The sequence below is a fragment of the Pseudogemmobacter sp. TB195 genome (genome assembly GCF_058313095.1).
This window is the reverse complement of the sequence record NZ_JBZEGG010000025.1, coordinates 1-56,344: the sequence shown is the minus strand read 5'-3', so window position 1 is coordinate 56,344 and position 56,344 is coordinate 1. Positions and strand designations below refer to the sequence as shown.

General features: G+C 61.9%; 56 protein-coding genes and 1 pseudogene. 26 read left to right on the top strand and 31 right to left on the bottom strand.

From position 1 onward, the window contains the following. Positions 1-269 precede the first annotated feature (269 nt). The 4 genes from AC4FS3_RS21860 to AC4FS3_RS21845 form a co-directional block, all read right to left on the bottom strand. The gene (locus AC4FS3_RS21860; RefSeq protein ID WP_491022298.1) at positions 270-2,009 is read right to left on the bottom strand and encodes an aromatic amino acid ammonia-lyase; all 1,740 of its coding nucleotides are present in this window, start codon (positions 2,007-2,009) and stop codon (positions 270-272) included. Positions 2,010-2,591: 582 nt separating this feature from the next. After that, positions 2,592-2,852, bottom strand: coding sequence for a transposase (locus AC4FS3_RS21855; RefSeq protein WP_491022297.1), 261 nt, complete (start codon positions 2,850-2,852; stop codon positions 2,592-2,594). Positions 2,853-2,974: 122 nt separating this feature from the next. Beyond that, positions 2,975-3,448: a hypothetical protein gene (locus AC4FS3_RS21850; RefSeq protein ID WP_491022296.1), complete on the bottom strand. Its 474-nt coding sequence runs from the start codon at positions 3,446-3,448 to the stop codon at positions 2,975-2,977. Positions 3,449-3,469: 21 nt separating this feature from the next. Further along, positions 3,470-3,997 carry an LLM class flavin-dependent oxidoreductase gene (locus AC4FS3_RS21845; RefSeq protein WP_491022330.1) on the bottom strand — a complete coding sequence of 176 codons (528 nt, stop codon included), beginning with the start codon at positions 3,995-3,997 and terminating at the stop codon, positions 3,470-3,472. Between AC4FS3_RS21845 and AC4FS3_RS21840 the strand changes: the two genes are divergently transcribed. Further along, on the top strand, positions 3,886-4,242 hold the full coding sequence (locus tag AC4FS3_RS21840) for a transposase (protein WP_491022295.1): 357 nt from the start codon (positions 3,886-3,888) through the stop codon (positions 4,240-4,242). The genes AC4FS3_RS21845 and AC4FS3_RS21840 overlap by 112 nt on opposite strands. A 264-nt stretch (positions 4,243-4,506) precedes the next feature. Here AC4FS3_RS21840 and AC4FS3_RS21835 read toward each other — a convergent pair whose 3' ends face one another. The 8 genes from AC4FS3_RS21835 to AC4FS3_RS21800 all read right to left on the bottom strand — a co-directional run bounded on the left by AC4FS3_RS21835 (position 4,507) and on the right by AC4FS3_RS21800 (position 13,130). Continuing rightward, the gene (locus AC4FS3_RS21835; protein WP_491022294.1) at positions 4,507-5,397 is read right to left on the bottom strand and encodes an NAD(P)-dependent oxidoreductase; all 891 of its coding nucleotides are present in this window, start codon (positions 5,395-5,397) and stop codon (positions 4,507-4,509) included. A gap of 11 nt (positions 5,398-5,408) precedes the next feature. Further along, a complete protein-coding gene (locus AC4FS3_RS21830; protein WP_283179755.1) occupies positions 5,409-6,494 on the bottom strand; it encodes an isocitrate/isopropylmalate dehydrogenase family protein in 1,086 nt (361 codons plus the stop codon). A gap of 18 nt (positions 6,495-6,512) precedes the next feature. Continuing rightward, a complete protein-coding gene (locus AC4FS3_RS21825; RefSeq protein ID WP_491022293.1) occupies positions 6,513-7,958 on the bottom strand; it encodes an NAD-dependent succinate-semialdehyde dehydrogenase in 1,446 nt (481 codons plus the stop codon). Positions 7,959-7,976: 18 nt separating this feature from the next. After that, positions 7,977-9,188 (bottom strand): iron-containing alcohol dehydrogenase, encoded by a 1,212-nt coding sequence (locus AC4FS3_RS21820; protein WP_491022292.1) that lies wholly within the window; start codon positions 9,186-9,188, stop codon positions 7,977-7,979. Positions 9,189-9,233: 45 nt separating this feature from the next. Next, on the bottom strand, positions 9,234-10,223 hold the full coding sequence (locus AC4FS3_RS21815; protein ID WP_491022291.1) for an Ldh family oxidoreductase: 990 nt from the start codon (positions 10,221-10,223) through the stop codon (positions 9,234-9,236). Between the two features lie 63 nt (positions 10,224-10,286). Beyond that, on the bottom strand, positions 10,287-11,567 hold the full coding sequence (locus AC4FS3_RS21810) for a TRAP transporter large permease (RefSeq protein ID WP_491022290.1): 1,281 nt from the start codon (positions 11,565-11,567) through the stop codon (positions 10,287-10,289). After that, complete coding sequence (locus tag AC4FS3_RS21805; protein WP_198837166.1) at positions 11,564-12,049, bottom strand: TRAP transporter small permease; 486 nt, start codon at positions 12,047-12,049, stop codon at positions 11,564-11,566. The genes AC4FS3_RS21810 and AC4FS3_RS21805 overlap by 4 nt, the downstream gene beginning before the upstream one ends. Positions 12,050-12,146: 97 nt before the next feature. Beyond that, positions 12,147-13,130: a TRAP transporter substrate-binding protein gene (locus tag AC4FS3_RS21800; RefSeq protein WP_283179761.1), complete on the bottom strand. Its 984-nt coding sequence runs from the start codon at positions 13,128-13,130 to the stop codon at positions 12,147-12,149. A 156-nt stretch (positions 13,131-13,286) separates the two neighbouring features. Between AC4FS3_RS21800 and AC4FS3_RS21795 the strand changes: the two genes are divergently transcribed. From AC4FS3_RS21795 to AC4FS3_RS21780, 4 genes are all read left to right on the top strand, one after another. Beyond that, entirely contained in the window at positions 13,287-13,997 is a 711-nt protein-coding gene (locus tag AC4FS3_RS21795; protein WP_491022289.1) for a GntR family transcriptional regulator, read from the top strand. Positions 13,998-14,062: 65 nt separating this feature from the next. Further along, positions 14,063-15,523, top strand: a complete 1,461-nt coding sequence (locus AC4FS3_RS21790; RefSeq protein ID WP_491022288.1) for an aldehyde dehydrogenase family protein — start codon at positions 14,063-14,065, stop codon at positions 15,521-15,523. 116 nt (positions 15,524-15,639) lie between these two features. Further along, positions 15,640-16,467 (top strand): phosphogluconate dehydrogenase C-terminal domain-containing protein, encoded by an 828-nt coding sequence (locus tag AC4FS3_RS21785; RefSeq protein WP_491022287.1) that lies wholly within the window; start codon positions 15,640-15,642, stop codon positions 16,465-16,467. 268 nt (positions 16,468-16,735) lie between these two features. Then, positions 16,736-16,888 carry a hypothetical protein gene (locus tag AC4FS3_RS21780; RefSeq protein WP_491022286.1) on the top strand — a complete coding sequence of 51 codons (153 nt, stop codon included), beginning with the start codon at positions 16,736-16,738 and terminating at the stop codon, positions 16,886-16,888. A 102-nt stretch (positions 16,889-16,990) separates the two neighbouring features. Here the strand turns inward: AC4FS3_RS21780 and AC4FS3_RS21775 are convergent, their stop codons facing one another. From AC4FS3_RS21775 to AC4FS3_RS21765, 3 genes are read right to left on the bottom strand one after another with little or no spacing between them, the layout of a single operon-like run. Next, positions 16,991-17,401, bottom strand: a complete 411-nt coding sequence (locus AC4FS3_RS21775; RefSeq protein WP_491022285.1) for a hypothetical protein — start codon at positions 17,399-17,401, stop codon at positions 16,991-16,993. Between the two features lie 26 nt (positions 17,402-17,427). Continuing rightward, positions 17,428-17,577 (bottom strand): hypothetical protein, encoded by a 150-nt coding sequence (locus AC4FS3_RS21770; protein ID WP_491022284.1) that lies wholly within the window; start codon positions 17,575-17,577, stop codon positions 17,428-17,430. Continuing rightward, positions 17,577-17,744: a hypothetical protein gene (locus AC4FS3_RS21765; protein WP_491022283.1), complete on the bottom strand. Its 168-nt coding sequence runs from the start codon at positions 17,742-17,744 to the stop codon at positions 17,577-17,579. Before AC4FS3_RS21765 ends, AC4FS3_RS21770 begins: the two co-directional genes overlap by 1 nt. 213 nt (positions 17,745-17,957) lie before the next feature. Between AC4FS3_RS21765 and AC4FS3_RS21760 the strand changes: the two genes are divergently transcribed. The 8 genes from AC4FS3_RS21760 (at position 17,958) to AC4FS3_RS21725 (ending at position 26,217) form a co-directional block, all read left to right on the top strand. Then, positions 17,958-18,107, top strand: coding sequence for a hypothetical protein (locus AC4FS3_RS21760; protein ID WP_491022282.1), 150 nt, complete (start codon positions 17,958-17,960; stop codon positions 18,105-18,107). 1 nt (position 18,108) lies between these two features. Then, positions 18,109-18,318 carry a hypothetical protein gene (locus AC4FS3_RS21755; RefSeq protein ID WP_491022281.1) on the top strand — a complete coding sequence of 70 codons (210 nt, stop codon included), beginning with the start codon at positions 18,109-18,111 and terminating at the stop codon, positions 18,316-18,318. A 312-nt stretch (positions 18,319-18,630) separates the two neighbouring features. Next, positions 18,631-21,048 (top strand): membrane-bound PQQ-dependent dehydrogenase, glucose/quinate/shikimate family, encoded by a 2,418-nt coding sequence (locus AC4FS3_RS21750; RefSeq protein WP_491022280.1) that lies wholly within the window; start codon positions 18,631-18,633, stop codon positions 21,046-21,048. A gap of 110 nt (positions 21,049-21,158) precedes the next feature. After that, positions 21,159-22,196: an FUSC family protein gene (locus AC4FS3_RS21745; RefSeq protein ID WP_491022279.1), complete on the top strand. Its 1,038-nt coding sequence runs from the start codon at positions 21,159-21,161 to the stop codon at positions 22,194-22,196. Between the two features lie 20 nt (positions 22,197-22,216). Beyond that, on the top strand, positions 22,217-22,645 hold the full coding sequence (locus AC4FS3_RS21740) for a MarR family winged helix-turn-helix transcriptional regulator (protein WP_491022278.1): 429 nt from the start codon (positions 22,217-22,219) through the stop codon (positions 22,643-22,645). Beyond that, on the top strand, positions 22,642-24,270 hold the full coding sequence (locus AC4FS3_RS21735; protein WP_491022277.1) for an MFS transporter: 1,629 nt from the start codon (positions 22,642-22,644) through the stop codon (positions 24,268-24,270). Before AC4FS3_RS21740 ends, AC4FS3_RS21735 begins: the two co-directional genes overlap by 4 nt. A gap of 4 nt (positions 24,271-24,274) precedes the next feature. Then, positions 24,275-25,306, top strand: coding sequence for an HlyD family secretion protein (locus tag AC4FS3_RS21730; RefSeq protein ID WP_491022276.1), 1,032 nt, complete (start codon positions 24,275-24,277; stop codon positions 25,304-25,306). 686 nt (positions 25,307-25,992) lie between these two features. Next, a complete protein-coding gene (locus AC4FS3_RS21725; RefSeq protein ID WP_491022275.1) occupies positions 25,993-26,217 on the top strand; it encodes a hypothetical protein in 225 nt (74 codons plus the stop codon). On the opposite strand, the gene AC4FS3_RS21720 is transcribed toward AC4FS3_RS21725, so the two are convergent. Beyond that, entirely contained in the window at positions 26,218-26,508 is a 291-nt protein-coding gene (locus AC4FS3_RS21720; protein ID WP_491022274.1) for an ArsR/SmtB family transcription factor, read from the bottom strand. 119 nt (positions 26,509-26,627) lie between these two features. Between AC4FS3_RS21720 and AC4FS3_RS21715 the strand changes: the two genes are divergently transcribed. Then, positions 26,628-27,959, top strand: coding sequence for an LLM class flavin-dependent oxidoreductase (locus tag AC4FS3_RS21715; protein ID WP_491022273.1), 1,332 nt, complete (start codon positions 26,628-26,630; stop codon positions 27,957-27,959). A gap of 8 nt (positions 27,960-27,967) precedes the next feature. Here the strand turns inward: AC4FS3_RS21715 and AC4FS3_RS21710 are convergent, their stop codons facing one another. Next, complete coding sequence (locus AC4FS3_RS21710; RefSeq protein WP_491022272.1) at positions 27,968-28,987, bottom strand: isopenicillin N synthase family dioxygenase; 1,020 nt, start codon at positions 28,985-28,987, stop codon at positions 27,968-27,970. A gap of 103 nt (positions 28,988-29,090) precedes the next feature. Further along, positions 29,091-30,413, bottom strand: coding sequence for an O-acetylhomoserine aminocarboxypropyltransferase/cysteine synthase family protein (locus AC4FS3_RS21705; protein ID WP_491022271.1), 1,323 nt, complete (start codon positions 30,411-30,413; stop codon positions 29,091-29,093). 428 nt (positions 30,414-30,841) lie between these two features. On the opposite strand from AC4FS3_RS21705, the gene AC4FS3_RS21700 reads away from it, so the two are divergent. From AC4FS3_RS21700 to AC4FS3_RS21670, 7 genes are all read left to right on the top strand, one after another. Beyond that, complete coding sequence (locus tag AC4FS3_RS21700; RefSeq protein ID WP_491022270.1) at positions 30,842-31,867, top strand: amino acid ABC transporter substrate-binding protein; 1,026 nt, start codon at positions 30,842-30,844, stop codon at positions 31,865-31,867. 14 nt (positions 31,868-31,881) lie between these two features. Further along, positions 31,882-33,066 (top strand): amino acid ABC transporter permease, encoded by a 1,185-nt coding sequence (locus tag AC4FS3_RS21695; protein ID WP_491022269.1) that lies wholly within the window; start codon positions 31,882-31,884, stop codon positions 33,064-33,066. After that, positions 33,063-34,136 carry an amino acid ABC transporter permease gene (locus AC4FS3_RS21690; protein WP_491022268.1) on the top strand — a complete coding sequence of 358 codons (1,074 nt, stop codon included), beginning with the start codon at positions 33,063-33,065 and terminating at the stop codon, positions 34,134-34,136. The genes AC4FS3_RS21695 and AC4FS3_RS21690 overlap by 4 nt, the downstream gene beginning before the upstream one ends. 174 nt (positions 34,137-34,310) lie before the next feature. Further along, a complete protein-coding gene (locus AC4FS3_RS21685; protein WP_491022267.1) occupies positions 34,311-35,333 on the top strand; it encodes an ABC transporter substrate-binding protein in 1,023 nt (340 codons plus the stop codon). A gap of 21 nt (positions 35,334-35,354) precedes the next feature. Next, positions 35,355-36,344 (top strand): ABC transporter permease, encoded by a 990-nt coding sequence (locus tag AC4FS3_RS21680; protein WP_491022266.1) that lies wholly within the window; start codon positions 35,355-35,357, stop codon positions 36,342-36,344. Then, the gene (locus AC4FS3_RS21675) at positions 36,344-37,111 is read left to right on the top strand and encodes an ABC transporter ATP-binding protein (protein WP_491022265.1); all 768 of its coding nucleotides are present in this window, start codon (positions 36,344-36,346) and stop codon (positions 37,109-37,111) included. Before AC4FS3_RS21680 ends, AC4FS3_RS21675 begins: the two co-directional genes overlap by 1 nt. Beyond that, entirely contained in the window at positions 37,104-37,406 is a 303-nt protein-coding gene (locus AC4FS3_RS21670) for a hypothetical protein (protein WP_491022264.1), read from the top strand. The genes AC4FS3_RS21675 and AC4FS3_RS21670 overlap by 8 nt, the downstream gene beginning before the upstream one ends. An 823-nt stretch (positions 37,407-38,229) precedes the next feature. Here AC4FS3_RS21670 and AC4FS3_RS21665 read toward each other — a convergent pair. After that, on the bottom strand, positions 38,230-39,168 hold the full coding sequence (locus tag AC4FS3_RS21665) for a GlxA family transcriptional regulator (protein WP_491022263.1): 939 nt from the start codon (positions 39,166-39,168) through the stop codon (positions 38,230-38,232). Between the two features lie 121 nt (positions 39,169-39,289). Here AC4FS3_RS21665 and AC4FS3_RS21660 point away from each other — a divergent pair, with 121 nt between their 5' ends. Then, positions 39,290-40,084 carry an SDR family NAD(P)-dependent oxidoreductase gene (locus AC4FS3_RS21660; protein ID WP_491022262.1) on the top strand — a complete coding sequence of 265 codons (795 nt, stop codon included), beginning with the start codon at positions 39,290-39,292 and terminating at the stop codon, positions 40,082-40,084. 932 nt (positions 40,085-41,016) lie between these two features. On the opposite strand, the gene AC4FS3_RS21655 is transcribed toward AC4FS3_RS21660, so the two are convergent. From AC4FS3_RS21655 to AC4FS3_RS21610, 10 genes are all read right to left on the bottom strand, one after another. Continuing rightward, a complete protein-coding gene (locus tag AC4FS3_RS21655; protein ID WP_491022261.1) occupies positions 41,017-41,886 on the bottom strand; it encodes an aldolase in 870 nt (289 codons plus the stop codon). A gap of 45 nt (positions 41,887-41,931) precedes the next feature. Beyond that, a complete protein-coding gene (locus tag AC4FS3_RS21650; RefSeq protein WP_491022260.1) occupies positions 41,932-42,984 on the bottom strand; it encodes a tartrate dehydrogenase in 1,053 nt (350 codons plus the stop codon). Further along, a complete protein-coding gene (locus AC4FS3_RS21645) occupies positions 42,971-44,434 on the bottom strand; it encodes an NAD-dependent succinate-semialdehyde dehydrogenase (protein ID WP_491022259.1) in 1,464 nt (487 codons plus the stop codon). Before AC4FS3_RS21645 ends, AC4FS3_RS21650 begins: the two co-directional genes overlap by 14 nt. Next, positions 44,431-45,375: a carbohydrate kinase family protein gene (locus AC4FS3_RS21640; RefSeq protein WP_491022258.1), complete on the bottom strand. Its 945-nt coding sequence runs from the start codon at positions 45,373-45,375 to the stop codon at positions 44,431-44,433. Before AC4FS3_RS21640 ends, AC4FS3_RS21645 begins: the two co-directional genes overlap by 4 nt. Positions 45,376-45,379: 4 nt before the next feature. Further along, positions 45,380-46,393 carry a zinc-dependent alcohol dehydrogenase family protein gene (locus tag AC4FS3_RS21635; protein WP_491022257.1) on the bottom strand — a complete coding sequence of 338 codons (1,014 nt, stop codon included), beginning with the start codon at positions 46,391-46,393 and terminating at the stop codon, positions 45,380-45,382. Positions 46,394-46,445: 52 nt separating this feature from the next. Continuing rightward, complete coding sequence (locus AC4FS3_RS21630; RefSeq protein WP_491022256.1) at positions 46,446-47,495, bottom strand: ABC transporter ATP-binding protein; 1,050 nt, start codon at positions 47,493-47,495, stop codon at positions 46,446-46,448. Positions 47,496-47,548: 53 nt separating this feature from the next. Further along, positions 47,549-48,361, bottom strand: a complete 813-nt coding sequence (locus AC4FS3_RS21625) for a carbohydrate ABC transporter permease (protein ID WP_491022255.1) — start codon at positions 48,359-48,361, stop codon at positions 47,549-47,551. Next, positions 48,361-49,227: a carbohydrate ABC transporter permease gene (locus tag AC4FS3_RS21620; protein ID WP_491022254.1), complete on the bottom strand. Its 867-nt coding sequence runs from the start codon at positions 49,225-49,227 to the stop codon at positions 48,361-48,363. Before AC4FS3_RS21620 ends, AC4FS3_RS21625 begins: the two co-directional genes overlap by 1 nt. A gap of 83 nt (positions 49,228-49,310) precedes the next feature. Beyond that, entirely contained in the window at positions 49,311-50,606 is a 1,296-nt protein-coding gene (locus tag AC4FS3_RS21615; RefSeq protein ID WP_491022253.1) for an ABC transporter substrate-binding protein, read from the bottom strand. 155 nt (positions 50,607-50,761) lie between these two features. Next, positions 50,762-51,547 carry a DeoR/GlpR family DNA-binding transcription regulator gene (locus AC4FS3_RS21610; protein WP_491022252.1) on the bottom strand — a complete coding sequence of 262 codons (786 nt, stop codon included), beginning with the start codon at positions 51,545-51,547 and terminating at the stop codon, positions 50,762-50,764. Positions 51,548-51,660: 113 nt separating this feature from the next. Between AC4FS3_RS21610 and AC4FS3_RS21605 the strand changes: the two genes are divergently transcribed. After that, entirely contained in the window at positions 51,661-52,386 is a 726-nt protein-coding gene (locus tag AC4FS3_RS21605) for an SDR family oxidoreductase (protein WP_491022251.1), read from the top strand. A gap of 50 nt (positions 52,387-52,436) precedes the next feature. Here AC4FS3_RS21605 and AC4FS3_RS21600 read toward each other — a convergent pair whose 3' ends face one another. Both AC4FS3_RS21600 and AC4FS3_RS21595 read right to left on the bottom strand, forming a co-directional pair. After that, a complete protein-coding gene (locus tag AC4FS3_RS21600) occupies positions 52,437-53,462 on the bottom strand; it encodes an L-idonate 5-dehydrogenase (RefSeq protein WP_491022250.1) in 1,026 nt (341 codons plus the stop codon). A gap of 241 nt (positions 53,463-53,703) precedes the next feature. Beyond that, positions 53,704-54,382, bottom strand: a pseudogene (locus AC4FS3_RS21595) (IS5 family transposase); the annotation flags it as partial. A 432-nt stretch (positions 54,383-54,814) separates the two neighbouring features. Between AC4FS3_RS21595 and AC4FS3_RS21590 the strand changes: the two are divergent. The 3 genes from AC4FS3_RS21590 (at position 54,815) to AC4FS3_RS21580 (ending at position 56,331) form a co-directional block, all read left to right on the top strand. After that, positions 54,815-55,372, top strand: coding sequence for a DJ-1/PfpI family protein (locus AC4FS3_RS21590; protein WP_491022249.1), 558 nt, complete (start codon positions 54,815-54,817; stop codon positions 55,370-55,372). 25 nt (positions 55,373-55,397) lie between these two features. Beyond that, positions 55,398-55,760, top strand: a complete 363-nt coding sequence (locus AC4FS3_RS21585) for a ribbon-helix-helix domain-containing protein (protein WP_491022248.1) — start codon at positions 55,398-55,400, stop codon at positions 55,758-55,760. A gap of 103 nt (positions 55,761-55,863) precedes the next feature. Continuing rightward, a complete protein-coding gene (locus AC4FS3_RS21580; protein ID WP_491022247.1) occupies positions 55,864-56,331 on the top strand; it encodes a Fic/DOC family N-terminal domain-containing protein in 468 nt (155 codons plus the stop codon). Positions 56,332-56,344 lie beyond the last annotated feature (13 nt).

Below are 56,344 nucleotides of genomic sequence, written 5' to 3'. Positions count from 1 at the left end.
AACCCGCGCTAGGCACGGCGCTTCGGCACGCTGCAGCACCTCGCCTGGCTTGAGATCGAAAACCTTCAGTTCCGGTTCCAGTGGTGCTTCATCCGGATACCCGGTTGGGGCGCTTGTTGGCGTATGACCCTAGCAAGTCGGTTGGATCTCCTGCGCTTCCTCTATGGTAGAAAAAAATCAGCAATTAAAATAGCCGCCCGGGACATCTCCGGACGGCTCCTCTGCTCAGAATAATCGCCAGGGTCGTAGCCCTGCCATTGCAGAGGGCATTAGTTTGGCATCATGCCCGCGCGGGGGATCGGCGCCGCAGCGGGCTCTTCAGGGCCGCCGGAGTAAAAGGTTGCGGCTGGTGTCTCCCACATGAAATCGTAGATGATCTGCCCCTGGTTGCGATAGGGACGGTCCGCAGGTGCCATTTCCCAGGGAACAGCATTTCTTAAAGCAGCCAGCGCTGCCGTCGGCGCTTCGCCAAACTTCCGCGACGGGTCCTGCAGCCGCCGGATATCCATCCAGTAGCTCGCCGTCATCAGGTCCTGCGCGACAAGGTGCGACAGGACATCCACGGCTTTGCGGGCGGTCTGACCCTTCAGTCTGGTCTGGGCCTCAAGATCTTCGACGGTGGCTACGATCGCCTGCCCATTCGGGGTCAGCGGCATCCCAAGCTGCGCCAGTTCCTGCCACAAATCGCTGGGAAGATAACCGCCATGCGCGATCGGCAATCTGCTCTTGATATCAGCTTCAACCACGTCATCCGGCTTGATGACGGTGAAGAACGGATTGTTGAAGCGCTCAATACGCTGGGCAACAGCCACGCCCATATTGGTCAAGGCGATATTGAAGGCCTCGATTTGATTGGCAATCGGATAGGGGTCCCAGTTTGCATTCGAAAAGATATATCCTGACATTCCGTTGCTGAGTTCACCCCCCTTGACGTAGAAACGCATAAAATGCGGGCTGCTCAGCTCCCATGAACTGTCGGGGGAAATGCCGGGAACCACTGCCGGGTTGTGATCCGAGCCATTGATCGAGATATGAAGTGAATCGCGCAGCTCAGCCCAGGCGTACCATGCCGAGCCATGGCGCTGTGTTGATGCGCGCATGCTGATCGGGTCCTGAATAATGCGCATCGGGTCTACCTCGAAAAGATAGCTGCCGCGGACCATGTCCAGCACTTTCTCTGCATTCCAGTTCAGCCAGTCATAGGGCCGCATGGACTGGACCGGCGCCGAAATCGGCGTAAGACTTGAGTTCATCCCGTTCAATGCCATAGCATAGCTGAGATCTGCCCATTCCAGCACCTCGCGCGCATCGGACAGAACAAGCGCAACCTGCGCATAGGCATAGGCATTGGTGCTGATCAGCGCGGCCTGATCGGCACCTGTCGGGGCAAGAGGTTCCAGACCCGCGCGCTTAAGCGCTTCCATCGCCGACATACGCTCGCCATCAAAGTAGGCTTCGCCAGCTCCGACCATAGTGCCCGCGATATTGCCCATCGTGGGAAGGTCGCCTTCACCAAGTGTACCCCGTGACATGACAACAGGCGTGACGCGACGGTTGACCAGTTCGACAAGCATGGTGAGAAGCGCCGGGCTTGCCGCCTCATATGTCAGGGAATTCGCGCGAATTGCCATGATTGCGCGCACGAGTTCTTCTTCGTGAATCTCCGGCCCATAACCGCCCCTCGCGCCATTTGCAAAGCGCGTAAGCTGCTGATCGGCCAGGAAGGCTGCATTCTCTGGTGTGGTCGGATCGCCTTCAAAGATTACCGTTTCGCGATTTGAGCCTGCACCCCTGTTGAACCAGTAGATCGGCATCCCCTCCGCCGCGCCCTGCAAAAGAAGCCCGTAAGCATCTTTCGAGCGCTGGATGGCTTCGGCGCTCAGCTCGATCTTCGCGCCGTCGCGCGCGATACGAATAACCTGGTCATAGGTCATATCGCGCCCGGTCAGCACAATCGTTTCCTCTGCTGCCGTAATGGTGATCGGCTCGTAAACCGCAGCCGGCTGCAAATCGGCTTTCGCAATTGTTGCGGATAGCAAAACTGCGCCAGCACAGGATACCGCATTCAACACGAGTCGTGATCTTTGAAGTAACACCAGTCGTCTCCTTGCGAGTTAACTTTTGGAAATTTTTTCTTCCTGAGGCCCTCTGTTGCGAAACATTTGTTCATCAGGGTGAACCTGCATCGCTGAGTCAAGAATTTTTATTCCCTGGGTTGAACTCTCGGGATGACTGCAACCTGTCGTTATATGTTTGGGAATTTAGTGATTTATAATAGCTGTTTAGCTCGGTCATGTTGGCAAATGGCGGAGCGAGAGCCTGATGCTGGTGACCCGCCACGGCAAATGAGCTACTCTCCGATCCTTCGACAGTTTTCGGGGATACTTGAGCTGCAGCCTGTTCCTTCCGGTCGGTTTCGATCCTGTTGAAGTAGGCCACAGCGGGGGCAACCCGCCAGGGGCAGTTTATGGTCGCCGATGGTTGTAGAAGGTGATCCGAGATCCGATGGCGGCTTTTGCTTGCGACCCGGTCTCCCAGGCCTGCAGGTGAACCAGTCCATGATGGCGACCAGATACAGACCCTCTGCTGCATCAGCAGATAAGGGATGTCGGCACACCAGGCATGGCATGCAACGACCGGCCCGTCTCCTCGTCCACCTCCACCGCAGGCTTCTTGCCGCCGTGCTCGAAGATATCCGCTGCCCCGTCGAGCAGCGATTTCTTCCCCTGATGGATCAACGTCGGATGCACGCCGTAATCGGCGGCCAAATCCGACATCCTGCGCTCGCCCTTTACGGCTTCCAGTGCCACGCCAACCGCGAAGCCAGCGTCATGGTCACTGCGCTTCCGCATGCCTGATCCCCTCATCCCTGGAGACCAGCAACCGTCAGATCGTAGCTTCCGGCTCTTACTGCCATGAAACAGAGCGTCAGGTCCGACGCCCTGACGCCACTGTGCCGCGCGATCTGGCCATCTCAGGCCGATTGCAAAAGGTGTCTTGCAGTGCCCAGATGGCCGGGTTTTGAAAGGCCGAGGTTCTGGCGCAGGGATGCTCCCTCGTATTCCGCGCGGAACAGACCCCTGCGACGCAGCTCGGGCACCACATTGGCGATGAAATCCGTCAACCCGCCGGGGAGAGTTGGCGGCATGATATTGTAGCCATCTGCCCCACCGGCAAGGAAGCGTTCCTCCAGCTGGTCAACGATATCGAACGCCGTGCCGACCAGCTGCCAGTGACCGCGTGCGCCCGCGATGCGCCGCGCCAGCTGGTTGATCGTCAGGTCCTCACGCCGCGCGAGATCGAAAAGCAGCGCCTGGCGGCTCTTGCCGCCGTTGGTTTCCGGCAGCTCCGGCACCGGACCATCAGCCGGATAGGCGCTGAGGTCGAAGTCTCCGATCATGTAAGAGAGCTGCGCGATGCCCACCGAAGGGTGGATCAGTTCCTGCAATTCCGCGAACTTCTCCTGTGCTTAACTGCGGCGGCTGCCCACCACCGGGAAGACACCGGGCATCACTTTCAGATCGTCTGGCCTGCGGCCATATTTCGCAAGCCGCCCCTTCAGATCATTATAGAAGGCCACGGCATCGGCGGTCGTCTGCTGCGCGGTGAAGACCACTTCGGCGGTGCGGGCCGCAAGGTCCTTGCCCGGCTCAGACGATCCCGCCTGCACCACCACCGGATGGCCCTGGGGCGAGCGCGCCACGTTCAGCGGCCCTTTTACGTTGAAATGCGGGCCGCGATGGTTCAGAACATGTTGCTTGTCCGGGTCGTAATAAACGCCGTTTTCCTGATCGCGGCTGAAGGCGTCATCCTCATAGCTGCCCCAGAGGCCCAGCACGACATCGGTAAATTCCCCGGCACGCTTATTCGCTGGTGATGCGGCAGATGGCGTTCGGGGCCGTAATTCGCGGCCTCTTCCTCGGCGTGGATCACCGCCATAGCCGTTTCCAGATCTTCCAGCGCCAGTTCGAACTGGTCCAGATTGCTCGTCTTGGATTTCGGGGGCTGTTTGAAGAGGTCGGGCTGAACCTGGCCTGTCGCTGGTTCTGCCGCCTGGTTCCGACCGATCCGGTTCCGGATCATTTCACCTTCTCGATGACTCGCCATGGTCGGTGCCGCGATTGCGATCTGCTGCCTCGGGTCGTCGAGACCGTTCTGGCACGCTGCAATGCGGAAGGGCTTGTTGGCGGCCGTCTGTTTGGGGCGGATGCCTTGCTGATCAAGGCCGATGCGGGCCGCTAACCCGGGCCGAAGACTGCTCCGCAGGTGAGATCATCAGCCGGGCTGCGCAGGAATACCTCGATACCTTTGATGATGCGGCCTCCGGCGGCGCGACAACGGTGGCGCAAGCGCCGCGCGTCAATCTGGTTGATCGGATGCCCTGTAGCTGGATCGGGCCCGAGTGATCGATGCCGTGAGACAGGGGCCCGAGGACAGCCAGATTTGAGCGCGGCGCTTCCCCGATAAGGGCCTGAAGGCCGGAAGATCAGCGGGTTTTCGGGTGGCTCAGCCTTTTGATGCCACTTCGCCGAAATAGCGGGCGGTTTCGGACAGGAAACCCTGGCCAAAGCCGCCATCCGTCAGGCTTTGCAGCGCACCATAAACACCGCTTGCCGTCTGGTGACCGGCAGAGACGTCTTCGGCCATCTGGACATAATAGCTCAGATCCTTATTGGCATTCGAGATGAAGAACTTCATCTTCGAATTGTCGCCCTCCAACAGGAAGGGGCTGACCCGGTCGAATGCTGCGCCATAACCGCCGCCTTTCGCCAGAACTTCGGTAAAGATCTCCGGCGAGATACCGCCGCGCTCGGCACAGGCCGCCGCTTCGCCGATCAGCGTCACCATGCCCAGCGAGCAGAAATTGTGCAGCAGTTTCAGCTTGTGGCCCGCCCCCGGCCCGCCCGCATGGAAGATGTTCTCGGCGAAAGTCTCCAGCAGCGGGCGGATCCGCGCAAAAAGCTCCGGATCCGCGCCGACCAGCAGGTTAAGGCGCCCGGCTTCGGCCTCGAGCGGGGTGCGGGTCATTGGGGCATCCATGAAGAGCGCGCCGGCGGCCTCGGCCTGTTTCGCAATCGCCTCGGTCGAGCTCGGGATCGCGGTAGAGCAGTCGATGATGACCGTGCCCTTTTTCACCGTTTTCAGGATGCCATTCTCGCCCAGCAGCACGTCTTCGACCTGAGGCGTCCCGGAAACGCAGAGGATGATCACCTCGGACGCCGCCGCCAGATCATGCTTGTCGGCGAATTTCGCAGCGCCAAAGCCGATGAGATCGCTACAGTCCTGGTTGCCCGGATGGTCGAGGAACCCAAGCGCCCAGCCCTTGGAAACCACGTTTTTCGCGATGCCATGCCCCATCAGGCCAACACCGATAATTCCAACTTTGAGATTGCCCATGAGACCCCTCCTCAGGCCAGAGCGCGGCAGATCGCATCTGCCATTTCAGTGCATTTCGCATGGCCGCCCAGATCGCTCGGGACAGTTTCGCCCGCCGCCAGCACGCGGCCAACGGCGCTTTCGATACGGTCACCCGCCTCGGTCAGACGCGCATCACCTTTGCGGTCGCCCAGCCAGCGCAGCATCATCACCGCCGAGAGCACGCTCGCCACCGGGCTTGCGATATTCTGCCCGGCAATATCCGGGGCCGAGCCATGCGCGCCCTGGAAGAGCGCGTAATCATCGCCGATTTCACCCGAGGGCGAGATCCCCATGCCGCCAACGGTCGCGGCACCCAGATCCGAGATGATGTCGCCGAACATATTCTCGGCCACGATCACGTCATAGAAATCGGGGCGCTTCACCATATGGACGGTGATCGCATCAGCATAGGCATAGTCGATGCCGATATCGGGGTAGCCCTGATGCACCTCGTCGCAGATCTTGCGGAAGAAGGCATAGCTGCGCAGGATATTCGCCTTGTCGCAGACCGTGACCCGCGACTTGCCGTCACGCGGCGCGCCATTGCGCTTTTTCGCCAGATCAAAGGCGAATTTGGCCACCCGCTCTGTGCCCTTGCGGGTGATCACCAGGCTGTCCGAGGCAAATTCATCGCGCAAGACCACACCCGCGCCCCGGCTGGCATAAAGCCCTTCGGTATTCTCGCGGATGATGACGTAATCAATGCCGCCGCCGTCAAAGGCGCGCAGCGGTGACAGCACGCCCGGCAGCAGTTTCACGGGGCGCACATTGGCATAAAGGTCGAGCCGGAACCGCAGTCGCAGGTGAAGGTCATTGCCGACTTCCGTCCCGTCCGGATAGACGACGCCCGGCAGACCGGCAGCACCGTGCAGGATCGCATCAGCGGACCGGCAGGCGGCATAGGTGTCGTCGGGCAGCACATCGCCCGTCTTGACGTAGTGACCGGCACCGCCGTCAAACATCTGGAAGTCCAGCAGGTTTTCACCAACCGCCGCCTTCAGCACCCTGATCGTGGCGTCAGTGATCTCGGGGCCGATACCGTCACCGGCAATGGTCGCAATCGTGTAATTGGTCATGTTGCAGATCCCCGTCGCTTACCAGTTGGTCGCGATATATTTGGCTTCCATGAATTCGAGCATCCCGTGATGCGCGCCTTCGCGGCCCAGCCCGCTTTGCTTGACGCCGCCAAACGGGGCCGCCGGGTCGGAGACCAGACCGCGGTTCAGCGCCAGCATCCCGGCTTCCAGCTTTTCTGACACCCGCAGACCACGCGCCAGATCTTGCGTGTAGACATAGGCCACCAGGCCATATTCAGTGTCATTGGCGCGGCGGATGGCTTCTTCTTCGGTGTCGAAGGTGTAGATTGGCGCAACCGGGCCGAAGATTTCTTCGCGGGCGAGATCGGCGGAATCGGGCACGTCAGCCAGAACGGTGGCCGGGTAGAAATAGCCCTCGCCTTCAATCGCCTTGCCGCCGGTGGTTACGCGCGCACCTTTGGCCACCGCGTCATCGACCAGTTCGCCGACCTTTTTCACCGCAGCCGCATTTACCAGCGGGCCAAGATCGGTGGTTTCCTCGGCACCCGGGCCAACCCGCAAGGCCGCCATGCGTTCGGTCAGCCGGCGGGTAAACTCTTCGACCACACCGCGCTGTACATAGATGCGGTTCGCGGCCGTGCAGGCCTCGCCGCCATTGCGCATCTTGGCAATCATGGCGCCCTCAATGGCCGCATCCAGATCGGCATCATCGAAGACGACGAAAGGCGCATTGCCGCCCAGCTCCATCGAGGAATGGATCACCTGATCGGCCGCCTTGCGCAAAAGCACCCGGCCCACTTCGGTCGAGCCGGTGAAGGACAGTTTGCGCACACGCGGGTCATCCAGCATCGCATTCACGACCTGGCCGGTGGTTGAGGTGGTCAGCACATTCACCACACCATCCGGCACGCCAGCCTCGGCGAGGATCGCGGCGACGGCATAGGCGGTCAGCGGCGTTTCGGTCGCAGGTTTCAGCACGCAGGTACAGCCAGCGGCCAGGGCAGGCGCAATCTTGCGTGTCGCCATAGCGGCGGGGAAGTTCCAGGGCGTGATCAGAAGAGAGACACCAATCGGCTGATATTGCACCAGAATGCGGTTCGCGCCCGATGGCGCCACGCCCAGATCGCCATGACCGCGCACGGCCTCTTCCGCGAACCAGCGGAAGAATTCAGCGGCATAGGCCACTTCGCCACGCGCATCTTTCAGCGCTTTGCCGTTTTCCAGCGAGATGAGACGCGCGAGCGCTTCGCCGTCGCGCACCATAAGCTCCCAGCATTTCCTGAGGATCTCGCCGCGCTGGCGGGCGGGGGTGGCGGCCCAGCCGGCAGCAGCTGCGGCGGCCGCGTCAACGGCGGCGATGGCATCTTCGGGCGCGGCATTGGCGACGGACCCCAGAACCGACCCGTCGGAAGGGTTGGTCACGTCGATCCGGGTCGGGCGGGCGCCTTCGCGCCATTTGCCGCCAATGAAAAGGTCGGTCGGCCAGGTATTTTCTTGGGTCATCTTACGGTCCTCAGGGTCTCAGGCGGACGCCATGGCAGTGTCGAGAATTTCACGGATCGCCTCGGGCGACAGCGGGCGGGGGTTGTTTTCCACAAGGCGGGCCGCGTTCATCGACAGCGTCGCGATGGAATCGAGGCTGGCCTCCGTCACACCGATCTTGTCTATGGTGGCGGGCATGCCGATACGGGCGAACAGCGCAGACAAAGCCGCGATCAGCGCGTCAGAGGCTTTGGCATCCTCATCCGCAGCCGTCGCCACGCCGATCTCGCGCGCGATTTCAGCATAGTCGCCCGCCGCCACCGACGCGTTGAAACGCATGGTGAAGGGCAGCAGCACGCCGACCCCAAGCCCATGCGCGGTATGGGTTTCCGCACCGATCGGGTATTGGATCGCGTGCGCCGCTGCGGTGCCGGCCGAGCCGAATGCCAGCCCGGCAAGGGTCGAGCCGAGCATCACGGCCGAACGCGCTTCGATATTCTCCGGCTGGTTCACGGCGGTTTCCAGGTGATCAAAGATCAGCCTGATCGCGCGCAGCGCGTAGACATCGGAAAGCGTGTTTTTGCCGACAAAAACCCGGGTCACCGCCAGATCCGGCGTCGCCGCGCGGCTGACGGCGGCAAAGCCCTCAATCGCATGCGCCAGCGCATCGGCGCCGGAGATCGCGGTCAGGCCCTTCGGGCAGGTCACGGTCAGTTCCGGGTCGCAGATCGAGGTATGGGGGATCAGTTCGGGGGACGAGATCCCCACCTTCATCACCCGCTCCGGGTCGGCGAGAACCGCGACAGGGGTGGCCTCGGATCCGGTGCCGGCGGTTGTCGGGATCGCGATGATGGGGCGCACCGGGCCGGGGATCCTGAACTCGCCGTAGTAATTCGACAGCGGGCCCGGGAAGGTCAGAAGCAGGCTCACAAGCTTCGCGAGATCAAGGCAGCTGCCACCGCCAAGGCCGATCACCATATCCGGGGCAAAATCCCTGTAGCGTTCGGCGCAGGTGGTGATGCCATCCAGCGGCAGTTCGGGCTGAGTTTCCGCGAAGACCTCGACCGTGACGCCATTTGCCTCCAGATCGGCCACCAACTCGCCCAGGAGCTGCAGCCCGCCCAGGCGTTCATCGGTGCAGATCAGCGCGCGGGTGCCAAGGTCGCGGGCCAGCCGGCCCAGAGCCGCACGCTGGCCGGGGCCGAAAACAAGGCGCTGCGGGGCGCGGGTGACACCATAATCGAACCGCATGACTTTACTCCTTTTTGCCCTGTCGGCAGGGCCGGTATTGATAGCTTATGAAAGCGCCTGAATGCGCTGCCAGACTTCGGTGGCGACGGTCAGCCCGTCGTGGCCCGCGCGGTCGCGGGTGACGGTGGCACGGTCGCCGGGGATGCGGACGGGCTGTGCCGGATCGGCCGGCGCTGAATGGCGCAGCTCTTCCAGAAAGCCCGAGACCAGCGGCATGAAACCGGAGGCAGGCTCCATCACCACGAAAAGATCGCCCTTGTTGCAGGGCTCGGTCGAATCAAGCGTGCCTTTCACGGCGGTGCCGATGGCCGATCCGGTCAGCGCCGATACCAGCACCTCAAACGCCAGCCCAAGGCCGTAGCCTTTCGCGCCGCCAAAGGGGGCAATCGCGCCGAGCTTGGCGGCATTCGGATCGGTGGTCGGATTGCCCCCGGCATCCAGCGCCCAGCCTTCGGGGATCGGGGCGCCGCGATGGGCGTGGTCATGGATCTTGCCCATCGACACCAGGCTCGTGGCCATGTCGAACACAAATGGCAGCGGCTCTGCCGGAACGCCGATGGTGATGGGATTTGTGCCGATCATCGCGCGCCGCCCGCCATAAGGGTGAACCAGCGCTTCGGACACGGTCATGCCCAAAAGCACCTTCCCCTCCCGGGCCAGCTTTTCGGCATAGAAGGCGAGCATGCCGAGATGGTCGCAATTGCGGATCGCCACCACACAAGAGCCGGTTTCAGCCGCCCTTGCGGTCGCGGTCTCAAGCGCGGCCAGGGCGACAACCGGGCCGAGCCCCTGTTCGCCATCGACATCCAGCAGCGCCTGCCCGCGCCAGGACTGCGCGCCGCGGGTCGCCGGATTGGTCACGCTATTCGCGACACGCTCGATCACGCGGGGCAGGCGCAAAAGGCCATGCGAGGGAACACCGCGCATTTCGGCATCAAGCAACAGCTCCAGCTGGATCGCAGCATGCTCGGGCGACAGACCGCCTTTGGTCAGCGCGCGGATCGCGACAGATCGGATTTCCTCGACAGGGATCATGGGGTCAGCCTTCGTATCTGGGAGCGGCGGCAACCGGGGGGCGCCGGTCGCCGCCGGGGTTACCTATTGCGCCAGAGAGAGATCGCGGAGGAACAGTGATATCTGTGGCACATAGGTGATGAGCATCAGCGACAGAATGATCGCCGACACCGGCCAGATCAGCGGTTTGAACATCCGCTGCACGGGGATCTTCGCAACCGATGCGGCAGCGAAGAGGTTCACCCCAAGCGGCGGCGTGATCATCCCCATGGCAAGGTTCACAATCATGATCATGCCGAAATGCACCGGGTCGACGCCATAAGCGATGGCAATCGGCGCAAGGATCGGCGCCAGCACCAGGATCGCCGCCGAGGTCTCGACAAACATGCCAACAACAAACAGCAGCAGGTTCACAAAGAGCAGGAAGGTGATCCAGCTCTCGAAACTATCCGAGGCCCAGGCGCCAACCATTTTCGGCAGACCCGACATCGAGACGAGGAACGAGAACAACCCCGCCGCCGCGATGATCAGCATGACCGCGCCGGTCGATACCACTGACTGGCGGAAGATTTTCGGCAGGTCAGAGAAGCTCAGCTCGCGATAGATGAACAGCCCGATCACAAGCGCCAGGAAGACGGCGACGGCCGCGGCTTCGGTCGGCGTGAAGATCCCGCCATAGATGCCGCCCACAATCACCACCGGCATCATCAGCGACCAGAAGGCGCTTGCGGCGGATTTCAGGAAGGGCTGGCGGTCATTGCCGTCATTCTTGCCATAGCCTTTCACGCGGCACCAGATCTGCGTCATCACGATCAGCGCAACGGCGATCAGGATGCCCGGGCCGATGCCAGCGATAAAGATCTGGGTGACCGAGGTTTCGGTGGAAACCGCGTAAAGGATCATCGGGATCGAAGGTGGCAGGATCACCCCAAGCTCTGCCGAGGCCGCCTGGATCGTGCCCGCGACCGGGGTCGGATAGCCGTGTTTTACCATGGCCGGGATCAGGATCGCCCCCACGGCGAAGGTGGTGGCGACAGAAGAACCCGAGATCGAGGAGAAGATCATGCAGGTCAGCACGCAAGACGCGGCAAGCCCGCCTTGCACACCGCCAACCATAGATTTCGCGAAATCAACCAGCCGGCGCGACACGCCGCCATGGCTCATCAGATTGCCGGCAAGGATGAAGAAGGGGATCGCCAGCAGCGGAAAGCTGTCCAGCGCGTTGAACATCTTCTGCGGCACCACCATCAGCGGCAGATTGCTGAACATGGTGATGCCGAAAATGGCGGAAAGCGCGATGGCAACCGCCACCGGCACCGAAAGCGCGAAAAGAACGATCAGCGCGGATACGAGAGCGATATTCATTCGGGCAACCTTTCATCCGCGACCGGGCGGAAATGGCCAAGGAGCACGCCCGGCAGCGCGCAGATGCAGCCAACGGGGATTGCCGAATAGAACCAGGCCATCGAGACGCCGAGCATGGCGATCTTCTGGTTCGCAACCCGCATCGCCATCTGGATCCCGTACCAGGACATCACAAAAAGGAAGACGAGCGTCAGCACAAAGACCGCCCAGAGCACCAGCGATTTGATCGGCGCCGGCACCACGTCGCGAATGAATTCCAGCGGAATCATTGCATTGAGGCGGAACCCGGCACAGGCGGCCATGAAGACCATCCAGATCACCGTGCCGCGCGCCAGAATTTCGGTCCAGGCCAGCGAATGCCCGCCACCGAAACGCGACACCACCTGCAGGAAGACCAGAATTGCGGATACGGCAAGCAATGCAGCCGCGATATTATGTGTAAGAGAGACAAACCTCTCTCCGGCGTGCACAAGCCTGCGCATCGCTCCTCCTCCATATGTTGTTGTGGGAGAGTGGGGTCGCGCCCCGGCGCGAGCCCTTCAGCAGGGCCTGTTCAGGCGGGGGCGCGACGGGCTCAGATCACTGCTGTGCGGCGCGGATTTTCTCGAGCGTCTCGCTGCCATAGGTCGAGGTGAAGACGTCATAGACTGCGGAAACCGCCTCGGCGAAAGCTTCCTGGTCGACGGTTTCGATCACTTCCATGCCATTGGCACGCAGCATTTCAAGGCCGCGCTTTTCGTCGTTTTCGACATAGGCGCGATTGGCGGCAACACCGGCGGCGGCCGCTTCACGCACCCAGCCCTGCTCTTCTTCGGTCAGCTGGTCCCAATGGACTTTCGACATCATGATCAGCGAGGGCGAATAGAAATGGCCGGTCAGGGTCGCGTATTTCTGCACTTCCCAGATGCGGTTCGCGATGAAGATCGACATCGGCGTTTCCTGGCCGTCGATGGTGCCCTGTTGCAGCGCCGTGATGACCTCGTTCCAGGACATCGGCAGCGGTGCGGCCCCAAGCGCGGTGAAAGATCCCAGATGGATGTCATTTTCCATCGTACGGATCTTCATGTCCTTCATGTCTTCCGGGGTCTTGATCGGCTTTTTCGAATTGGTGACATAGCGGAAGCCATTTTCGGCCCAGCCAAGCGCCATGATCCCGATCGGTTCGAAATCATCGAGCAGGTCCTGGCCAATCGGGCCGTCAAGGATGGCGCGCGCATTGGCGTAATCTTTGAACAGGAACGGCAGGTCGAGAACATAGGTCGAGGGCACGAAACCACCCACCGGACCGGTCGAGGTGACACCCATTTCAATGGACCCGATCTGCATCCCCTCGAGGATCTCGCGCTCGCCGCCAAGCACGCCATTGGCTTTGATCTCGACAGTGAGATCACCGCCCGAAAGCTCTTCAATCTTTTCCTTGAATGCCTTGGCAGCCGCCCCGTAATGCGATTCTTCCGGCGGGGTCATCGCGATATTCAGGGTGCGGGCTTCAAGCGCGGTCCCAGCCAACATGGCGCAAGCCGAAACGGCAGAAAGCGCCAGAGCGCGGAAATTAAACGACATTTTATCCTCCCTGGGATGGCGGGACTCCCTCCAGAAACGCGCGCCACCCTTGTCATGATATCAACGTATGGACCGGAAAATCCGATACGATACGATTTTAAGCTAGACATCCGATGCGGAAGGGTCAAGAGATTACGGACGGGGAGGAGACGGAAAATGTCAGGGAAGACGCTTGGCCCACAATTATCTTCTGCGGCGCAGCACCCGCGCGAGAAGCATGTGTCGCAACCGCTCGGGGATGAGATCTACGATGCCTTGCTGGGCGATCTGATCTCGCTTCGGATTCCGCCGGGGGAAAGGCTCTCGGTCGATGCGCTGGCGCGTCATTTCGGCGTGTCGCAAACGCCGATCCGGGCGGCGCTGATCCGGCTGGAATCCGAAGGGCTTGTGCAGCAGAAATTCAATTCCGGCTTTTCCGCCGCCCCCCTGCCCGAGGGCAGCCATTTTCGCGATGTCTATGCCTTTCGCCGCATGATCGAGCCCGAACTGGCGGCGCTGGCGGCAGAGAAGGCAACCGCCGAAGACATCGCCGCCCTCGAAGCGCTTTGCGCCGAGATGCGCCACATCGCTGCCGAAAGCCGGCCCGATAATTTCGGCAGTTTTGCCGAGCGCGACAATGCCTTCCACGCCCGGATCGCCCGGATCGCCGGCAACCAGGTCGCCGCCGAGGCGCTGGCGCGGCTCTATATCCATTCGAATCTGTTTCGCCTGCGCTATCACGCGACGATCACCACAAGCGCAGTCAGCGAACATATGGACTTGCTGGAGGCTCTCAGAAACAAGGACGCCGCAGCCGCAAGGGAAACCATGGCGCGCCACCTTGGCCATTCGAAAGACCGGGTCGAACCGTTCTTTATCGAAAGCTGAAACCCATCTGAAATCAGATACCTACGAGGCGCGTTGCCGCCTCTTGTCAGATATGGAGGAAAATCATGGCACTTGATCACCTGATGTGGATCGATTCCACGAAACTGTTCGTAAACGGCGCATGGGTCACGCCCGCGGGCGCTGAGACGATCCCGGTCGAGAACCCTTCGACCGGCGAAGTGATCGGGCAGATCGGACGCGGCACCCTGGCCGAGGTCGATGCCGCCGTCGCCGCCGCGCGCGGCGCGCTGAATGGCGAATGGGGCAAGCTGACCGCGACGCAGCGCGGCCGGATCCTGATGAAAATGTCCGCGCTGGTGCTGGAACGCGCCGAAGAGCTCGCGATGATCGAGACGCTGGATGTCGGCAAACCGCTGAACCAGTCGCGCAATGACTCCATCGCGCTCGCCCGCTATCTCGAATTCTACGCCGGTGCCGCCGACAAGCTGATGGGCACCACGATTCCCTATCAGGAAGGCTTCACCGTCTACACTTTGCGTGAACCGCATGGCGTTTGCGGCATCATCATCCCGTGGAATTACCCGATGCAGATCCTCGGGCGTGGTGTCGGTGCGGCGCTCGCGGCCGGGAATACGGTTGTGCTGAAGCCGGCAGAAGATGCCTCGCTTTCGTCCCTGGCGGTTGCCGCCATCGCGGCAGAGGCGGGCGTTCCGGCAGGCGTGATCAACGTGGTCACCGGCTATGGCCATGACGTGGGTGCGCATCTTTCGTCACATCCGGGCATCAACCATGTCTCCTTCACCGGCTCGGTCGGGACGGGCGTGCGCATCCAGGAAGCGGCGGCGAAGAATGTCGTGCCGGTGACGCTCGAGCTGGGTGGTAAATCGCCGCATATCGTGTTCGACGATGTCGATCTGGAAAAAGCGATGCCGGTTCTGGTCGGCGCCTGTATGCAAAATGCCGGCCAGACCTGTTCGGCGGCTTCGCGCGTGCTGGTGCAGAAGGGCATCTATGACGAGGTCAAGGCCCGCATGATCGCGATCTATGAGGGTCTGACGGTCGGTCCGGCGATTGAAAGCCACAATCTCGGCCCTGTCGTCTCGAAGAAACAGCATCAGATCGTCCAGGGCTTTATTGACCGGGGTCGCGCCGAACTGACCACCGCAGCCCAGGGTAAGCTGCATGCGGACGCACCGGCGGGCGGCAATTACATCCTGCCGACGCTCTTTTCGGAAGTCTCGCCCGACCACGCCCTGGCCCAGCAGGAGATTTTCGGGCCGGTGCAGGTTTTGATCCCCTTCGAGGATGAGGCCGAAGCCATCGCCATCGCCAATGGCACCGATTATGGCCTCGTAACCGGGATCTGGACCCAGGACGGCTCGCGTCAGCTGCGCATGGCGCAAAAGATCCATTCCGGCCAGGTTTTCATCAACAATTACGGTGCAGGCGGCGGGATCGAGCTTCCCTTTGGCGGTGTCGGCAAATCCGGTCATGGCCGCGAAAAGGGCTTCGAGGCGCTGAACGGCTTCACCCATATCAAGACCGTGACCATCAGCCACGGCTGAGACCGATCCTTGCGGGCGCGTGAGAGGGCGCGCCCGCCCCTTCTCATATCGCAACGGCAACCCCCTGCTTCCGCAGGCCGGTCCGCTGTTGCCGCGAACCCGCTGGGGACATCACCATGACCAGAATAGCCTTGTTCGGCGCGGGCGGAAAAATGGGCACCCGCCTGACCCGCAATTTGCAAAAGACCGATTTCGATGTGGCCCATGTCGAGCTGTCACCCGAGGGCCAGCAGCGTCTGAAGGAAGACTTCGCGGTCACCTGTGTCGCGCCGGATGAAGCGATCATCGGTGCTGATGTCGTGGTGCTGGCGGTGCCCGATGCCGTGATCGGCAAGGTCGCAAGCCTTATCGTGCCAAAGCTCGCCAGTGGCACGGTCGTCATCTGTCTCGATCCCGCAGCACCTCATGCCGGCCACCTGCCGCCGCGCGACGATATCGCCTATTTTGTCACCCATCCCTGCCATCCGGGCCTCTTCCGCAATGAGGACAGTGAGGCCGGCCGGCGCGATTTCTTTGGCGGCGTTGCGGCGCCCCAGGGCATCGTCAACGCGCTGATGCAGGGCAGCGAGGCGCAATATGCGCTAGGCGACGCGGTTGCCCGCGCGATCTTTGCCCCGGTTGCCCGCAGTCACCGCGTGACCGTGGAACATATGGCCTATCTGGAGCCCGGGCTGACCGAAACCGTCTGCGCCTCGCTGGTCACCGTGCTTCGCGAAGCGATGGAAGAGGTGATCCGGCGTGGCATCGACCGCGACTGCGCCCGCGAATTCCTGCTAGGCCATATGAGCGTGCTGACCGCCGTGATGTTCGACGAGATCCCCGGCAAGTTTTCGGAGGCCTGCGAGAAGGCCATTGAATTCGGGCGTCCGATGCTGATGCGCGACGACTGGAAAAAAGTGTTCGAACCCGAAGAAATCCGCGCCAGCATCGAGCGGATAACCTGATCAGCCAGATGAGGCGGAGACCGGCTTTCCCGGTCTCCGTATCCCGGCACTGTACCTCAAGCCGCGTGCGCTCAGGATGAAGCCGGGCGCCATCACGTTTTGCAAGATCACCGGGACCACATAGAACAGGATCAGCGAATTGGCCCTCAGGCTGCGCGGCTTTGGTGTCGCAAACAGTCGTCTGAAAAACCCGGCATAAAGCGCTTGGCCCATAGCGGCGCACAGACTTGCGGCAGGGAACATCAAAACCGGCGGCGCCAGTCCGAGAGTGGAAAAAGGCGACAAAGGCAAGATAGGCGCCGATCATCGCGAGATCGCCATGGGCGATGTTCAAAAACCGCAACATGCCGCAAACGAAATTCTGCGCCGAAGCGACAAGCGCTTGGAGCGCACCCGAACAGAGCGCGGCAAAAACAGGTGAGCTGCCATCGGCCCCCCGATTCGGATCTGAGAAGAACGGGCAGCGGTCAGGGCCGCCCGTGAACTGCCGGTGAATGTCGGTGCACTGAGCCTGGGATCTGCCTTACCAGGCGGTTTTCGGGCAGGAGTCCGGTGTCCGGATCTCTTGCGGCCAGAGCAGCTCGAGGGAGGCGTCCTGAATGTGCAGGAAGGATGCCGGCGTCAGACTGTTCTCGACCCTCTCGAACGTCACCGGCCCGTTGATCGTGTCGAAGGTGGCCGCAGCGGTTTCCTCTCGCAGCGCCACGCGGTCAAAACCTGCCACAGCCACCGCCTGTTCGAGGAATTCCCAACGACAAACAAGCGCGCGCCCTGTCGAGCGCATCAGGCGCCTCGCCACATCTCGCGCAACAGGCGTCGAAAAAAGATTGTCGCCTGCCGCCCGCCCTCCTGTTTTGGGCAAACAATGGCCAGCGGTGACGACAGTATCCGCAGCTGTCCCCATCGCCTTTTGAGAGGCGTCGATGATCGACACGACCAGAGCCAGAGCGAAATGTGCTGTCACCCCAGCTCTTTCGCCTGGCCTGTGAAGAGAAAAGCATCCGCCAGGCAACTCAGCGCGATCTCCGTATCCGGCGATGCGGCCTTCGCCTGCGACAGGGGCGAGACATTTGCCATGATCGCGGCGGGGGTGATCGCTTCGGATGCCATCAGCTTTGCCAGTTCCACCCCGGCTTGTCGGGGATGACGGCTGTGGGGAACCAGATCTGGCCGGCCGCCTCCTCGCGCAGCCGCACCGAGGCCGCAGTATTGCCGACCAGCGGAAACTGACAGCGGCTGAGAACCGGCGCCAGCGCAAGAAGATCGGCGTCGACCACGGCGCGGCCAACAGATCGACCTTGTCCTCGGGGATCAGGCGTTCTTCGGCGGCATTACACCCGCCCTGAAACTGAACATGGCCGCATGAAGTCTACTTATGCACCCAGTTAAAACAGGGAGGATTACCGTCGCCTCGAATGCCCAACCCCGTTACAGCTCCAGGCTTGAGGTCTGTTTCGCGCGCCGTCCGAAGGGTTCGGCAAGAGGTCGAAGTGGCTGATGGCAGCGTGGCCGACAGGCTGGAGCTGCTGTCGCGCGAGGCGCTGCTGGACATTGCCTTAGGTCGCACGGGGCTAAGCGCCGCCCTGGCGGTCGAGCTGCAACCGCGCGGCCCAACGATGATTACCGCACCGATTTGCTGACATGGAGCGAAGAGCAGATCGGGGCCTGGCGCGCGGCATCTTGCGACATGAGCGCTTTGACGACCGGGGAAAACGGCTTTCGTCTGCATGCTGCTGGTTGCTGTTCTACGGCATTGTGCTGCGTGCCCATGTGACCGAACCGCCCGAGATCGGGCTTTTGCTGATCGCGATTGTTCCGGTTCTGACACCCGACGGCGCGCGCGGATCCTGAGGCAAAATCCGACCCGCCGTGCAACAGGACGGCGGCGGAGCCCGCATGGGTCATGGACGACTTCGACTCGGCGCGATCATGGTGCGCCTGTTGCATGCGACGGTATCTGCCGGCCCGGCAAGGATGTCTGAGCGAGGAATCCTTCCGGGCCCAGGGAACCGCCAAAGCCGCGCCCGCGTTACAGATTTACGAGGTCCGGGAGCCCGACGGTTGCTCTGGCACGGCAACAGAGCTGTCCACTGAAACCGACATTCTCCGCCACTCCGGCCCCAAACGTCTGTCTTCGATTGGGATCATTCAGGGGGTTATGTCGTGTTTTCCATCATTATGGGTGCCATCTGCGGACTTTTCGGCCTTTGGGTTCTGTGGCTCGGATACGAGCTGGCGGCTGCCGGGGGCAGCTGGTTCTATATCTTCATGGCGCTTGGCCTGATCCTGGCGGGGATTGGGCTGATCCGGCGCCATCAGAGCGGTCTGGCTGTCTATGCCGTAACGCTGATCGTCACCTTCCTCTGGACACTATACGAGGTCGGTTTCGACAAATGGCAGTGGATCCCGCGCGGGGCGCTGCTCGTGGTCTTCGGCCTGATCCTTTGCATCCCGGTCTTCGCACGTGAGATCCGCGCGCAGTCGGGCCGGTCGGCCCCCGGCTATCCGCTGCTTGGCGGCACGGTGGCGGCGATCGTCGTGCTGGCGCTGGTCTCCTGGTTCATCGACCCGGCGCAGATCAGGGGCGCGCTGACAAAACAGGCCAGTACCGGCGACGGGCTCGTCGACCCATCGGGCGTGGCCTATCCCGCAGAGGACTGGACGGCCTATGGCGGCACCAATCTTGGCCAGCGTTATTCTGCGCTGAGGGATATCGACACGGGGAATGTGAAAGGGCTGACACTCGCCTGGGAACATCACACCGGGGATCTGCGCAAGGCGGACGAGGATTCCAAGGAATACACATTCGAGGCCACCCCGATCAAAGTGAACGGGCTTTTGTACTTTTGCACGCCACATAACATCATCCAGGCCCTGGTGCCCGAGACCGGCGCGGTGAAATGGTCTTTTGACCCGATGATGAAGCGCGACCCCTTCTATCAGCACCAGACCTGTCGCGGCGTCTCATGGAACGAGTCGACCGGCTACGCCGCCCCCGCGTCGGACACGCCCGAGGAGCAGGCTGCGATCACTGCGGCAGTGGCGGAATGCCCGAAGCGCATCGTGGCCTCTTCGGTCGACGCGCGGCTTTACACCGTCAACGCCGATACCGGCGCGCTTTGCACCACCTTCGGCGAGAATGGCTATGTGAACCTGCTGGACGGCATGACCGATACCGAACGGGCAAGCTATCAGCAGACCTCGGCGCCGTTGGTGACGAAGGATCTGATCATTCTCGGCTCGGCGATTGCCGATAACTACTATGAAAACAACCCCTCGGGCGTGATCCGCGCCTATGATGTGCGCACCGGCAAGGTCGTGTGGAAATTCGATGCGGGCAAGCCCGACGATACCGCACCGCTTGCCCCCGGTGAGACCTATGTGCCGAATTCCAATGTCGCCTGGACGCAATTCGCGGCCGATGAGACGCTCGGGATGGTCTATATCCCCTTCGGCAATGCCTCGCCCGACCAGGTCGGCATTGCGCGCACGCCCGAACAGGAGGCCTTTGTCGATGCGCTTGCCGCGCTTGATCTGAAGACCGGCCAGCTGAAATGGAAGTTCCAGACCAGTTATCATGACCTCTGGGACCGCGATAACCCCTCGCAGCCGGTACTTCTGAACATGCCGAAGGATGGCGTGGATACGCCTGCGATCATCATCCCGACGAAAATCGGCAATCTCTGGGTGCTCGACCGCCGTGACGGCACGCCGATCCTGCCGGTATCCGAAGTGCAGGTCTCAACTGACAGCGATATTCCCGGCGAAAAACTCTCCGCCGTACAGCCGATGTCTTCGCTGACCTTCGCGCCTGCGCCTTTGCGTGAGGCGGATATGTGGGGGGCCTCGCCCATCGATCAGATCCAGTGTCGCACGACCTTTGTGTCGAACCGCTATGACGGCAATTCCTGGACACCGCCGACCACCACCGGCTCGATCGTCTGGCCCGGCAATATCGGGGTCTTTAACTGGGGTTCGGTCGCGGTGGATCCGGTCAATAAATGGCTGATCGGCACACCGCAATATCTGCCCTATATCTATAAGCTCTATCCGCGTCCCGAAGGCGATCTGACGAAACCGATGTTCCAGGATGATATGTCCGGGGGCGAGGCGAAACCGGGGAATGAGAACCTCGGCGGGCCCTATGCGGTTTCGATCCAGCATTTTCGCTCGGGCCTGGGCGTGCCCTGCAACACGCCGCCCTGGGGTGTGCGGGTCGGCGTTGACCTGACGAATGGCAAAACCGCCTGGAAATATCGCAACGGTACTGTGGCCGGGCAGAAATTCATGGGCGTGAGCTTTCCGATTCCCTTCGAGATGGGGATGCTGGCCCATGGCGGCACGCTGACCACTGCGGGCGGTGTCGCCTTCACTGCGGCGGCGCTGGATGACATCATGCGCGCCTATGACATGCAGACCGGCGAAACGCTGTGGCAGGCCAGACTTCCCGCAGGGGGCCAGGCCACGCCGATGACCTATCGCGGCACCGACGGGAAGCAATATATCGTCGTCGCAGCCGGAGGACATGGCTCGCTTGGCACCACGCCGGGGGATTCGGTTCTGGCCTACCGGCTGGAGTGATCTCCGTGCTTTGCTGCATATGATGTGGTCCATGTGATCTGAAGACCGGCGCGCGGGGCGACCTGTGCGCCGTTTCGCCTTGCCATAGCTGTCAGAAGAAAGCCCTCCCCATGGATCGATTGCCACTGCAGTTTCAGCGCATGATGGCAGCGGGGCGTGATGCCCTGGCCGCCGCAACCGCCGGTGCGATTGCCTGGCTGCTGGCAAGCTGGCTGTTCGGCCATACCCATCCGGTTTTTGCCATGGTGACCGCAATTGTCTGCCTCGCGCCGGGCCTGCCCAATCACGGGCGGCAGGCGACCGGCATCATTCTGGGGGTGACCATCGGCATTCTCGTGGGCGAGGCGGCGCTGCAATTGCCTGTCTCCGGGATCGAGGGGCCGACCACGTCACTGTTGCGCATGATCGTGGCAATTCTGCTTTCGATGATGGTCGGCGCGTCCTTTGGGCTGCCGGCGGTGGTTCCGATCCAGGCCGGGGTTTCGGCGGTGCTGGTGCTCGCAATGGGGGCGGACAGCGCAGGCTGGCACCGGATGCAGGATGTGATCATCGGTGTGGGGGTCGGGCTTTTCTTCAGCCAGGTCCTGCTGACGCCAGACCCTTTGCGCCAGATCGACCGCGCCATGAGCGAATTGCTGACCCGGATCGCGGGCGGGCTCGACCTCGCGGCTCAGGCCCTGCAGGACACAACCCCGCGCCGTGCCGAGATCGCGCAAAGCCATCTGTCGCGCGTTCAGGAAACCATCGGCGCGCTGCAAAACGGCATCGACAGCGCCAGGTACGAGGCGCGCTGGTCGCTGCGGGGGCGCATCGCGGCCAATCGGGTGCGGCGCGAGGCGGAACGTGTTGAGCATGACGCGATCCGGCTGGGCGCCTCGGCACTGCTGCTGGGCGATGCGCTGCTGGTGGCGATGCGCAACGGAAACACACCCCCTGCCGGGCTGGAGGCGAACCTGCGCCACCTTGCTGCAAGCTGCCGTGCCCGGATGACCGGCACCGCCCCGCCTGACCAAGGCCTGGCCAGAACAGAGAGTGTCGACAGCGCCTGGGCCGCCGTTCTTGTGCAAATGCGCGCATTGGGTGCCATCCTTGGTGCGGAGCCCCGGCTTGACCAGCAGCGGCGGGAGGCATATCAGTTATCTGACTAACAAGTTAGCATGATAAGCAAATGGAACCCCGACCGCCAACCCTCGATCTCTTGCTGTATGTGATGCGCGAGCTGCGCCAGAATTACGACGCGCGCGCCGAAGAGCTGGGGCTTACGCTGGCCAGGACCCGGGTTCTGACCTCGCTTTCCAACATGGAAGGCGCCACCCAGGCCGAACTGGCCCAGGATCTGGGCATTGAGGCCCCCACGCTGAAACGTCAGATCGACGGGCTGGAAAAGCTTGGTTTCATCGAGCGGCGCGGCATGGATGGCGATGCCCGCAAACGGGCACTTTTCCTGACCGACAAGGCCCGTTCTGCCGGGATCTCGCGTTTCGTGCGCGCGGTGCGGGCCGAACTGTTCGAGGGTATCACGCCCGAAGACATGGCTGCGATGGACCGCGCGCTGCAGCAAATTGCCATCAATACCGCCAGGATTGGCGAGAAATGACCTCCGCCCCGCAACCCGCGCCCGCAGGAATGAGCACCGCCCAGGCGCTGCCGTTCTTCTTTGCCTCGGTGCTGATCGGTCTGGCACAGGGCCTCGGCCAGGGCTTTGTCAGCGCCAATATTCCGCAGATTGCCGGCGATCTGGGTGTCAGCACCGCCGATGCCAGCTGGCTGATGGCGGCCTATATGATCCCGCGCGCGACGCTGCCCCTGATGCTGATCAAGGTGCGCACTCAGTTTGGTCTGCGCCGCTTTGCCGAGGTCAGTATTGTGGTCTTTGCAGTGGTGGCTTTCGCAGCGCTCTGGATCTCGGATCTGCGCTCGGCGGTGGTGGTGCAGTTCCTGTCCGGCTGTGCCGCTGCGCCGCTTTCGACGCTCGCGTTCCTTTATATGCTGGAGCCACTGAGCCCGCCCGATAAGATGAAATACGGGCTTCCGGCGGTGATGGCGGTGATCCTGATCGGGCCCAATCTGGCGCGCGTCATCTCGCCCTCGCTGATCGGAGATGGCGGTCTGGCGGGCGTGCATTTTGCGGCGCTTGGCCTTGCGCTGATGTCGCTTGCGGTGGTCTGGGTGCTGCCGCTGAAACCACAGCCGCGTGAGAAAGTGATCGAAGCCGGGGATTTCCTCAGCTTCGCGCTGATTTCCTTCGGCTTTTCCGCCATTGTCATCAGTTTTGTGATGGGGCCGATCCATTGGTGGTTCGATGCGCCCTGGATCGGCTGGCTGCTGGCGGGGGCGGTGATCTCGCTGACACTCGCGGTGATCATCGAGCTGGGGCGCCGCGCGCCGCTGGTCGATTTCCGCTGGCTCGCGACCCCGGCCATGCTGCATCTGACGCTGACGCTTTTGCTGTTCCGGCTGGTTCTGTCGGAACAAAGCACCGGGGCGCCCCGGATGTTCCAGGTTCTGGGCGTGGCGCCCTCGCAGATGGAAAGCCTGTTTCTGGTGATCTGTATTGCCGCGATGATGGGCGGCCTCGCCTGTGTCGCCTGGATGAAACAGACCCGCGAGCCGGTGTTTCATGCGGCGGCGCTGGTGCTGATCGCGGCGGCGACGTTCCTCGATTCACAGGCAACGGTCCTGACCCGGCCCGAACAATTCCTGATCAGCCAGGCCCTGATCGGCTTTGCCTCGATGCTGTTCATGCCGCCCGCGATGGTGATGGGGCTGATGGCCGCGCTGAAAAAGGGGCCGAATTATCTTCTGTCCTTCATCATCGTCTTCATTGCAACCCAGAGCCTTGGCGGCGTGATCGGATCGGGGATCTTCACCACCTTCACCACCCATCGCCAGACCTTCCACCTCGCCACCCTGACCGAACAGCTCTCCGCCAGCGACCCGCTGATGCAAAGCGTGATGGCGCAGGGCACCGCGCTTTTTGCCACCCAAAACCCGGATCTCGCGGCGGACCGGCTGCAAACCCTGTCGCAGCTGATGACCGAGGCCGGGCGCCAGGCCTGGGTCATGGCCTATAATGATGCCTATTTCCTGACCTTTCTCATCGCGCTGACCGCGCTTGCGGCGCTGGTCCTGCATGTGCTGCGCGACTGGATCTGGGCCAGGATGAACGCCGCATTCGGTGCAAAACCCGAAATCTCCTCTCCCCCTTCAGAACAGAGCTGACGCCATGAGCCGTTCCTTCTTTGTGCCCACCATTATCGCCGGGGTGATTGGCCTCGCGGGGCTGTTGCTGGTGCTTTTCGCCTGGCATCTGCCGCCTTTCGCACCCTCGGCCCCCACCACTGAAAACGCCTATCTGCGCGGTCGGGTCACCACGATCTCCCCGCAGCTGTCCGGCTATATCGCGAAAGTGGAGGTCCAGGATTTCCAGGAAGTGCGCGAGGGCGATGTGATCGCGGTGCTTGACGACCGCATCTACCGCCAGAAACTTGCCCAGGCCGAAGCCGGGCTGGCCGGCGCAAAAGCTGCGATGGAGGTCGCGGTGCAGAATGTGCGCTCGGCCGAGGCGGTGCTGAAATCGGATGCGGCGGCGCTGGCCTCGGCCGATCTCGCCGTGGAAACCGCGCGGTCCGACAACAGCCGCACCACATCGCTGCGCGAACGCGGCGTGGCGACCGAGGCGGCGCTGGAACAGACCGAACTTGCGCTGCAAAAGGCGCTGACCGCCCAGACCCAGGCTCAGGCCACGATGGATGTGCAGCGCGAACAGCTCGCCAATGCGAAGGTGCAGATCGCAAGTGCCCAGGCCCAGATCGACAATGCCAATGCCGCCGTGGAACTCACCCGGATCGACCTCGGGAACACCGTGATTCGCGCGCCGGCTGCGGGAAAGCTGGGGCAAATCGCGGTCCGGGTCGGGCAATATGTCTCGCCCGGCACCGCGCTGGTCTCGCATGTCGGCCAGGATCTCTGGCTGATCGCGAATTTCAATGAGAGCAGCCTGAACAGTCTCGCCGTCGGCCAGAAGGTGCGCTTCAGCGTCGATGCGCTGCATGGCCAGGTCTTTACCGGCGTGATCGAGAGTTTCTCGCCTGCCACCGCCTCGGAATTCAGCCTGATCGCCGGCACCAATGCCACCGGCAATTTCACCAAGATCGCGCAGCGTGTGCCGGTCCGGATCAGGATTGACCCTGGCCAGGCGCGGGCCGAACTGCTGGCACCGGGCTTTTCGGTGGTCGCCTCGGTGCAGCCGGGCTGACGCGATATGGCTTTCTGCCCCCGCAGGCGACTTTTCAATGAAGCGATGGATCTCTCGATCGGGATCGAACGCCAGCACCAGAACCGTGAGCCCCGGGCGCGGAGCCGGGGCCGGCTGCGCCCAGAGCACCGATTACCGCGCGGTCTGGCATGAGGTGATGGAGGTCGACGGCCCGGCGGGAGCGAATTGCAGCTCGCCCTGGAAGATCCGAGGCTGCGACGCCGCAACCTGCTTCTGGGCATGCTGAGGCCACCGGATGCAGGGGCCTGGCCGACACGGACATTACAAACAGAATGGCCGAGCTGCAGCCCGTCGTCCTGCCTGATGGCAGTCGTGGGACACCTGGCCCGCGCAGCCGTGTTGCGCTTGACTTAGACGGGAGCAGGCGGCGGGTGCCCCGGCCCTTGCTGGGCGCCGCGCCGGCAACGGCGATCCTCGGCGCCACCGGCCAGATCCCCACCCCCGTCCTGGAACGGGGTTCGGCCGGCAGCGGTCTTTCCTCGCGGTTGGATGGCACGCTCTGTAGTGAACCGGGCCCCGAGGCGGGCGACGCGGATAGCGCAGGCGGCGGTGCCGCGCAGCTTCTGGGCACCATCCCGCCCGGCGGTACTGGCGGGCGGGGTTTGAACAGGTAGACCGACACGGAGTTTCCCAACCCCGAAGCCGTTGACATCATAGGGGCCGAAGTGCTGTACGACCATAAGCTGACCAAGCCGTCGGATAACTTCAAAGGCAGCACCGTCAGAGTGCATGATATCCTGCTTTCGGGCAAAAGCTCGGGTTTCCGGCTCAGGGTCTCGGCCAGCGTCAATACCACCGCTCCGGAACTCTGGCGGTCTTCCGCGCTGAGCCGGCATGAGGCGGTGCTCCGCGACATCTTGGCGGCTGGCTTCGGCTTCGCCCGGCCCTGATCAGAGAGCGGCCAGAGCGTTGCGAAAGGCGGCGATCACCGCCTCGTCCCGGCGATAGAACACCCATTGTCCGATCCGCTCCCGCACGATCAGCCCCGCCGCCGTCAGCACCGCAAGATGTGCCGAGACCGAAGATTGCGCGAGGCCGCAACGCGCGAATTGCCCGGCGCAGATACCCAGATCATGGGGCAGCGCCTGGTCGGGGAAATGTTGCTCCGGCTTGCGCATCCAGGTCAGCATCTGCCGCCGCGCCGGATGCGCCAGGGCCTTCAGGATCAGATCCTCATCCATGTCCGCACCTCTGCCGGGTCTCTCTCAGGAGATCAATTCTGTCTTATATCGTAAAAATCCGATATATCATTTTGCAAATCCCGATATAAACTCTGCCCATCTTTAGCAGGAATGTCATCATGAGCCGTGACCGTCAGCTTCACCTCGGTGCCTTCATGCGGCCGGTCTCGCTGCATACCGGCGCATGGCGCTATCCCGGCGCCTGGCCGGATGCGAATTTCAACCTCCGCCATCTGACCTATATGGCGCAAAGGCTCGAAGCGGCTAAGTTTGACGCCTTTTTCATGGCTGACCACCTTGCCGTGCTGAATATGCCGGTCGAGGCGCTCAGGCGCAGCCATACCGTCACCTCGTTTGAACCCTTCACGCTGTTATCCGCGCTGGCGGCGGTGACGGAACGGATCGGGCTGATCGCGACGGCCTCGACCAGCTATGACGAGCCCTATCACGTCGCGCGGCGCTTTGCCTCGCTGGATCATATTTCCGGCGGGCGCGCGGGGTGGAATATCGTCACCACATCTAACCCCGATGCGGCACTGAATTTCGGGCGCGAAGACCAGCCTGACCATGCCGACCGCTATGCACGGGCGCGGGAATTCTATGATGTGGTGACCGGGCTCTGGGACACATTTGCCGATGATGCCTTCACGCGCGACGTGCAAAGCGGCCAGTATTTCGACCCGGGCCGGATGCATGTGCTGGGTCACAAAGGGCCAGAGCTTTCGGTGCGCGGACCGCTGAACATCGCGCGGCCTCCGCAGGGCTGGCCAGTGATCGTGCAGGCCGGCGCCTCCGAGCCCGGTCGCCAGCTTGCGGCGGAAACCGCCGAGGCGGTGTTTGCCGCGCCGCAAAGCCTCGCCGATGGACGCGCCTTTTATGCCGATGTGAAAGCGCGGGCGGTGGCGGCGGGCCGGGCGCGCGAAGATATCGTGATCCTGCCCGGCGCCTTTGTGATCGTGGGCGAGACCATTGCCGAGGCAAAGGCGAAACGTGCCGCGCTTGACAGTCTGGTCTATTCTGAAAGCGCCATCGCGTCCCTGTCGATCGCGCTCGGGCTTGATGCATCGGGCTTTGACCCGGATGCGCCTTTGCCCGAGGATCTGCCCGAGACCAACCAGTCGAAATCCAGCCGCGACCGGGTGATCGCAATGGCCCGAAGCGAGGGGCTGACCGTTCGTCAGCTGGCGCAGCGACAGGGCGGCTATTCCGGCCTCTCTTTCATCGGCACACCCGCAAGCATCGCCGATGAAATGGAGGAATGGCTCGACCAGGGCGGCTCTGACGGGTTCAACATCATGTTCCCCTTCCTGCCGGCGGGGCTGACCGATTTCACCGATCAGGTGGTGCCGGAACTGCAACGCCGCGGCCTCTTTCGCCGCGAATATGAGGGGGCGACGCTGCGCGACCACCTTGGCCTGAAACGCCCGCCGAACCGGTTCTTTCCGGCCTGAACCGGCGTTCAGCCGTTCCCGGCCAGCCCCGCCCTGAGCAGATCGCCGTGATGGGCATGCGCCACATCGGGATGCGAGCGCAGGCGGCTTTTCAGATGGTTCAGCCCGACATTACGAAAGAGCGGGTTCAGCGGGTCGACCGTCAGCCCGCGTTCGCGGCTTTTCAGCGCATCTGGCAGCGGCAGGACCGGGATTTCGGCATCGTAATGCGCGCCGAGGAAGAAGGCGTAGGAAAACCGCTCCACCCCCGGCGGCGGGGCGATCACGTCATGCACATCGGCGCGCACGAAGCCATTGGTCGCCAGCTCTAAAAGCTCGCCTGAATTGATCACGAATGTGCCCGGCAGCGGCGGCACCCTGATCCAGTCTCCGTCAAGCGTCTGAACCCGCAGCCCCTCGACCTCGTCTTGCAAGAGAATGGTGATGATGCCGCCATCCTTATGCGCGCCGACCCCCTGATCGGTTTCGGCCACATCGCGCCCCGGATAGCGGATCAGTTTCAGAAGCTGGGTCGGCTGCGGCTCGTAAACCGCGCGGAATGCGTCCGCCTCGAGGCCAAGCGCCAGCGCAATCGCCTGCAAAAGGTCGATCCCAAGCGCCGTCACCCGCTCCTGATAATCCAGCACCACCGGTTTCAGATCGGGCAGCGCGTCGGGCCATTGGTTTGGGCCATGCAGCCGGCTCCACGGATCTGTGCCATCCGGGAGGGGCTCGCCTTCGGTGTTGAAATCGATCTGCTCACGCCAGTCCTGCTCGCCGCGCGTGTGTTCCAGCCCGGCGCGGTTATAGCCGCGAAAATGCGGCGACTTCACCATCTCGACCGCCAGCTTCTCCGCCTCGGGCAGCGCAAAAAACGCCCGTGACAGACGTTTGAGATCCTGGATCAGCGTCTCGGGGACATCATGGCCGGTCAGGTAGAAAAACCCGTGATCATGAAGCACCGCGCGCAGTTCCTCAACGAAAGAGGCACGCGCGTCAGGCCCGGCATGGAAACGGGAGACATCGAGAATGGGAAGGGTGCTGGACAATCTGGGCTCCTGATCCGGCGCATGGCAAGATAAAAGGTAAGATGCGGGGAGAGGGAGGGCCCTCCCCGCGCCGGGGTTTACGCCCGGGTTTCACGGCGGAACTTTACGCGGCCTTGCGGTCGCGATTGCCCGATACCGCCGCAAGAGCCTGCTTCAGATCGGCGATGATATCCTCCGGATGCTCGATCCCGATCGAAAGACGCACATATCCCGGCGTGACGCCTGCGGCCTGTTGTTCAGCCCCGGTCAGCTGCTGATGCGTGGTCGAGGCCGGATGGATCGCGAGACTGCGCGCATCGCCGATATTCGCCACGTGATGGAAAAGCTGCAGCGCGTCGATAAAGGCGCGGCCGGCATCAACGCCGCCTTCCAGCTCGAACCCGATCAGCGCGCCATAACCGCCTTCGAGATAGGTATCGGCGCGGCGCCGGGCCTCGCCGCCCTGCAGGCCGGGATAGATCACCTGGGTGACGCCGGGCAGCGCGGCCAGCACGTCCGCCACCTGACGGGCGTTTTCATTGTGCTGACGGATGCGCAAAGGCAGCGTCTCCAGCCCCTGCAAGGTCAGGAAGGCGTTTTGCGGCGCAACCGAGGCGCCGATGTCACGCAGCAGCTTGACCCGCGCGCGCAGCACATAGGCGATGGGGCCAAGGGGTTTCGCAGCCTCGGTCCAGATCGCACCGTGATAGGCGGGATCGGGCTGGGTCAAAAGCGGGAAACGGGCGGCATGGGCCTCCCAGTCGAAGGTGCCGCCATCAATGATCGCGCCGCCAATCGCGGTGCCATGGCCGCCGATATATTTCGTTGTCGAATAGACCACCACCGCTGCGCCATGTTTCAGGGGCTTTGCGGTCAAAGGCGCCGCCGTATTGTCGAGGATCAGTGGCACACCGAGCTTGCGGCCCAGCTCGGCCACTTCCGCGATCGGGAAGACCTGAAGCTTGGGGTTCGGCAGCGTCTCGCCAAACCAGGCGCGGGTTTTGTCGTCAGTCGCTTTGGCGAAATTCTGCGGATCGGCCTGATCGACGAACCGCACCTCGATGCCGAACTGCTTCAGCGTATTCGACAAAAGCGTGACCGTGCCGCCATAGAGATCAGTCGAGGCGACGATATTGTCACCGGCCTGGGCGATATTCGTCAGCGCGAAAAACGTCGCGGCCTGGCCCGAGGCCAGAGCCAGCGCCGCCGCGCCGCCCTCGATCTGCGCGAGCCGGGTTTCCAGCGCGTCAGTCGTCGGATTGCCGATGCGGGAATAGATGTTCCCCAGCTCCTCCAGCGCGAACAGACGCGCGGCATGGGCGGTATCGTCAAACTGGAAGCTGGTATTCTGGTAGATCGGCACCGCGAGCGAGCCGGTCGCCGGATCGGTGCGCCAGGTGCCGCCATGCAGGGCGAGCGTCTCGGGGTGCAGGCTGGTCGTCGCCATCGGGATCATCCTTTCAGGTGGATCAGGGGGTCGGGCAACGGCCCGCAGGGTGAGATGGCACCAGCATCGTCAAATCATCACGATTGTTTCAATCGTCTTATCAGGGGCGTTCAGGGAAGGAGATTTTCTTCGCCCCTGCCCCGGCAGGAGAGTTGATCTTTTCTGCACGAAACCGCCCCGGAACGGGAAGAACCACAGAGAATTTCTTTGCCTGGCATGGCCGCGCAGCCTGTATCTGACGTGATTCGAAAAGCAGCGCCGGCGGGCGGCAGCAGAATTATTCTCCGCGCCGTCCCTGCGGCGAAAGAGAGCTGCTCTTCAGTCGCGTAATTACAGAAATATCATGTAAATCAGCAAGATACTTGATATAATTCAGGCTCCGCGCTCGGATTGGCTCATGAAACCGGCAGATATCGGAGCATCTTTCCATGAGCAATGAACGACTTTTCGGCCGCACCCTGCGCGGTCTTGCAGCAGCAGCGGCACTTGCCGCAACTGCCCTTCCCGCGACCGCAGGCGGCACGCTGGACGCGATCAAAGAGCGCGGCGTGATCAAGGTCGGTGTCGGCACCACACCGGGTTTCTTCTCGCCCGACAGCGAGGGCAAATGGCAGGGCTTCTTCATTGATTATGGCCGGGCGCTCTCGATCGCGGTCTTCAATGAAGACGGCAAGGTGGAGTTCACCAATTCGTCACCGCAACAGCGCCTGCCCGCGCTTCAGGCCGGCGAGTTTGACATCCTCCTGTCGGGCGTCACCGTCACGATCAACCGCGCCTTCAACCTTGGCTTCCATTTCGGGCCGACGGTGTTTTATGACGGCCAGGGCATCCTTGCGCGCAAAGAGCTTGGCGTGACCTCGGCGGCAGAGCTCGACGGCGCGGTGATCGGGGTGCAATCGGGCACCACGGGCGAGCTGAACATCGCCGATTTCTTCCGCAAATCCGGCCATGAATTCACGCCGGTCACCATCGAAGACACTTCGGAATTCATCGCGGCGCTGGAATCGGGCCGGGTCGATGCGATCACCCAGGACAGCTCGGATCTCGTGGGCAAGCTGCAACAGCTGAAGAACACCGATGACTATGTGCTTCTGCCCGAACGGCTGTCGAAAGAGCCGCTCGCGCCTGCGATCAAGGCCGGTGATGACCAATGGCTCGAAATCGTCAACTGGACCGTCTATGCCACGATCCAGGCCGAAGAATGGGGCATCACCTCGGCCAATGTCGATGAATTCCTGAAATCGGAAGATCCGGCGATCCAGCGTTTCCTCGGCGTTGATCCGTCTTTGGCCGAGGCCATCGGGTTCAAGCCGGACTGGGCCTATAAGATCATCAAGACCGTGGGCAATTACGGCGAGATCTATGAGCGCCACCTGACGCCGCTGGGCTGGAAGCGCGGCTATAACGACATCTGGACCAATGGCGGGCTGCTCTATTCGCCGCCCTTCCGCTGAGCAGGTCAAAGAAGGTGAACATCCCCCTCCGTGAGGCAGGGCCCAATGAGGCAGGGCGGGGTCAGTCACCGCATCGGCGCGGGGTTATTCCCGCGCTGGTCGCATGGTGGGGGCCGCGCCCCTATACGCAGCTGGCTCTGGTCCTGGTGATCCTGGCCGGGCTCTGGCTTTTGGGCCAGAACATCGCCGCCGCGCTGGAGAAAGCCGGGATCTCGCCCGGCTTTGCCTTTCTTACACGCGCCGCGAGTTTCCAGATCGGCGAGAGCGTGATCCCCTTTTCCGCCGGTGACACCTATCTGCGCGCCATCGGTGTTGGCGTGATCAACACGCTGCGTGTGGCCGCAGTGGGCTGTGTGCTGGCGGCTTTGCTCGGGACGGCGCTTGGGGTTCTGGGGCTGATGGGCAACCCGCTCCTGACCCGGCTGGTCAGGATCTATGTCGAGCTGATCCGCAACACGCCGCTGTTGCTACAATTGTTCTTCTGGATCGCGCTGGCGCGCAACCTTCCGGGGCCGAAACAGGCGGTGCATGGGGGTGGTATCTGGCTGACAAATCGCGGCGTCTATGTCCCCGCGCCGGTGGTCGAGGCTGGCTGGCTCTGGCTGCTTCTGGCCTGCGCGGTCGTGATCATCGCCGTGCTGGCGCTGCGCCGGTTTGCCGGGCGCAGGCGCGGCACCTGGCCCGTTGCCCTGGCGCTGATCGCCGGCATCTTCTGGCAGGCCGGTCTCAGCTTTGACATCCCCGCGCTTAAGGGGCTGAACGTGCGCGGCGGACTGGTGCTGTCGCCGGAATATGCCGCGCTTCTGATCGCGCTGGTCGTGAAATTCTCGGCCGCGATTGCCGAGATCGTGCGCGCTGGCATCCTTTCCGTCCCAGAGGGCCAGCGCGAGGCCGCCCGCGCCATGGGCCTTTCCGACTGGCAGATCATGCGCCTTGTGATCCTGCCGCAGGCGCTGCGGGTGATCGTGCCGCTGACCACTTCGGTCTTTCTTGATCTGACCAAGGATTCGAGCCTCGCCGTCGCGATCGGCTATCCCGATCTCGTCTCGGTCCTGAACACCACCGCGAACACCACCGGCCAGGCCATCGAGGCAGTCCTGATCATGGCGGGCACCTTCCTCATGCTCAACCTATGCGTCGCCGCGCTGATGAACCATTACAACCGCCGCGTCGCCCTGCGCGGAGAGGGGCGCAGATGAGCGTGATCTTTATGAATTATCGCAGCCGCGACCTGGTTGCGCCCTTGTGGCGCAGCCTTGCGGGCGGGCCGCTGAACACCGTGCTGGCGCTGGCCTCGGTGCTGATGCTGGCGCTGATCCTGCCGCCCTTGATCCATTGGGCGGTTACCGACGCTGTCTTCAGCGGCACGCAGGAGGAATGCCGTGCCGCCAGCGGCGCCTGCTGGGCCTTTCTGCGCGCCAAGGCGCGTTTCATCCTGTTCGCCTTTTACCCCGGCGAGCATCTCTGGCGGCCGATCCTAGTGATCGTCGCACTGCTGGGTCTGATGGTGGCATCGGTGCTGCCGCGTTTCTGGGGGCCGTTCCTGATCCTGGCCTGGCCGGTCACGCTGGCACTGGCCTGGGCGCTGATGGCGGGCGGGACATGGACCGGGGGGATCCTCACGCGGGTCTCGCTGAACGACTGGGGTGGGCTGCCGGTGACGCTGCTGGTGTGGTCGACCTGCATGGCCTTTGCCTTTCCGGCGGCTGTGCTTCTGGCGCTGGCACGGGCCTCGGATATGGGCGGGCTGCGGCTGATTTCGATCACCTATATCGAGGTGATGCGCGCCATTCCGATGGTTGCGATCCTGTATTTCGCCATGCTGATCCTGCCGCTGGCTTTGCCGCAGGGCGTGATCCTGGATAAGCTGATCCGCGCCACGATCATGGTCGCCCTGTTCTGGACCGCCTATCTGGCAGAGGTCGTGCGGGGCGGGCTGCAAACCGTTGGCCCGGGCCAGGCCGAGGCGGCACAGTCACTCGGGCTGGGCTATTGGCGCATCATGCAGCTGGTGGTGCTGCCCCAGGCTTTGCGCCAGGTGATTCCGGGGCTCGTCAATCTTGGCATCGGCTTTCTGCTGGCGACCTCGCTGCTGGCGGTGATCGGGGCGTTTGATCTTTTGAACACCGCCCGGGCCTCGACCACTGACACGCAATGGCTGGGGTTTTACGATGAGGCCTATGTCTTAGCGGCCCTGATCTATTTCCTGCTCTGCTATGGCGGCTCGCGCTACAGCAGCTGGCTCGAAACGCGGCTGCGCCGGCGATGACCCTGTGCCCGCCGGAAGAGGGAATTTCCCCCCGGCCCATATAGCCAGACATGGCTGTGCCAGCCGGAGGGTGGTCTTCGAAATCCTGTTCCCCCGGCCCTGATCTATCCTCTGACCTGATCCATTACGGCTCCCGGTTACCCCTTCCCTTCTTAACAAAAGCGAACCCGCATTATGACAGCATCCCTTCGAAACGGCCTTTCGCGCCGGACCCTTCTGACAACCGGCGCGGCTGCGGCGGGCCTTGGCGCGGCCGGCCTTTCGACCGGGATCAGCACACGCCGCGCTATGGCCGGCAACCTGACCAAAATCAAACTTGAATGGACCGAAGTGGCCGCCTGCCACGCCCCGGTCGGGTTCGCGCTGGAAAAGGGCATTTTCGAGAAACACGGGCTGGATGTGGAACTGTTCTACCAGGGCGCCAGCGGCCAGACCCTGATCCAGGCCCTTGCCACCCGCAAGGCCGAGGCCGGGCCGGGTCTGCTTTATGACTGGCTGAAACCGATCGAGCAGGGCTTTGACGTCAAACTTTTCGCCGGGTCGCATGGCGGCTGCCAGAGCATCCTGACACCGCAGGACAGCGGCATCAGAACGCTGGAGGATCTGCGGGGCAAAACCATCGGCACCTTTGATGTGATGTCGCCCTCGCGCGTGGCATTTTCGGTCGCGCTGAAGAAAGCCGGGCTTGACCCCGATCAGGATGTGACCTGGAAGGTCTTCCCCTTCGATCTGGTGGCCGAGGCCGTGCTGCGCGGCGAGGCGGATGCGCTGGCCCATATGGATCCCTGGGCTTACGGCTGGGAAAAGGAACATAAATTCCACCGCGTCGCCGATACCCAGACGCTCAGTTTCCAGGATCGGGTCTGCTGCGTGCTGGGTGTGAACGGGGATTATTACGAGACCAACAAAGACGCGCTGAAACGCGTCGCCGCCGCCAATCTCGAGGTGCACCAATATACCGCCGCCCATCCCGACGAGGTCGCGCAATGGTATTTCGACACTTTGCGCCCCGGCATGTCGGTCGAGACCCTGACCGAGGTTCTGGCCTCTTTCACCTATCATGAGCACTGGTTCGGCGACAAACTGCGCGATGAGGTCAGACGCGGTTATGAGGATCTGAAGCTGACCGGCGTGGCCGATGCCTCGACCGATCCGGAAGAGATCGCCAGCCGCATCACCATCGACATTTTCGCCTGACCCCTGACTGGACGACCCGGAATGAGCGATCTGCCTGAAATCGGGCGGGGGGTTTACGCCTCCGCCACCCGCCTGCCCCTGCCCATCTGGCGCGACGGCCTGCTGGCCGCGCTGGCCTGGGGTTCGGTCTCGGTGGCGACACTGATCCTGCCTGATGTCATCCAATGGGGGGCGACCGGCACCTTCGCCGCGCTCACGGGCACGGTCGCCGCGATCTTCCTCGCGCTGGCCTTCACCGTGCCGCCCGGGCAAAGCAGCACCCTGACGCATTACGGCCCCTGGTTTATCGTGCTGGGCCTGTGGCTTTTGCTGTGGGAGGTGATCACCGCAAAGCTCGGCTGGTTGCCTAAGCCGTTCTTTTCACCGCCCCAGGGTCTGTTGCATGTCTATATGACCGACTGGGACCGGCTTTTGATCTGTATCGCCTATACCGGGCGACTTTGGGGGCTGGGCTTTTTCATCGGCATTTCAGCAGGCTTTCTGGCCGGGGTGGGTCTGGGCTGGTCAAAGCGGTTCGCCTATTGGGGGATGCCGGTGCTGAAGCTGATCGGGCCGGTGCCCGCCAGCGCCTGGATCCCATGCGCCTTTTTCATCTTCCCCTCGACCTTTCAGGCCTCGGTGTTTCTGGTGGCGCTGGCCTCGGGGATCCCGGTCGCGATCCTGACTGCATCGGGGATCTCCCAGGTCAACCGCGCTTTCTATGATGTGGCGCGGACCTTGGGCGCGACCAGCCGCTGGCAGGTTACCAAAATTGCCATTCCGGCGGCGCTGCCCAATGTGTTTGTCGGGCTGTTCATGGGGCTTTACTACAGCTTTGCCGTCCTGGTGGTGGCCGAAATGCTGGGCGCGAAATTCGGCCTCGGCTGGTATCTGCAGTTCAACACGGCCTATTCGGCCTATGCCAATGTCTATGCCGCGCTGATCGTCATGGCGCTGATCTGTGCCGGGCTGGTGAAGCTGTTGTTCCTGATCCGGGACCGGCTGCTGGGCTGGCAAAAGGGGATCCTCTGATGTCTGCTGTCACCCCCGTCGGGCTGCGCTTCGACCATGTCTCGCATGGGTATGATATCGGCGGCGCGCTGTTGCCGGTGCTGGAGGATGTATCCCTCGATATCGCGCCCGGCGAATTCGTCGCATTGCTGGGCCCATCCGGCTGCGGCAAGTCGACCCTTCTGCGGCTGGCGGCCGGGCTGGAACTGCCGCGCGCGGGTGAGGCGCTGGCCGGCGGCGTGCCGATCACCGGCCCCGGCCCCGAGCGCATCCTCGTCTTTCAGGAAGCGACCCTTTTCCCCTGGCGCACGGTGCGCCGCAATGTCGAAGCCGGCCCCGAAGCGCGCGGCGAGCTGGCCTCAAAGCAGGCCCGCGTCGATGAGGCGCTGCGTCTCGTCGGCCTTGAGGCTTTCGGCGCGGCCTACCCGCATCAGCTGTCCGGCGGCATGGCGCAGCGCGCCGCGATTGCCCGCGCGCTGGTCAATGACCCGCGCCTCTTGTTGCTGGATGAACCGCTGGGCAAACTTGACAGCCTGACCAGGCTCAATCTGCAAAAGGATCTGATCCGTCTCTGGCAGGATCGCGGATTTACCGCGCTGCTGGTCACGCATGACGTGGAGGAGGCACTGTTGCTTGCCGACCGGGTGGTGCTGTTCTCGCCGCGCCCGGCCCGCATCATCGAGGAACTGCGGGTTGACCGCCCGCATCCCCGCCGCCGCGATGACCCCGTGCTGATTGCGCTGAGAACGCGGCTTCTTGCCAGCCTCGGGGTTCTGGAGGATGTCTGACCGTCTGCGACCGGTCTGGGTGCTGGCTGTCGGAGCCGGACTTATCCTCCTCGCCCTCATGTGGTGGTATGTGATTTTCGGCACCATCGTCAGCGAGGGCTACGGCAAATACAGCCAGGCCGCGCCCTGCCTCTGGGGCACATCGGGCTATACCTGCCAGCTGATGCTGTCGCTTTGCAGCGTTGATTACCTGCTGATCCCGAAAGCCTACCGTCCGGAGCTGTTCCAGACAGGCGTCTTACTGCTGCTGTCCGGCGGGCTTTTTGCGGCGCTGCGGCGCAGCCGACGCATGTAAGATTGACACCCACTTCCGTTTATTAAGCCCAGCCCGGCTTCGGCGCCCCTGTCCTGGCCGAAAGTCCGCCTTGTGCCGCATCGGCGTTTTTGCAGAGGTCAGGCACCAGCCGGACGCTCCCCTTTCCCCGCTGAGCCCATGCCACGCGTTCGATCCCGGCGGTGCCGGGAGCATTGAAGCAGTTGATCAGTGCAACGCGGATCCGGATGTCGGCTGTCTGGCGATCACTGCATCAAAGACCACCCTGGTCAGCGCGGGCGGCTCCGGAAACCTCATGTCAGCCAGGTCAGCCCGTCCTTTGCAATCTGTAAACGCTTCCGGTTCATCGCGGGACAGCCTGCATGTCGCGACGATTTAGTCCCATGTGGTTTGGCAGACCATGGTCCTAAATGCGCCGAACCCAAGAGTATGTGCTTCGATGAACTTGTCGTTGAGCACGCGGGGCTCAGCTGCCGCCTGTGAGATAAGCCTGCGTCTGGCATCTTGCCGGTTCTGTGCGTCTGATATGGGGGCTGGAGCCACTGTTCTGGCCACCGCTGGCCGGTCCTGCTAGCGATATGAATGACTCCGGGCACTCGCGGCAGAAATTTTTCACCCGGGTCGGTCAAGGCGCTCGTTCAGTGTCGATGGCTGCTGCCGCTATTGCCACGCGAAACATGCTGCACTGTGCCAGAAGATCTCCGCATGCCTTTCCGGGGTAGGGGACGCTGGACGTTCGGGCGGTGGAGATTATGGAAATCGCATTGGGGATACTGAGGGTAACAGAGGCGCTGGAGGGGCCGGCAATGAGAGGATGATAAGACATCTCCATTGATGTGCCCATTCATGCCGTTGCCCGCGCATGCCGACGTATAAACTGCGGAGGCTGGCCAAGAACCCGAAGAAAGGCCCGTCGCATACGTTCGCGATCGGCGAAGCCGGTTTCAGAGGCGATTGCGTCAAGGGAATGCCGACCATCTTCTATCATCAGTCTGGCCGCTTCGACGCGAAGGTGCTCGACTGCCTTTGCGGGCGTCTGTGTCGTTTCTGCGCGAAATGCCCTGCTGAATTGACGCGGGCTGAGGCTGGCCGCCTGCGCCAGCTCCTCGACCGAGAGAGTGTCCTTCAGATTTCGTCTGGCATGATCAAGAGCGCGCTGGATTCGATCCGATTTCGGCTCAAGCTCCAGAAGTGTCGAGAATTGCGACTGGCCGCCTGCACGGCGATGGTAGACCACCAGTTTGCGCGCTACTGATCGCGCCGCTTCGACACCATGGTCATTTTCTATCATGGCGAGAGCGAGATCGATGCCAGCGGTCATGCCGGCCGACGTCCAGACCGGACCGTCGGTGATATAAATCCGGTCCTCCTCGACCTTCACGGCCGGGAACCGCGTCTGCAACTCCTTCGCGAAATGCCAATGGGTCGTCGCCCGCCGGCCGTCGAGTATACCCGCTTCTGCCAGTACAAAAGCGCCCGTGCAGGGTGCGGCCATCCTTCTGACCGTCTTCATGGATCGCAGCAGGAATTCGGTGAGCGCGGGCGTGACCGGTTCGATCTCAGTCCCCGCCCCGATGATGACGGTATCGAATGGGAATTTGCCAAAGGCTACGGTCTCGACGCCGAACCCGGCGGAGGATTTTACCAGGCCGCCATTCTCGGAGCGCAACGAGATTCTGTAGGCAGATGTGCCCAGAGCATGATTTGCGATTTCGAATGCGGTGATGACCGCAAAGCTCATGACCTGAAAGCCAGGGAAGACGACGAAGCCGATTGTGTGCATGAGGGATGTGCTCACTGTCTGAAACAGGTGGTTATATGACATTTGAGACATAAATGAAAGAGGCTATACCGTCATCATGTGAAGCTCGCGATCAGTCGCCGCGGATAGTAAGGAGATTACCATGACAACAAGTGACAAGGGCACGGCGGTCGTTACCGGTGCCTCAAGCGGAATCGGCGCGATCTATGCCGACCGCCTGAGCCGTCGCGGCTATAATTTGATCCTGGTGGCGCGCAATCGCGGTCGCCTCGACGCTCTCGCCAGGAATATCGCAGACAATACCGGCCGGTCCGTTGAAATCGTCACTGCGGACCTTCGAAATAAGGCCGACATCTCGCGCGTCGAAGAGCTTTTGCGGACAGATGCCAGTATCACGGCGCTCGTCAACAATGCAGGGATGGGTGCGACCGGCCCGCTTCTGAGCTCCGACATCGACACGATGGAGAAGATGATCGCCTTGAACGTCAATGCACTCACGCGGCTGACCTATGCAGCAGTACCAGGCCTGGTCGCCCGAGGCGGCGGCACAATTATAAACATCGCCTCCATCGTCGCAATCGCGCCAGAATTGCTGAACGGCGTCTATGGCGCGTCCAAGGCTTTCGTGCTGGCCTTCAGTCAGTCACTTCGGCATGAGCTCGAAGACAAAGGTGTCAGGGTCCAGGCGGTTCTGCCAGGTGCGACCGCGACGGATTTCTGGGAACTATCGGGCACTCCGGTCGAACATCTGCCGTCTGAGATCGTCATGACTGCGGAAGCGATGGTCGACGCCGCGCTTGCGGGCTTCGACCAGGGCGAGTTCGCGACCATACCATCGCTGCCTGACGCTTCCGATCTCGCTAACTATGAAGCCGCGCGCCAGAAGCTGATGCCGAACCTGTCACGAAGCGTTCCGGCGGCTCGATACACGTTGTGACGCCTCACACCAACGAGCTGAGCTTCAGTTTTGCTAAGGGATGGCTGGTCTTTTGGTCGGTCGGCGCGTCGCCGCCTGTCTCAAGCCATCCAGGAGAGCCCTATTCGTTTTCGACAGAAAGATACAGACCATGGCTCCAAGGCTGAATGGTAAGGTGGCGTCATCACCGGCGGCGCACATGTCTTCATCATGGGGCGCCGCCAGACCGAACTCAACGCCGCCTGTGAGGCGGTGGGCACGCAACTTACGGCGGTGCAAGGCGACGTTACGAATCTGGGCGACTTGGACCGCCCCTATTCGATCGTCAAGGCCGACAAGGGAGCGCACGGGACACCGACATGAAATGGTCGCTGTCGAGAAGTTGCACCGAAGCATTGGAATTATCCCGGCATAAGGCGAGCGCCCCGGCGGGCAGAAAAGTGAATCGTTCTTCCCACAGATCGCCAGAAGTGGCGGCTGGCGGCTTCTGAAATTGTCATGGCGCTTTGATAAGGCGCGACGCGGGCTTTGTCGCTGCCCCCCATAGACATATTGCCACCGGGTGAACCCAATCCCCGGCATGTCCGGCGCGACCAGATGACCCCGGTCGGCAAAAAATGGCAGCGGATCGCGAAAAACAAGCGAGGAGGAAGGGATGCGGTGCACCAGCAGGGCCGCAGGCGAGATCTGGTCTCGCGCTTCCAGTTAGAAAACGCCTGCCTCGCCTGCCGCAGTCGGCTTAAGGAACGGGGTGATAGTGCATGTGATAATAGTTCCTCCAGCTTACCGGGTCAGAATAGAGCCAGGGCGCGACCGCTGCGCCCCGCCTTTGCGCGCGGGCTCAGGAAGGCTCTGGCGCCCAGTGGGTTGAAACCACAGAAGACTCCCCGATTGCCGCAGAACGCGGCAGCCACATATCTGGCTGCGGCTGCCGCATAAGTGCCGTGTTAGGCTCAGCCTGCCGCGAGACTGTCGACCAGACCCGAGAGGCGTTTCATCCGCTCAAGCGCGTCGCTGCGCAGAGCCGCTTCCATATCGGGCTGGCCGATCACGCCGCGCCAGACTGCGCGCCCGGCGAGAAAGCCGCTTGCCCCGCCTTTGCAGGCCCATTCCACGGCCTTTGGGAAATGATCGGGGTCAACGCCGGACGACAGAACAACCCAGGGCGATGCGATCATCGAGGTCAGCTTCTCGCAACGGCTGCGGATCTCTGCCTCAGTGCCATTGCCATGCAGCGGCACCTCGGCCTTATAGATGTCCGCGCCGCGCGCGCCCAGTTCGCGGGCCGCAAGATAGACACCTTCTTCCAGGTCGCAGGGCTGGCCGTCACGGCGCTTGCGCGAAACCGGCTCGATCAGGCTGACGACACCGGCAGCGCGGCATTTCTCGATAAAGCGGTCGGTCATCCGGATCCGGGCTTCGGCAGATTCGTCAGGCCGGTAGATAATCAAAAGCTTCAGCGCTGCTGCCCCCTGATCACGCATGATCCTGGCGTCGATCGTCTCATCGATGACGGATTCGCCAACAAGTTCATCGCCGATTGCGGTGAACTGATCCGCAGCCGCGATCAGCGCACATCCGGGCGCGACTGCAGCCTCGGCAACGGCACGGTCCCATGCGAAGGGCTTATCGATCAGCACTGCCGAGGCCTCGGCGGTCAGGGCCCGCAGGGCGGCGATCTTGAAATCGGAGATTTGCTGATCGGTGATCGGCCCGGGCAGCTTTTCGGCAAACATCGCCCGCATCGACTCGCGCTGGTCGATGGCAAGCATGGCAAAGGCTCCCGAGGGCCGGGCGAGGTCAGCAATAGCAGGATTAGTCATTGGATACTCCATTGGCCGCAGACAAAGGCGTCTGCGGTGCTTTGGTCAGGAAATCTCGGCGAGAACGGCTGCCGTAATTTCAGTGGTGCTGGCGGTTCCGCCCATATCGGACGGGCGCAGCGTGCCGCTGGCGGTGACCCGCGCCATGGCGTCAAGAATGGATTGTGCCTCGGCAGCATTGCCAAGGTGGTCGAGCATAAGCGCCGCCGACCAGATTGCCGCCAGCGGATTGGCGATCCCCCTGCCTGCTATATCGGGGGCAGAGCCATGCACCGGCTCGAACATCGACGGCACGCCACCGGCGGGGTTGATATTTGCCGAAGCGGCAAAGCCCAACCCCCCCTGGATCGCGGCGCCAAGATCGGTGAGGATATCGCCGAACAGGTTCGAGGCGACGACAACATCCAGCGTTTCCGGCTGCATGACGAAGCGCGCGGCAATCGCGTCGATATGGTAGCGCGTTACCGTCACATCGGGATAATCGGCGGCAACCTCCTCGGTCACCTCATCCCAGAAGACCATCGAGAACTTCTGGGCATTCGACTTGGTGACCGAAGCCAGCCGGCCCGAGCGGCTGCGCGCCATGTCAAAGCCGTAGCGCAGGATCCGCTCGACTCCGCGCCTTGTGAAGACCGAAGTTTCAACGGCCACTTCGGCGGGTGTCCCTACATGGACACGGCCACCTGCGCCACTGTATTCGCCCTCGGTATTCTCCCGGATGCAGAGGATATCGAAATCGCTCTTGCGCAACGGCCCCTCCACGCCAGGCAGCAAACGATGCGGGCGGGCATTGACATAAAGGTCAAAGGCCTTGCGGATCGGCAGCAAAAGCCCGTGCAAAGACACGGAATCTGGCACTTTTTGCGGCCAGCCAACCGCCCCCAGAAAGATGGAATCATGGCCCCGCAGCTGCTCGATCCCGTCTTCGGGCATCATGCGGCCGGTCGCGAGCCAGGTTTCACAGGACCAGTCATAGCGGGTGAAGGCCAGTTGGTCCGCACTGCCGCGCATGGCTTTCTCCAGCACCTCGACAGCGGCATCAGTGACTTCGGTGCCGATGCCGTCGCCGGGGATCAGCGCGATCTTATGGTGCTTCATGGGTCAGTCCGCCGATGCAGGTATATTTGATGCTCAGATAGTCGAGGATGCCGTATTTTGACCCTTCCGAGCCGATCCCGGATTCCTTGACGCCGCCGAAGGGCGCGACCTCGCTGGTCACGATCCCCTCATTGACTCCGACAATGCCGTATTCCAGCGCCGCGCTGACGCGGAAGCCGCGTCCCAGATCACGGGTGTAGAAATAGCACGCAAGGCCGAACTCGGTACCATTGGCGAGGGCAATCACCTCTGCCTCGGTCTCGAAGCGGAAGACCGGCGCGATCGGGCCAAAGATCTCTTCACGCGCAAAGCGCATGTCGGCATGTGCCTCGCGGATCACGGTGGGCTGGAAGAACGAATGCCCGAGGGGATGGCGCGCGCCGCCGGTGACCACGGTTCCGCCTTTTGCACAGGCATCGGCGATCATTGCCTCGACCCGTTCGACGGCTTTGGTATCGATCAGCGGCCCTTGGGTGACGCCTGCGCTGAGCCCGCTGCCGACCGCCAGCTTTTCGGTTGCCGCCGCCAGCTTTGCAACAAACTGATCGTAAACGCCGGACTGAACATAGAAGCGGTTGGTGCAGACGCAGGTCTGACCGGCATTGCGGAATTTCGCAGCAATCGCACCTTCAACCGCCGCATCGATATTGGCATCGTCAAAGACGATGAATGGGGCATTGCCGCCCAGCTCCATCGAGACTTTTTTGACCGTCTCAGCCGATTGCCGCATCAGCACCTTGCCGACTTCGGTCGAGCCGGTGAACGAGATCTTGCGCACCAGCGGGTTGGAGGTCAGCTCGCCGCCGATCTCGCCTGCGCTGCCGGTCACGATGTTCAGGACGCCGGGCGGAAAGCCCGCCCGTTCCGTCAGAACACCCCAGGCCAGCGCCGAATAAGGGGTTTGCGATGCCGGTTTGACCACCACCGTGCAACCTGCGGCCAGCGCCGGCCCGATCTTGCGCGCCAACATCGAGGAGGGGAAATTCCACGGCGTAATCGCCGCGACCACGCCGACCGGCTCGCGTGTGACAAGGATGCGACGGCCGGGCCAGGGCGAGGGAATGACATCGCCGTAAACCCGGCGCGCTTCCTCGGCAAACCACAGGATATAGGCCGCGCCGATGGCGATTTCGCCCTTTGCCTCGGCCAGCGGCTTGCCCTGTTCCAGCGTCAGCAGTTCTGCCAGCGCATCCTGATGGGCGATAACCTCATCATGAAGACGACGCAGCAACCGGGCGCGATGGTCTGCCGTAGTGGCGCGCCAGGCGGGAAAGGCTGCCGATGCGGCCTCGATCGCGCGCCGGGTCTCGGCTGCACCGGCGCGCGGCACCGTTCCCAGAACCGCGCCGTCGGCCGGGTTTTCAACTGTCAATGTGCCGCCGGGCAGACCGTCGATCCATGCGCCGTTGATCAGGATCGCGTCCCGTTTAAAATCTGTCCAGCCTGTCATGCGGAAGTCCCGTTTTCGGCACCGCTGCCACCTGGGAAGCGAGCGAGGTGAAGAAGCGTTTCGGCGCGGTCCGGCGCCGTTGCGCGGCCGCCGATCCCCCGGCAGCACAAAGCGGCATAAGTGCCGGCAAAGCGAAGCGCCGCATCGGTTGCGAGCCCTTCAAGCCATGCCGCGATATAGGCGCCATGAAAATTGTCACCGGCGCCGGTGGTGTCGATGATGGCGACGCCGCGATAGGCGGGCTCGGACCAGAAGCGCAGCCCGTCAAAGGCAATGCTGCCATGTTCGGCGCGGGTGATGCAGACAAAGCCTGGCCCCATCGCATGATAGCGGCGGCAGGCCTCTTCCATCGTGATCTCATCGCCCAGTTGCTTCCGGACCGATTGCTCGTCAGGCGTATAGATATCGACAAAGGGCAGAATCTTTTCGATATCCGCCAGAGCCATATTGCCGCCGTCGAGCGAGACAGGGACCGTATGCGCCTGCGCCGCCCTTGCGACTTTTAGGGCCAGAACCGGGTTATTGCCATCAAGATGCACGATCCGGGCCTGGGCGATCCGGTCATAATCGATGCTGTCGGTCTCAAGGCGCTGTGTGCAGCCGCCATAAACCGTCATGCTGCGCTTGCCAGAGGAACGCTCGATCAGAACCGAGCTTATGGTAGAGCTGCCCGGCACCCGCTGAACGCCCGAAACGTCAATGCCATAGCGTGTAAACTCATCAATCATCAGCTGCCCGAAGGCATCCTGGCCAACGGCGGCCACCACCCCCACCCGCAGGCCCAGCCGGGCCATGGCGGTTGCGGCAGTCGAGGCCGGGCCGCCCCCCGCAAGGGTGACTGCCTCGGCTGGAATGCGTTCATCGCTGCGGGGCGGGCGTTCCACCGACATCAGAATGTCGAAAGCCGAGCTTCCGAAACAGAGACAGTCGAAAATCTTCATGGTTTCAACCATTTGGCTTGATGCAGATCTTAAGCCCCTCGCCACGATGGGCCGCGTCAAAGGCCTCTTCGATACGCTCAAGCGGGAAGCGATGGGTGACGATGTCCTTCAGCCGCAGCTGCGCCAGCACCTGCATCACCCGGTGATGGGTAAAAGGATTGCGGATTGAGCCGACAATGGTGATCTCGCGCGCGAAAATGCGGTTCGGCTCAATCGGCGCGGTCTTGCCGGGCGCAGCGACGCCGAAGAACAGAACGCGGCCGCCGTGGCAGACCAGGTCGATCGCCTGGGCCGCTGTCTCAGGGCGTCCCGCTGCCTCGATCACCACATCAGCACCCAGGCCGTCAGTGCGCGCATTGATAATCGCGGCCAGATCCTCGTTCAGGGGATCGATGACATCGGGATAGCCAAAGGCGCGGATCTGGTCGCGGCGGCTGGCATTGGGTTCAGAGATGATGATGCGGCTTGCGCCCCGCAGCTCGGCCAGACGGGCGAGGATCAGCCCCGCCGCCCCACCGCCGAGGATGACAACCAGATCACCCATCTCGATCTGAACCCGGTCGATGCCGTGCATGCAGCAGCCGGTAATCTCGCCAAGTGCCGCTTCTTCTGCGCTGATGCCCGCAGGGACCTGATAGACGGTATCCATACGCACGGTGGCATATTGTTCGAAGCCACCATTAAGGTTGATCCCCCAGGCCAGCCGGTCGAGGCAAAGATGCGGCTTGCCCTGGCGGCAGGGTTTGCAGCACCCGCAATAGACATGCGGCTCCACCGATACGAGATCGCCTGGCTTGCAATTGGTGACCGAGGCCCCGACCCGTTCGACATATCCCGCGAATTCATGGCCCAGAACAACCGGAGGCTTCGCCCAGAATTTGCCTTCCAGAATATGCTGGTCGGTTCCGCAGATCGTCGCGGAATCGATCCGGATCAGCACCTCATCCGCTTTGGGCTCCTGGATCGGCAGCTCCGTCAGCCGGAGTTGCGCGCTGCCATCAAACACCGCTGCTTTCATCATATCCCTCCGCCGGTCTCTGACCGGGCTAAAATTCAGGGGTTAATCGGGTTCAGATCCGCTTGCCGCTGTCGTCAAAGCCCAGGGCTTGGCCCGGGGTGAAGGCAAGCTTCAGCTGATCGCCAGGTGCGGGGATAAAGTCGCCCGGCATCCGTGCCACGATGGGCTTGCCGGCAACCGAGACGGTCAGAAGCGTATCGGAGCCCAGGGGTTCCACGACATCGACAGTGGCCGGAATGCCGTCCTCGCCGCCGAGCGAAATATGTTCAGGGCGAATGCCGCATTCGCCGGCGCCGGTGATGCCCTGGCCAGCAAGGCGCAGCGGCACGCTATTGCCGGTCGCGAGAATGGCGCGGTCGCCCTCGATCTGCGCCGGCAGGAAGTTCATCGCCGGCGAGCCGATGAAGCTTGCAACGAAGCGGGTTTGCGGCTCGTGGTAGAGCTGTTGCGGCGTGCCAATCTGTTCGACCTCACCGCCGCGCAGAACGACGATGCGGTCCGCCATGGTCATTGCCTCGACCTGATCATGGGTCACATAGATCATGGTGGCCTTCAAGCGCTGATGCAGCCGCTTGATTTCGGTGCGCACCTCTACCCGCAGCTTCGCATCAAGATTGGACAGCGGCTCATCAAACAGGAAGACCGCGGGCTCGCGCACGATGGCGCGGCCCATGGCAACACGTTGGCGCTGGCCGCCCGAGAGGGCGCGGGGCTTGCGCTTGAGCAAATGGGCAATCTGCAAAGTCTCAGCCGCCGCGGCGACACGGCGCGCGATCTCGCTTTTCTCGGTGCCGCGCATGCGCAGCCCGAAGGACATATTCTGCTCGATGGTCATATGCGGGTAGAGCGCATAGTCCTGAAACACCATCGCAATATTGCGGTCGCGTGCCGGCACGTCGTTGACCACACGCCCGGCGATGTCGATCTGCCCCGACTGGAAGGATTCAAGCCCTGCAATCATCCGCAAAAGCGTGGATTTTCCGCAGCCCGAGGGCCCGACAAAGACCATGAACTCGCCTTCGTTGATCTCAAACGACAGGTCACGGATGATAGGGATCGCACCGTAGGATTTCGCAACATTGCGGACGGAGACGGAATTCATGGATTTGCCCTCTTTCTGGCAGATCGTGGATGTGGCGGATCAGGTTCTGAGGGTCAGCCTTTGACGGCTCCGAAAGACAGACCCGCGACAAGCCAGCGTTGAACGATGAAGGTCAGGACCAGCGGCGGAAGCGCGATTACCGTCGCAGCGGCCATCAGGGCGCCCCAGTTCGTGGTGCCTTCACCAATGAAATTGAAGGATGCGACAATTGCCGTCTTGGTCTCAAAGCCCGAAAGCGCCAGGGCAAACAGGAAGTAGTTCCATGAGAAGACGAAGCTCATGATTGTCGCAACGACGATGCCGGGATAGATCATCGGGATCACCAGCCGGATCAGGATGCCGATCTGGCCACAGCCGTCGATCTGGCCGCTTTCCACCACTTCGCGGGGCATCCCGTCGAAATAGGGCAGCAGGATCCACAGCGCCAGCGGCATGGTGATCACGGCATGGGCAAGGATCAGGGCGGTAAAGCTTCCGGCCAGCCCGACATTTGAGAACATCAGGAACCAAGGCAGCAGAAACAGCGTGCCGGGTGCCATGCGCGCGAAAAGGCTGATGGTTGCGGGCCAGATCATCCGGTGCCAGGAAATGGCGAAAGCAGCAGGGATCGCAAGCAAAAGCCCCAGCAGGGTAGAGCCACCGGCCACAACAAAGGAATTCCAGGTGTTTTCAAGGAAATTCGTGCGTCCGAAAAGCTCGCTGTAATTTTGCAGCGTCGGCTCGAAGAACAGCTTTGGCGGATAGGCCGTGACCTCAAGCGGTGACTTGAAGCTCGACAGGGCCATCCACAGGATCGGGAAGAGAAAAATCAGCGATCCTAGCGCGAAAGCGAAACGGATCAGCAGGTTGCGTGTGATCTGCGCCATTACCAGGAGACCTTTTTGCGAAGGCTTGCGAAGAACAGAACCGTTCCGAGGACCAGTACCGCAAGCGAGATCATCAGAGCCGCCGCATAGCCGATATCCATGAAGTCGAAGCCGAGTTTATAGGCGTAGATATTCAGGGTGGTTGTCGAGTTTCCAGGGCCGCCCTGGGTGGTGATATAGATCACGTCGAAGAACCGCAGCAGATCGACACTGCGCAGCACGGCAGCGGTCAGCAGGGTCGGCCCCAACAGGGGCAGAGTGATATGCCAGAGCCTGCGCAGGCCGGTGGCCCCGTCGATCTCGGCGGCTTCATAGACGCGAGAGGGCAGTGACTGCAGGCCTCCCAGTACGATCAGGGCAACAAAGGGTGTCCATTGCCAGGTATCGATCAGGGCAACCACCAGCAACGACCATTGCGGCGAGGCGAGCCAGAGGAAGGGCGGCAGGCCAAGGCTCTGCAGCACCCAGTTTGCGGCGCCGAGGCCGGGATCAAGCACAACAATCGCCACCATGCCGACCACCACAGGCGGAACCATGAAGGGCGAGAGAATGGCGGTGCGGACCAGCCCGCGCACCACATCGAAACGATGCAACAGCAGGGCGAGGCAGGTTCCGAGCACCAGCTGCAGGCACAGTGCGGCGCCAAACAGCACGAAGGTGATGCGCAGGGCGCTGTAGAAGACCGGATCGGAAGCCAGGCGCTGGTAATTGCCGAGGCTGATGCCCTGTGCGGATCCGCCGCCCAGGCTGAGGTGAATGGCGTAGCCAAGCGGGAACAGCACCATCCCGATCGTCAGGATGACTGCCGGTATCATCATCCAGCGCAATGACAGGGCTTTCTGGCCCTGAAGAGGATTGTCAGACACGAGTATGGTCCGTTCTGGGCGAATATGGAGAGGAAGGTGGCCCGGCCAGCCCGGCCGGGCCCGTTGCTCGGGCAGAGCCAGGATTACTCCTGAAGTGCCTGCAGCTGTTCGGTGACGGCGCAAGCCGCAGTTTCGGCGTCATTCTGATCGAGCATGATTTCCTGAACCACCATGCTGAGGATATCGCGCGCCTCGGGGGTGCGGGTCAGTGAGGGGGTCTGGTACTGCGACGAGCCGGTCTCGGCGATCTCGATCACGGCCTTTGCCCATTCGCCACGCGGCCGGTTCTCGCCGATCCAGGCGGCAAAGCTTTCATCCTCAAAGACTGCGGCACGCGGCGGTGCGATGCCTTCGTTGGCGAGGATGGTCTGCATCTCGGGGCTGGTGACCCATTGCAGGAAGTACCAGCTCAGATCCTTGCGGCCGGAGAATTCCGAGATGGATACGCCCCAGTTGATCGCAATCGGCTTCGAAATGCCCGTTTCGCGGCTTTTCGGCAGCACGGTGATCCCAATATCCTCGATCCGCTCCGGGCGTTTCAGAACATTGATCATATCGCCCGAGGATTCATTGGCCATCGCGACACGGCCCTGGGCCAGCAGATCAATCACCTGGATATAGGTGTGGTTGGTGGCGCCTGGCGGTCCGAAGTCACGCAGCAGCTCGCCATAGAGCTGCAGCCCTTTGATGGTGCCGGGCAGGCAGAGTGTCGCCTTACCATCGGCATCCTGGAAGTCGCCCCCGAGGTTATAGATGAAGCCACCCAGCGAATAGCCGACGGTGCCGCGCATCCCGCGCGCCGCCCAGGGATAGATGTCGCTGTCACAGGCTTTGATCTTCGCCGCGATTTCCGGCAGATCCTCGATATATTCCGGCTTGTCGATGCCGCACTTTTCGAAAATGTCGCGGCGCCAGTAGAACAACGGACCTTCGACATTGATCGGCACGCTGGTGATCTTGCCATCAAAAGCCGATCCCGCACGCAGACCTGCGCTGATGCCCTCATAGTCATAGTCCGGGCTGGTCTTGCTGTCATCGCTGATCATCGCGGTCAGATCGGCGTACCAGCCATTCGCGGTGTAAAGCGCACCCTCACGCGAGGGCAGCGTCATGAAGACATCGATATCACTGGATTTCGCCTGCAACATGGTGTTCAGGCGCGCGCGATATTGCTCTTCGCTGAAGACCTCGGTGCGCAGTGTGATGCCGGTCTTTTCGGTGAATTTCCCGAGATGCGGCTGCAGGGCCTGGGTCCAGGCGGTGTTGTTCAGCAGGATATTGATGGTCTCGCCATCATGCGCCCGCCAGTCGAAATCATTCGCCATCGCCGGCGCGGTCGCAATCAGCGCCGCCGCCACTGTGGTAATAAAGCTTTTCATGTGCCCTCCCTGACACCGTGATGTCGCATTCAGCCTCTGACACGACCATCGCCCGGCCTCCCCTGGGCCGAATCTGCTGATGGTCACGCTTAGGTTGACGGCTCTTAGCTAGCGAGTCTGATCATATGGTGTCAAGTTTTGATCGCTTTTGGTCATTAAATTTGTGAACTGCGCGTCGGGATCCGCAACTGCACCCCGAACTGACCAAGATTCGCGGCGACTTCACCGTCAACAGCGCCATCGGTCAGGAAGTAATCTACGTCGCGCAGATGAGCCGCACGCACAATTCCGGGCATGCCGAATTTCGAGCTGTCCGCGACCAGAACCGTGCTGCGGGCATTGGCCATCATCGCCTCGACCGGCGCCACGAGATCATCATCATATTCGAGCAGCCAGCCATCCATCGTGATGCCACGGGTGCCAATTACAGCGTAATCCAGTGAAAACTGTGATATATAGCTCGCTGTATCCGCCCCGATCAGGGATCCGCTGGCTGTGCGCAACCAGCCGCCAACGAGATGAACGCGGAAGCCCTCTTTCTCGTAAAACGTCATCGCGGCGTGAAGGCTGTTCGTCACCACAGTGAGGCTGCTTCTTGTCAGCAGCGCCCGTGCCACAAATTCCATCGTCGATCCGCCTGCAAGGAAGAGCGAGGCGCCATCAGGGATGACATCTGTGATCAGACTCGCAGCCGCCGCCTTTTCGCTGACATGGCTTGCGCTTCGGATTGCATGGCTGGGAGCCGTCTCTGCAACACTCTCGGGCCTGGTTGCTCCCCCATGGTACCTGGATATTTTTCCTAACTCACTCAGTCTGTTAAGGTCTCTCCGAATGGTCTGCGTCGATGTCTGGCAGGCCTCGGCCATCTCATCGATGGAGACGAACTCGCTCCCGGCCACCATTGTGAGAATAACCGCATGCCGCTCCTGGCTTCGCATCATACACGCGACCTCTTGTAATATTTTGTCCTTTTTTGTAAGATACCATTGCTGTTAGACGATGGCAAACACCTGTTGTGCATCGCAGGGATGCCCTGGGAAAATGGAGGGGGCGGATGGAATTCGCGGGAAAGAGGGTGCTGGTGACAGGCGCCGGCAAAGGGATCGGGCGCGAGACCGCAAGACTGATGGCCGAAGGCGGTGCAACTGTGATCGCCATGAGCCGGACCGCGGCCGATCTGGATTCGCTTGCCGGGGAAATTGGCTGTGAGGTGCTTGCGGTCGACATGTCCGACGAAACCGCACTGCGCGCGGCGGTCAGATCGGCCCTGCCGATTGATCTGGTCGCGAACTGCGCCGGCACGACGGCGCTGGATTCTCTTGCGGATCTGAAGACCGGGACCTTTTCGCAACTGATGCAGGTCAATGCCATCGCCCCGATGATCGTGGTGCAGGAGGTCAGCGCTGATCTGATCGCGCGCGGACGGCCCGGGGCCATCGTCAACGTCTCCAGCATGGCGGCGCTGGTTGGGATCCCGTTGCAAAGTGCCTATTGCGCGTCGAAGGCTGCCCTCGATGCACTGACCCGCGTCATGGCGATTGAGCTCGGGCCGCATAATATCCGCGTCAATGGCATCAACCCGACGGTCACGCTGACTGCGATGGCCGCTCAGGCCTGGAGCGATCCCGTCAAACGTGCTGCGCGGCTCTCACGGATTCCGCTCGGGCGTTTTGCCGAGCCGCACGAAGTCGCTGATCTGATCGCCTATCTGCTGAGTGACCGTGCCTCAATGGTGCATGGGGTTGCGCTCCCGATTGATGGCGGTTTTCGGGCAATCTAGTTCCACCAGGATACTCTGCCCCGCGCGTTGCGCGAGGCAGAGTTTCTGCTTCAGGACAGATCGATCAGCACCTTTGATGCGCTGCTGCGATTGCCTGCCGCGTGGAACGCGTCGAGGTATTCTTCAATGCCGAAGCGGTGGGTAATAAGCTGAGCGAAGAGATCCTTATTCTCTGTCAGCATTACCAATGCATGATCGAACTCGCCATCGAATCGCCAGCACCCCAGATAATCAATTTCCCGGCTGACAATAAGCGAAAGCGGTGCCGCAACCGGCCCGGGCGCAAATATACCTACCTGCGCCAGAATACCGCCTCGTTTTGTATGCTGAATTGCGGAGGCAATTCCGGCCACAACTCCGGTTGCCTCGAATACAATATCGAATTCTTCTGCCGGCAATTCTCCTGAGGCATTCCAAACTTCGGTTGCACCAAGATTTTTTGCCATGCCAAGCGGGAACTCATTCAGATCAGTCGCAACGATTCTGCCGGCGCCCTTAATTTTAAGCGCCGCGACCAGAAGCGCCCCGATCGGCCCTGACCCCTGTACCAGCACAGCCTTATCCTGCACATTTCTCACCCGGGCAATGGCATGGAGGGCAACGGCAAGTGGTTCGGTCAATGACGCAATATCTAGTGGCAGATCCGCCGAAATCACCCGAATCTGGTCCGCTCGCAGGGTCAGAAAATGGCGAAATCCGCCGTCACAATGTGGGTTGCGGGCCGCAGAACCGAGAAACTGAACATTGGAGCAAAGCTGCCGTCGGCCGGACCTGCAGCCCTCGCAGTTGCCACAGGGGCGCGCCGGATAAACTGCGACAGGATCCCCTTCTGAAATTCCGTGAACATCGGCACCAATTTCGACAACCCGAGCCGACAATTCGTGCCCTAGCACCATTGGATTGCGAACGATAGAGGCCCCAACGCCACCATCGCGGTAGAAATGCAGGTCAGATCCGCATATCCCACCCCATGCCATTTGAACCCGAACTTCAGATGGCTGAATCTCGCCCAGCTCAGCATCGTCAAGGCGTAGATCTTTTGCGGCGTGAATGGTGACAGCCCGGTCCCGAAGCATTTCTTTCTCCCAGAAAAATGCGGAAATTGGTATGAACCCTGCGTGTTGCGACCCACTGCCAGGCGCAGAGATTGGTTCATGCGCCACGCCTATCAGAGCGAATGATATATTAAAACTGGTGATTTATTAATCTCAATGAGAAAGGCGTTTTTGCAAAAGTCTTTCATAATCCTGACGGACATTGATGACGTGACACGCCCGGCGGCATGGATGTGCCAAAGTGGTGTTGGTCATGTTGAAAATGGCGGAGCCAGAGGCTGATACGGTCGACGTCGACGAAGCCGACGAAACTGTCTGCGATCTTGTCGTAGCGGGTTGTCAGCCGGCGGCTGTTCTTCAGTTTGTTGAAGCAGGGCTCGACCATGTTGCATAGCGTTTAGATGTTAATGTCGATGACCTTGCGAAACTTGCGGCACTTGCGCATCGGTATCATTGTCAGGGGGTTGCGGCTCTCGATGTCTTCCCGAATTTTATCAGAGACGTAGCAGCTGTCGGCGACCAGAACTGCTGCCTGCGGCAGGTTGTCGGCCATCACCAGATCATAGCCGATGTAATCGGAATTCTGCCCAGGCGCGCTCCCGGTCCTCATCAGGAGCCGGGCACCGTTGACGAAGGACGGTGGATCCTGGTCGTGAAACCACCTCTCGATCGGCCAGGAGTTTCTTATCAGCAGTCCCCCTTTTGCGCCCCGCCGCATGACGATGGGCGCAGATCACGGTGCTGTCGACCATCTGCAGCCTATCGGGCGCAACCCCGGCGTTATTCAGGGCGACCAGATCGTTCTACCAAATCCCTGCCAGGGTCCAGCGATGAAACTGGTGGTAAGCCGAGAACCACTTGCAGAATTCCTCCCGAAGATCCCACCATGGCGCGCCCCTTCGCACGATCCAGAAAATCCCATCCAGAACAATGCGATGATCCACCTCGGATAGCAGGTTACTTGCCAATCTCGTTCCCCGCGCAGAGGTCAGCCTGACTCATAAGTCAGTGAATACCCGAGATGTTGACGGCGGGCGTCGACCGACGCCGGCCACGCTGAGATCAAGAGGATAGATCGTAAACGAGAGAAGATCCTCAACCTCTGCCTCAAGAATGCCCTGTCGGTGAACATGATGAAGGAGCGCAGCAAGAAGCTCGGAACCCGCAAGAGGGACCTCGAACGCGTGCTGGCGGAAACGGATGCGCCCCCTCCCCTGCTGCACCCGAACATGGCGCTGACTACCGCGCGCAGGTCGAGGAACTCTACCCGCGCCGCCGCATCTGTGGCGGGGCGGCTGTAGTATTCCGTTAACACCCGCACTGCCGCCCCCTGCCCTATCCTTTTTGCACCGCGAGCCAAGGGAGGATGCGAGATGGCGAAGATTCTGATGATCACCGGCGATTTCACTGAAGACTACGAAACCATGGTCCCGTTCCAGACACTGCTGGCCTGCGGCCACAGCGTGGATGCCGTCTGCCCCGGCAAGAAGGCGGGCGAAACAGTCAAGACCGCGATCCATGATTTCGAGGGCGACCAGACCTATTCCGAAAAGCCGGGCCATAATTTCGCGCTGAACGCCAATTTCGACGCGGTGGATGCTGCCAGCTATGATGCGCTGGTCGTGCCCGGTGGCCGGGCGCCGGAATATCTGCGGCTGAACCCCGAGGTGCTGGCCAGGGTCCGCCACTTCTTCGACGCCGGGAAACCCGTCGCGGCAATCTGCCACGGTGCGCAGCTGCTGGCCGCCGCCGGGGTTCTCAAGGGCCGCACCTGCTCGGCCTATCCGGCCTGCGCCTATGAGGTCACCGCCTCGGGTGGCACTTTCGCCGATATCGCGGTGACAGAGGCCGTGACCGATGGCAATCTGGTGACAGCGCCGGCCTGGCCCGCGCATCCCGCCTGGCTCAAGCAGTTCATGGCGATCCTCTGACAGCAACGGGAAGGGAGGCCCCGCGATGTGCGAACTCTTCATCAAGGCCGATGCCGAACAATGGCAAAGTCGCACTCATTCGCTGCGCATCGACGGGGTCGCCACCTCGATCCGGATCGAGAACCATTTTTGGGACACCCTGACCGAGATCGGTGCGCGCGACGGGATGACCGTCGCGCAACTGATCACCCGGCTCTGGCACGAGGCGATGGACGCCGATCATGACCTCGGCAATTTCACCTCGTTCCTGCGGGTTTGCTGCAACCGCTATCATGCGCTGATCGCGGCGGGCGACATTTCCGCCAATCTGTCTGTTCCCATAGCCACCCATCCCGCACCTGAGATCCTGGCCCGCGAAACCGCCCGCAGGAACCTGCGGGTGAACTGAGGGCGCGATCTCGCGACTTGCAAAAGCCACATTGTGTCGATAATATTGGAATATATCGACATTATTCCCATACCTGTCGATAGCATCGACACATCAACTTCACATGTCGACCAAAGCTCAGGTGATCGACATGACCTTCCGCCCAGACCGCCCTTTCAACGACCTCCCGGCGCTTCCGCCGAAGCAGGACATCGAAACCAAGGCAGTTCTGAAGGCCTGTATCGAGGCGCGCGCGGCATTGGCGGAACTCCGGGTGTCCGGCCAGATCATCCCCAATCAGGCCGTGCTCATCAACTCGATCCCGCTGCTTGAAGCCCAAGCGAGTTCGGAGATCGAGAATATCGTCACGACGACCGACCGCCTCTTCCGCTTTGCCAATGACGTCGGCGGCCAGGCCGACCCTGCGACCAGGGAGGCGCTGCGCTACCGCACGGCCCTGCACCCGGGGTACGGCATGCTGGAGCAGCGCCCGCTCTCGACGGCCATCGCGGGCGAGGGAGACCTCGACCGCATCCCGGACTACAAGATCACAAAGGTTGACGACCTGCTCCCATGGCGCCGGAACGGATAGCGGTCAGGCCGGA

Coding starts and splice junctions, on each gene's coding strand:
- AC4FS3_RS21815 (WP_491022291.1), bottom strand. CDS start 10,223: ATGATCCCTGTCGAGGAAATCCGATCTGTCGCGATCCGCGCGCTGACC.
- AC4FS3_RS21645 (WP_491022259.1), bottom strand. CDS start 44,434: ATGACAGGCTGGACAGATTTTAAACGGGACGCGATCCTGATCAACGGC.
- AC4FS3_RS21685 (WP_491022267.1), top strand. CDS start 34,311: ATGACAGCATCCCTTCGAAACGGCCTTTCGCGCCGGACCCTTCTGACA.
- AC4FS3_RS21705 (WP_491022271.1), bottom strand. CDS start 30,413: ATGGCGACGACCAGCCTGCACCCCGAGACGCTCGCCCTGCATGGCGGC.
- AC4FS3_RS21615 (WP_491022253.1), bottom strand. CDS start 50,606: ATGAAAAGCTTTATTACCACAGTGGCGGCGGCGCTGATTGCGACCGCG.
- AC4FS3_RS21665 (WP_491022263.1), bottom strand. CDS start 39,168: ATGCACACAATCGGCTTCGTCGTCTTCCCTGGCTTTCAGGTCATGAGC.
- AC4FS3_RS21745 (WP_491022279.1), top strand. CDS start 21,159: ATGGATCGATTGCCACTGCAGTTTCAGCGCATGATGGCAGCGGGGCGT.
- AC4FS3_RS21740 (WP_491022278.1), top strand. CDS start 22,217: ATGGAACCCCGACCGCCAACCCTCGATCTCTTGCTGTATGTGATGCGC.
- AC4FS3_RS21675 (WP_491022265.1), top strand. CDS start 36,344: ATGTCTGCTGTCACCCCCGTCGGGCTGCGCTTCGACCATGTCTCGCAT.
- AC4FS3_RS21655 (WP_491022261.1), bottom strand. CDS start 41,886: ATGACTAATCCTGCTATTGCTGACCTCGCCCGGCCCTCGGGAGCCTTT.
- AC4FS3_RS21630 (WP_491022256.1), bottom strand. CDS start 47,495: ATGAATTCCGTCTCCGTCCGCAATGTTGCGAAATCCTACGGTGCGATC.
- AC4FS3_RS21795 (WP_491022289.1), top strand. CDS start 13,287: ATGTCAGGGAAGACGCTTGGCCCACAATTATCTTCTGCGGCGCAGCAC.
- AC4FS3_RS21590 (WP_491022249.1), top strand. CDS start 54,815: ATGGCGAAGATTCTGATGATCACCGGCGATTTCACTGAAGACTACGAA.
- AC4FS3_RS21580 (WP_491022247.1), top strand. CDS start 55,864: ATGTCGACCAAAGCTCAGGTGATCGACATGACCTTCCGCCCAGACCGC.
- AC4FS3_RS21720 (WP_491022274.1), bottom strand. CDS start 26,508: ATGGATGAGGATCTGATCCTGAAGGCCCTGGCGCATCCGGCGCGGCGG.
- AC4FS3_RS21790 (WP_491022288.1), top strand. CDS start 14,063: ATGGCACTTGATCACCTGATGTGGATCGATTCCACGAAACTGTTCGTA.
- AC4FS3_RS21735 (WP_491022277.1), top strand. CDS start 22,642: ATGACCTCCGCCCCGCAACCCGCGCCCGCAGGAATGAGCACCGCCCAG.
- AC4FS3_RS21585 (WP_491022248.1), top strand. CDS start 55,398: ATGTGCGAACTCTTCATCAAGGCCGATGCCGAACAATGGCAAAGTCGC.
- AC4FS3_RS21635 (WP_491022257.1), bottom strand. CDS start 46,393: ATGAAAGCAGCGGTGTTTGATGGCAGCGCGCAACTCCGGCTGACGGAG.
- AC4FS3_RS21650 (WP_491022260.1), bottom strand. CDS start 42,984: ATGAAGCACCATAAGATCGCGCTGATCCCCGGCGACGGCATCGGCACC.
- AC4FS3_RS21605 (WP_491022251.1), top strand. CDS start 51,661: ATGGAATTCGCGGGAAAGAGGGTGCTGGTGACAGGCGCCGGCAAAGGG.
- AC4FS3_RS21755 (WP_491022281.1), top strand. CDS start 18,109: ATGGAGCGAAGAGCAGATCGGGGCCTGGCGCGCGGCATCTTGCGACAT.
- AC4FS3_RS21770 (WP_491022284.1), bottom strand. CDS start 17,577: ATGGCATCCGAAGCGATCACCCCCGCCGCGATCATGGCAAATGTCTCG.
- AC4FS3_RS21610 (WP_491022252.1), bottom strand. CDS start 51,547: ATGATGCGAAGCCAGGAGCGGCATGCGGTTATTCTCACAATGGTGGCC.
- AC4FS3_RS21820 (WP_491022292.1), bottom strand. CDS start 9,188: ATGCGGTTCGATTATGGTGTCACCCGCGCCCCGCAGCGCCTTGTTTTC.
- AC4FS3_RS21670 (WP_491022264.1), top strand. CDS start 37,104: ATGTCTGACCGTCTGCGACCGGTCTGGGTGCTGGCTGTCGGAGCCGGA.
- AC4FS3_RS21660 (WP_491022262.1), top strand. CDS start 39,290: ATGACAACAAGTGACAAGGGCACGGCGGTCGTTACCGGTGCCTCAAGC.
- AC4FS3_RS21830 (WP_283179755.1), bottom strand. CDS start 6,494: ATGACCAATTACACGATTGCGACCATTGCCGGTGACGGTATCGGCCCC.
- AC4FS3_RS21680 (WP_491022266.1), top strand. CDS start 35,355: ATGAGCGATCTGCCTGAAATCGGGCGGGGGGTTTACGCCTCCGCCACC.
- AC4FS3_RS21600 (WP_491022250.1), bottom strand. CDS start 53,462: ATGCTTCGGGACCGGGCTGTCACCATTCACGCCGCAAAAGATCTACGC.
- AC4FS3_RS21640 (WP_491022258.1), bottom strand. CDS start 45,375: ATGAAGATTTTCGACTGTCTCTGTTTCGGAAGCTCGGCTTTCGACATT.
- AC4FS3_RS21700 (WP_491022270.1), top strand. CDS start 30,842: ATGAGCAATGAACGACTTTTCGGCCGCACCCTGCGCGGTCTTGCAGCA.
- AC4FS3_RS21785 (WP_491022287.1), top strand. CDS start 15,640: ATGACCAGAATAGCCTTGTTCGGCGCGGGCGGAAAAATGGGCACCCGC.
- AC4FS3_RS21625 (WP_491022255.1), bottom strand. CDS start 48,361: ATGGCGCAGATCACACGCAACCTGCTGATCCGTTTCGCTTTCGCGCTA.
- AC4FS3_RS21855 (WP_491022297.1), bottom strand. CDS start 2,852: ATGCGGAAGCGCAGTGACCATGACGCTGGCTTCGCGGTTGGCGTGGCA.
- AC4FS3_RS21840 (WP_491022295.1), top strand. CDS start 3,886: ATGGCGTTCGGGGCCGTAATTCGCGGCCTCTTCCTCGGCGTGGATCAC.
- AC4FS3_RS21715 (WP_491022273.1), top strand. CDS start 26,628: ATGAGCCGTGACCGTCAGCTTCACCTCGGTGCCTTCATGCGGCCGGTC.
- AC4FS3_RS21825 (WP_491022293.1), bottom strand. CDS start 7,958: ATGACCCAAGAAAATACCTGGCCGACCGACCTTTTCATTGGCGGCAAA.
- AC4FS3_RS21690 (WP_491022268.1), top strand. CDS start 33,063: ATGAGCGTGATCTTTATGAATTATCGCAGCCGCGACCTGGTTGCGCCC.
- AC4FS3_RS21800 (WP_283179761.1), bottom strand. CDS start 13,130: ATGTCGTTTAATTTCCGCGCTCTGGCGCTTTCTGCCGTTTCGGCTTGC.
- AC4FS3_RS21810 (WP_491022290.1), bottom strand. CDS start 11,567: ATGAATATCGCTCTCGTATCCGCGCTGATCGTTCTTTTCGCGCTTTCG.
- AC4FS3_RS21805 (WP_198837166.1), bottom strand. CDS start 12,049: ATGCGCAGGCTTGTGCACGCCGGAGAGAGGTTTGTCTCTCTTACACAT.
- AC4FS3_RS21835 (WP_491022294.1), bottom strand. CDS start 5,397: ATGGGCAATCTCAAAGTTGGAATTATCGGTGTTGGCCTGATGGGGCAT.
- AC4FS3_RS21730 (WP_491022276.1), top strand. CDS start 24,275: ATGAGCCGTTCCTTCTTTGTGCCCACCATTATCGCCGGGGTGATTGGC.